49 protein-coding genes, 1 tRNA gene and 3 pseudogenes are annotated in these 40,455 nt (G+C 61.8%); 27 read left to right on the plus strand and 26 right to left on the minus strand.

What is annotated here, in order from left to right; genetic code table 11:
- Positions 1–118 precede the first annotated feature (118 nt).
- Both ftsZ and ABIE33_RS12940 read left to right on the plus strand, forming a co-directional pair.
- Positions 119–1,159: a cell division protein FtsZ gene (gene ftsZ / locus ABIE33_RS12935; protein ID WP_429125447.1), complete on the plus strand. Its 1,041-nt coding sequence runs from the start codon at positions 119–121 to the stop codon at positions 1,157–1,159.
- Positions 1,160–1,279: 120 nt separating this feature from the next.
- On the plus strand, positions 1,280–2,080 hold the full coding sequence (locus ABIE33_RS12940; RefSeq protein WP_429125449.1) for a nucleotidyltransferase domain-containing protein: 801 nt from the start codon (positions 1,280–1,282) through the stop codon (positions 2,078–2,080).
- Between the two features lie 21 nt (positions 2,081–2,101).
- On the opposite strand, the gene ABIE33_RS12945 is transcribed toward ABIE33_RS12940, so the two are convergent.
- Both ABIE33_RS12945 and ABIE33_RS12950 read right to left on the minus strand, forming a co-directional pair.
- On the minus strand, positions 2,102–4,393 hold the full coding sequence (locus tag ABIE33_RS12945; RefSeq protein ID WP_429125451.1) for a mechanosensitive ion channel family protein: 2,292 nt from the start codon (positions 4,391–4,393) through the stop codon (positions 2,102–2,104).
- A gap of 283 nt (positions 4,394–4,676) precedes the next feature.
- On the minus strand, positions 4,677–5,450 hold the full coding sequence (locus ABIE33_RS12950; protein WP_429125453.1) for an SDR family oxidoreductase: 774 nt from the start codon (positions 5,448–5,450) through the stop codon (positions 4,677–4,679).
- Positions 5,451–5,588: 138 nt separating this feature from the next.
- On the opposite strand from ABIE33_RS12950, the gene ABIE33_RS12955 reads away from it, so the two are divergent.
- Complete coding sequence (locus ABIE33_RS12955; protein WP_429125455.1) at positions 5,589–6,491, plus strand: LysR family transcriptional regulator; 903 nt, start codon at positions 5,589–5,591, stop codon at positions 6,489–6,491.
- 103 nt (positions 6,492–6,594) lie between these two features.
- On the opposite strand, the gene ABIE33_RS12960 is transcribed toward ABIE33_RS12955, so the two are convergent.
- The gene (locus ABIE33_RS12960) at positions 6,595–7,284 is read right to left on the minus strand and encodes a helix-turn-helix transcriptional regulator (protein WP_429125457.1); all 690 of its coding nucleotides are present in this window, start codon (positions 7,282–7,284) and stop codon (positions 6,595–6,597) included.
- A gap of 9 nt (positions 7,285–7,293) precedes the next feature.
- Complete coding sequence (locus tag ABIE33_RS12965) at positions 7,294–7,716, minus strand: ester cyclase (RefSeq protein ID WP_429125459.1); 423 nt, start codon at positions 7,714–7,716, stop codon at positions 7,294–7,296.
- Between the two features lie 556 nt (positions 7,717–8,272).
- Here ABIE33_RS12965 and greA point away from each other — a divergent pair.
- Positions 8,273–8,755, plus strand: a complete 483-nt coding sequence (gene greA / locus ABIE33_RS12970; RefSeq protein ID WP_429125461.1) for a transcription elongation factor GreA — start codon at positions 8,273–8,275, stop codon at positions 8,753–8,755.
- Positions 8,756–8,931: 176 nt separating this feature from the next.
- On the opposite strand, the gene ABIE33_RS12975 is transcribed toward greA, so the two are convergent.
- Positions 8,932–9,933 carry a SphA family protein gene (locus ABIE33_RS12975; protein WP_429125463.1) on the minus strand — a complete coding sequence of 334 codons (1,002 nt, stop codon included), beginning with the start codon at positions 9,931–9,933 and terminating at the stop codon, positions 8,932–8,934.
- A 280-nt stretch (positions 9,934–10,213) separates the two neighbouring features.
- On the opposite strand from ABIE33_RS12975, the gene ABIE33_RS12980 reads away from it, so the two are divergent.
- Together ABIE33_RS12980 and ABIE33_RS12985 are read left to right on the plus strand one after the other, a co-directional pair.
- Positions 10,214–11,320 (plus strand): endonuclease/exonuclease/phosphatase family protein, encoded by a 1,107-nt coding sequence (locus ABIE33_RS12980; protein ID WP_429125464.1) that lies wholly within the window; start codon positions 10,214–10,216, stop codon positions 11,318–11,320.
- Between the two features lie 2 nt (positions 11,321–11,322).
- Positions 11,323–12,057 (plus strand): NUDIX hydrolase, encoded by a 735-nt coding sequence (locus ABIE33_RS12985; protein ID WP_429125466.1) that lies wholly within the window; start codon positions 11,323–11,325, stop codon positions 12,055–12,057.
- Between the two features lie 226 nt (positions 12,058–12,283).
- Here ABIE33_RS12985 and ABIE33_RS12990 read toward each other — a convergent pair whose 3' ends face one another.
- The 4 genes and pseudogenes from ABIE33_RS12990 to ABIE33_RS13005 all read right to left on the minus strand — a co-directional run.
- The gene (locus ABIE33_RS12990; RefSeq protein WP_429125468.1) at positions 12,284–12,814 is read right to left on the minus strand and encodes a GNAT family N-acetyltransferase; all 531 of its coding nucleotides are present in this window, start codon (positions 12,812–12,814) and stop codon (positions 12,284–12,286) included.
- Positions 12,815–13,144: 330 nt separating this feature from the next.
- A complete protein-coding gene (locus ABIE33_RS12995; RefSeq protein ID WP_429125470.1) occupies positions 13,145–13,681 on the minus strand; it encodes a GFA family protein in 537 nt (178 codons plus the stop codon).
- Positions 13,682–13,692: 11 nt separating this feature from the next.
- Positions 13,693–14,313, minus strand: a complete 621-nt coding sequence (locus ABIE33_RS13000; RefSeq protein WP_429125472.1) for a TetR/AcrR family transcriptional regulator — start codon at positions 14,311–14,313, stop codon at positions 13,693–13,695.
- Positions 14,314–14,708: 395 nt separating this feature from the next.
- Positions 14,709–15,371 (minus strand): annotated as a pseudogene (locus ABIE33_RS13005) (DUF930 domain-containing protein); the annotation flags it as partial.
- Between the two features lie 372 nt (positions 15,372–15,743).
- On the opposite strand from ABIE33_RS13005, the gene ABIE33_RS13010 reads away from it, so the two are divergent.
- From ABIE33_RS13010 to ABIE33_RS13020, 3 genes are all read left to right on the plus strand, one after another.
- Complete coding sequence (locus tag ABIE33_RS13010) at positions 15,744–16,661, plus strand: PhzF family phenazine biosynthesis protein (RefSeq protein WP_429125474.1); 918 nt, start codon at positions 15,744–15,746, stop codon at positions 16,659–16,661.
- 342 nt (positions 16,662–17,003) lie between these two features.
- A tRNA-Lys gene (locus ABIE33_RS13015) sits at positions 17,004–17,079 on the plus strand.
- 254 nt (positions 17,080–17,333) lie between these two features.
- The gene (locus ABIE33_RS13020; RefSeq protein WP_429125476.1) at positions 17,334–17,654 is read left to right on the plus strand and encodes a hypothetical protein; all 321 of its coding nucleotides are present in this window, start codon (positions 17,334–17,336) and stop codon (positions 17,652–17,654) included.
- Positions 17,655–18,205: 551 nt separating this feature from the next.
- Here ABIE33_RS13020 and ABIE33_RS13025 read toward each other — a convergent pair.
- Complete coding sequence (locus ABIE33_RS13025) at positions 18,206–18,379, minus strand: hypothetical protein (RefSeq protein WP_429125478.1); 174 nt, start codon at positions 18,377–18,379, stop codon at positions 18,206–18,208.
- A gap of 38 nt (positions 18,380–18,417) precedes the next feature.
- Here ABIE33_RS13025 and ABIE33_RS13030 point away from each other — a divergent pair, with 38 nt between their 5' ends.
- Entirely contained in the window at positions 18,418–18,885 is a 468-nt protein-coding gene (locus ABIE33_RS13030; RefSeq protein WP_429125480.1) for a hypothetical protein, read from the plus strand.
- 93 nt (positions 18,886–18,978) lie between these two features.
- Complete coding sequence (locus ABIE33_RS13035) at positions 18,979–19,341, plus strand: SPW repeat protein (protein ID WP_429125482.1); 363 nt, start codon at positions 18,979–18,981, stop codon at positions 19,339–19,341.
- A gap of 340 nt (positions 19,342–19,681) precedes the next feature.
- Here ABIE33_RS13035 and ABIE33_RS13040 read toward each other — a convergent pair whose 3' ends face one another.
- Positions 19,682–20,344 carry a hypothetical protein gene (locus tag ABIE33_RS13040; RefSeq protein WP_429125484.1) on the minus strand — a complete coding sequence of 221 codons (663 nt, stop codon included), beginning with the start codon at positions 20,342–20,344 and terminating at the stop codon, positions 19,682–19,684.
- Between the two features lie 236 nt (positions 20,345–20,580).
- Here ABIE33_RS13040 and ABIE33_RS13045 point away from each other — a divergent pair, with 236 nt between their 5' ends.
- Both ABIE33_RS13045 and ABIE33_RS13050 read left to right on the plus strand, forming a co-directional pair.
- Entirely contained in the window at positions 20,581–20,754 is a 174-nt protein-coding gene (locus ABIE33_RS13045; protein ID WP_112810932.1) for a DUF1328 domain-containing protein, read from the plus strand.
- A gap of 228 nt (positions 20,755–20,982) precedes the next feature.
- On the plus strand, positions 20,983–21,384 hold the full coding sequence (locus tag ABIE33_RS13050; RefSeq protein ID WP_429125485.1) for a YkgJ family cysteine cluster protein: 402 nt from the start codon (positions 20,983–20,985) through the stop codon (positions 21,382–21,384).
- A 454-nt stretch (positions 21,385–21,838) separates the two neighbouring features.
- On the opposite strand, the gene ABIE33_RS13055 is transcribed toward ABIE33_RS13050, so the two are convergent.
- The gene (locus ABIE33_RS13055; protein WP_429125487.1) at positions 21,839–22,327 is read right to left on the minus strand and encodes a hypothetical protein; all 489 of its coding nucleotides are present in this window, start codon (positions 22,325–22,327) and stop codon (positions 21,839–21,841) included.
- A gap of 168 nt (positions 22,328–22,495) precedes the next feature.
- Between ABIE33_RS13055 and ABIE33_RS13060 the strand changes: the two genes are divergently transcribed.
- Positions 22,496–22,648 carry an entericidin gene (locus tag ABIE33_RS13060; RefSeq protein ID WP_429125489.1) on the plus strand — a complete coding sequence of 51 codons (153 nt, stop codon included), beginning with the start codon at positions 22,496–22,498 and terminating at the stop codon, positions 22,646–22,648.
- Positions 22,649–22,777: 129 nt separating this feature from the next.
- On the opposite strand, the gene ABIE33_RS13065 is transcribed toward ABIE33_RS13060, so the two are convergent.
- The 6 genes from ABIE33_RS13065 to ABIE33_RS13090 all read right to left on the minus strand — a co-directional run bounded on the left by ABIE33_RS13065 (position 22,778) and on the right by ABIE33_RS13090 (position 25,864).
- Positions 22,778–23,182, minus strand: coding sequence for a hypothetical protein (locus ABIE33_RS13065; RefSeq protein WP_429125491.1), 405 nt, complete (start codon positions 23,180–23,182; stop codon positions 22,778–22,780).
- Between the two features lie 99 nt (positions 23,183–23,281).
- The gene (locus tag ABIE33_RS13070; protein WP_429125493.1) at positions 23,282–23,902 is read right to left on the minus strand and encodes a C39 family peptidase; all 621 of its coding nucleotides are present in this window, start codon (positions 23,900–23,902) and stop codon (positions 23,282–23,284) included.
- Positions 23,903–23,936: 34 nt separating this feature from the next.
- Positions 23,937–24,470 (minus strand): putative immunity protein, encoded by a 534-nt coding sequence (locus ABIE33_RS13075; RefSeq protein ID WP_429125495.1) that lies wholly within the window; start codon positions 24,468–24,470, stop codon positions 23,937–23,939.
- 69 nt (positions 24,471–24,539) lie between these two features.
- On the minus strand, positions 24,540–24,962 hold the full coding sequence (locus ABIE33_RS13080; RefSeq protein WP_429125496.1) for an N-acetyltransferase family protein: 423 nt from the start codon (positions 24,960–24,962) through the stop codon (positions 24,540–24,542).
- A gap of 258 nt (positions 24,963–25,220) precedes the next feature.
- On the minus strand, positions 25,221–25,430 hold the full coding sequence (locus tag ABIE33_RS13085) for a hypothetical protein (RefSeq protein WP_429125498.1): 210 nt from the start codon (positions 25,428–25,430) through the stop codon (positions 25,221–25,223).
- Positions 25,427–25,864, minus strand: coding sequence for a hypothetical protein (locus ABIE33_RS13090; protein WP_429125500.1), 438 nt, complete (start codon positions 25,862–25,864; stop codon positions 25,427–25,429). The genes ABIE33_RS13085 and ABIE33_RS13090 overlap by 4 nt, the downstream gene beginning before the upstream one ends.
- Positions 25,865–26,111: 247 nt before the next feature.
- Between ABIE33_RS13090 and ABIE33_RS13095 the strand changes: the two genes are divergently transcribed.
- Positions 26,112–26,360 (plus strand): hypothetical protein, encoded by a 249-nt coding sequence (locus ABIE33_RS13095; protein ID WP_429125502.1) that lies wholly within the window; start codon positions 26,112–26,114, stop codon positions 26,358–26,360.
- Positions 26,361–26,780: 420 nt separating this feature from the next.
- Here the strand turns inward: ABIE33_RS13095 and ABIE33_RS13100 are convergent, their stop codons facing one another.
- Positions 26,781–27,470 carry a S24 family peptidase gene (locus ABIE33_RS13100; protein ID WP_429125504.1) on the minus strand — a complete coding sequence of 230 codons (690 nt, stop codon included), beginning with the start codon at positions 27,468–27,470 and terminating at the stop codon, positions 26,781–26,783.
- Between the two features lie 189 nt (positions 27,471–27,659).
- Here ABIE33_RS13100 and ABIE33_RS13105 point away from each other — a divergent pair, with 189 nt between their 5' ends.
- Together ABIE33_RS13105 and ABIE33_RS13110 are read left to right on the plus strand one after the other, a co-directional pair.
- Positions 27,660–27,938, plus strand: coding sequence for a LexA family protein (locus tag ABIE33_RS13105; protein WP_429125506.1), 279 nt, complete (start codon positions 27,660–27,662; stop codon positions 27,936–27,938).
- Positions 27,931–28,314 carry a hypothetical protein gene (locus tag ABIE33_RS13110; RefSeq protein ID WP_429125508.1) on the plus strand — a complete coding sequence of 128 codons (384 nt, stop codon included), beginning with the start codon at positions 27,931–27,933 and terminating at the stop codon, positions 28,312–28,314. Before ABIE33_RS13105 ends, ABIE33_RS13110 begins: the two co-directional genes overlap by 8 nt.
- 426 nt (positions 28,315–28,740) lie before the next feature.
- Here the strand turns inward: ABIE33_RS13110 and ABIE33_RS13115 are convergent, their stop codons facing one another.
- Positions 28,741–29,154 (minus strand): sulfatase-like hydrolase/transferase, encoded by a 414-nt coding sequence (locus tag ABIE33_RS13115; protein WP_429125510.1) that lies wholly within the window; start codon positions 29,152–29,154, stop codon positions 28,741–28,743.
- 537 nt (positions 29,155–29,691) lie between these two features.
- Here ABIE33_RS13115 and ABIE33_RS13120 point away from each other — a divergent pair.
- Positions 29,692–31,023 (plus strand): amidohydrolase family protein, encoded by a 1,332-nt coding sequence (locus ABIE33_RS13120; protein WP_429125565.1) that lies wholly within the window; start codon positions 29,692–29,694, stop codon positions 31,021–31,023.
- 218 nt (positions 31,024–31,241) lie between these two features.
- Here ABIE33_RS13120 and ABIE33_RS13125 read toward each other — a convergent pair whose 3' ends face one another.
- Positions 31,242–31,664 (minus strand): YciI family protein, encoded by a 423-nt coding sequence (locus ABIE33_RS13125; protein WP_429125512.1) that lies wholly within the window; start codon positions 31,662–31,664, stop codon positions 31,242–31,244.
- A gap of 410 nt (positions 31,665–32,074) precedes the next feature.
- Here ABIE33_RS13125 and ABIE33_RS13130 point away from each other — a divergent pair, with 410 nt between their 5' ends.
- Positions 32,075–32,626 (plus strand): BA14K family protein, encoded by a 552-nt coding sequence (locus tag ABIE33_RS13130; RefSeq protein WP_429125514.1) that lies wholly within the window; start codon positions 32,075–32,077, stop codon positions 32,624–32,626.
- Positions 32,627–32,774: 148 nt separating this feature from the next.
- Here the strand turns inward: ABIE33_RS13130 and ABIE33_RS13135 are convergent, their stop codons facing one another.
- Complete coding sequence (locus ABIE33_RS13135) at positions 32,775–32,990, minus strand: hypothetical protein (protein WP_429125515.1); 216 nt, start codon at positions 32,988–32,990, stop codon at positions 32,775–32,777.
- 426 nt (positions 32,991–33,416) lie between these two features.
- Here ABIE33_RS13135 and ABIE33_RS13140 point away from each other — a divergent pair, with 426 nt between their 5' ends.
- Positions 33,417–33,821: a DUF4440 domain-containing protein gene (locus ABIE33_RS13140; protein WP_429125517.1), complete on the plus strand. Its 405-nt coding sequence runs from the start codon at positions 33,417–33,419 to the stop codon at positions 33,819–33,821.
- A gap of 296 nt (positions 33,822–34,117) precedes the next feature.
- Here ABIE33_RS13140 and ABIE33_RS13145 read toward each other — a convergent pair whose 3' ends face one another.
- From ABIE33_RS13145 to ABIE33_RS13155, 3 genes are all read right to left on the minus strand, one after another.
- The gene (locus ABIE33_RS13145; protein WP_255569852.1) at positions 34,118–34,252 is read right to left on the minus strand and encodes a hypothetical protein; all 135 of its coding nucleotides are present in this window, start codon (positions 34,250–34,252) and stop codon (positions 34,118–34,120) included.
- Between the two features lie 520 nt (positions 34,253–34,772).
- Positions 34,773–35,060, minus strand: a complete 288-nt coding sequence (locus ABIE33_RS13150) for a hypothetical protein (protein WP_429125519.1) — start codon at positions 35,058–35,060, stop codon at positions 34,773–34,775.
- A gap of 59 nt (positions 35,061–35,119) precedes the next feature.
- Positions 35,120–35,545: a tetratricopeptide repeat protein gene (locus ABIE33_RS13155; protein ID WP_429125521.1), complete on the minus strand. Its 426-nt coding sequence runs from the start codon at positions 35,543–35,545 to the stop codon at positions 35,120–35,122.
- 316 nt (positions 35,546–35,861) lie between these two features.
- On the opposite strand from ABIE33_RS13155, the gene ABIE33_RS13160 reads away from it, so the two are divergent.
- The 3 genes and pseudogenes from ABIE33_RS13160 to ABIE33_RS13170 all read left to right on the plus strand — a co-directional run bounded on the left by ABIE33_RS13160 (position 35,862) and on the right by ABIE33_RS13170 (position 38,625).
- Entirely contained in the window at positions 35,862–36,254 is a 393-nt protein-coding gene (locus ABIE33_RS13160; protein ID WP_429125523.1) for a hypothetical protein, read from the plus strand.
- Positions 36,139–36,942: pseudogene (locus ABIE33_RS13165) on the plus strand (terminase large subunit domain-containing protein); the annotation flags it as partial. The gene ABIE33_RS13160 and the pseudogene ABIE33_RS13165, both read left to right, overlap by 116 nt.
- A gap of 1,179 nt (positions 36,943–38,121) precedes the next feature.
- Positions 38,122–38,625: a hypothetical protein gene (locus tag ABIE33_RS13170; protein WP_429125525.1), complete on the plus strand. Its 504-nt coding sequence runs from the start codon at positions 38,122–38,124 to the stop codon at positions 38,623–38,625.
- Positions 38,626–38,631: 6 nt separating this feature from the next.
- Here the strand turns inward: ABIE33_RS13170 and ABIE33_RS13175 are convergent, their stop codons facing one another.
- On the minus strand, positions 38,632–39,276 hold the full coding sequence (locus ABIE33_RS13175) for a class I SAM-dependent methyltransferase (RefSeq protein ID WP_429125527.1): 645 nt from the start codon (positions 39,274–39,276) through the stop codon (positions 38,632–38,634).
- A 172-nt stretch (positions 39,277–39,448) separates the two neighbouring features.
- On the opposite strand from ABIE33_RS13175, the pseudogene ABIE33_RS13180 reads away from it, so the two are divergent.
- The 4 genes and pseudogenes from ABIE33_RS13180 to tnpB form a co-directional block, all read left to right on the plus strand.
- A pseudogene (locus tag ABIE33_RS13180) lies at positions 39,449–39,579 on the plus strand (glycoside hydrolase family protein); the annotation flags it as partial.
- Between the two features lie 196 nt (positions 39,580–39,775).
- Entirely contained in the window at positions 39,776–39,907 is a 132-nt protein-coding gene (locus ABIE33_RS13185) for a hypothetical protein (protein WP_429125567.1), read from the plus strand.
- A gap of 46 nt (positions 39,908–39,953) precedes the next feature.
- Positions 39,954–40,160 (plus strand): hypothetical protein, encoded by a 207-nt coding sequence (locus tag ABIE33_RS13190; protein WP_429125529.1) that lies wholly within the window; start codon positions 39,954–39,956, stop codon positions 40,158–40,160.
- The coding region (gene tnpB / locus ABIE33_RS13195) for an IS66 family insertion sequence element accessory protein TnpB (RefSeq protein ID WP_429125531.1) at positions 40,157–40,455 on the plus strand (299 nt) is incomplete at its 3' end. The genes ABIE33_RS13190 and tnpB, both read left to right, overlap by 4 nt.

Consider the following 40,455-nt stretch of genomic DNA (forward strand, 5'->3'; position numbering starts at 1 on the left):
AAGTGGCTTTAGCCTTTTCGCTTGCCTTCTCCGTGGCTTTTTTCAATTCCTAAAATAACAGCTGCCCGATTCGCCCCGATCCGTTGTTTTGGCGGCGTTCGCCCTAGGAGACAAAGCCATGAACGATTTCAAGAAGCCCACGATCACCGAAATGCGCCCCAAGATCACCGTCATCGGTGTCGGCGGCGGTGGCGGCAACGCCATCAATAACATGATCGCCGAAGGGCTTCAGGGCGTCGATTTCATCGTGGCCAACACGGACGCGCAGGCGCTGGCGATGTCGAAGGCATCGCGTCTGATCCAGCTGGGCGCGCAGGTGACCGAGGGACTGGGCGCCGGCTCGCTGCCGGAAGTCGGGCGCGCGGCGGCAGAAGAATCGATCGACGAGATCATGGATCACCTCGGCGGCACGCATATGTGTTTCGTCACCGCCGGCATGGGCGGCGGCACCGGCACGGGTGCTGCACCGGTGATCGCGGCAGCTGCCCGCAAGGCCGGCATCCTGACGGTCGGCGTCGTTACCAAGCCATTCAGCTTCGAAGGCAAGCGCCGCATGCAGATGGCAGAAGAGGGTGTCGAGCGTCTGCGTGAAGCGGCCGACACGGTCATCGTCATCCCCAACCAGAACCTCTTCCGCATCGCTGACGCCAAGACCACCTTTGCCGATGCCTTCGTGATCGCCGACCGCGTGCTCTATTCGGGCGTCGGCTGCATCACCGACCTGATCGTCAAGGAAGGCCTGATCAACCTCGACTTCGCCGACGTGAAGTCGGTGATGAAGGGCATGGGCCGGGCGATGATGGGCACCGGCGAAGCGACCGGCGAGGGCCGCGCACTGATGGCTGCGGAAGCGGCGATCGCCAACCCGCTGCTCGACGAAGTGTCGATGCGCGGCGCCAAGGGCGTGCTGATCTCGATCTCCGGCGGCATGGATATGACGCTGTTTGAAGTCGACGAGGCGGCAACCCGCATTCGCGAAGAAGTTTACGACGAGGCCGACATCGTAGTCGGCTCGATCTTCGACCGCACGCTCGACGGCACCTTCCGTGTGTCGGTGGTGGCAACCGGCCTCGACGGCCAGCGCAACGCGGCAGACCCGGCAGGGGCGGCTGCAACCGCCGGCCAGCCCGGCCAGGCGCCGACGCGCACACTGCAGTAACGGCTCGACATCGCGCTCTGCCAGGTCAAGGCCGCGCCGGCGCGTTCTGCCTTTCGTTCAAAATCCTCCCGTGCGATGACAGCCGCCGGGGGGATTTTTTGTTTGGTGGATGAGATGGGCATGACGAAAGCGGAACGAGATGGGCAGGCGGGTTTTGCCGGAGACGACGCGAAGGTCCAGCAGCGGGTGCGGGCGGTTCGTGCGGCCGAAACGATCCTCCGCGAGCGCTACGTTGATGCGCTCTTTGCCATCGCCGCCGGCTCGATCCTGCGCGGCGAGGGCACGCCATCCTCCGATATCGATCTGGTGGTGCTGCACGAGAGTCTCCCTGGCGCCTGGCGCGAAAGCTTCATGGGCGGCGGCTTTCCGCTGGAGGTATTCGTCCACGATTTCGAGACACTGAACTGGTTTGTCGATCAGGACATCGCTGGCGGCTATCCCGTGCTTCTCGACATGGTGGCAGGTGGGATTGTTGTCGGCCGGGATATCGATCGTGGCGTGGCGCTGCAGGTCGAGGCAAAAGCGATGCTTTCGCGCGGGCCGGGTGCATTGGCCGCCGAGCGGCGCGACATGTTGCGTTACCAGATCACCGATCTGCTTGATGACCTCAAGGACGAGCGGCCGAAGACGGAGATGCGGGCGATCGCTGCGGCACTTCACCAGCCGCTGTGCGACCTGGCGCTTCTCGGGCGCGGCCACTGGTCCGGCAAGGGCAAATGGCTGCCCCGGCTTCTGCAGAGCCTTGACCCCGCACTGGCGCAGCGTTTCGACGACGTCTTCCGGCTGGCCGGCGAAGGGCAGCCAGATGCGCTGGTGACGCTCGCCCAGGATGAGCTCGGGCGACAGGGCGGGCCGCTGTTTGCCGGCGATCGTCGCGATGCGCCGCAGACGGCGCGGCGGCAGGGCGGACTTTCTGGCTGACGTTCTTTTGCGCGACCTGCCTTATGTCTCGGCTGCAGCTGCCTCGGGATCGACCGGCTTCTTGGCGAGCCTCGCATTGGCTGCTGCCACATCGGCGTCACTCAATCCACCGGGACCGGAGCGCACGGTGACGGCGTTGGAGGCGAGGCTGAGGCCGGCCTCGCGCAGCGCCGGCAGCAGCCGTTTCATCGCCTCGCGCTGCAGGATGCTCGGATTGCCCGGGCGGGCGGTGAATTTCAGCCGCACCACCAGCGAGTTTTCGGTGACGTCCTGGATGCCCTGCATCTTCAATGGCACCAGGAACTCCTGCCCGAATTCCTCGTCTTCCAGCATGGCAAGGCCGACTTTCTTGATGGTCTTGCGGATTTTTTCGGGATCGTCGTCGCGCTCGAATTTCAGCTCGAACTTCACCGTGCTCCAGTCGCGGCTGTAGTTGGTGACGGCCTGCAGCTGGCCATAGGGGATGGTGTGGATCTGGCCGTTCTGGTGGCGCAGGCGCAGCGAGCGCAAGGAGATGCGCTCCACGGTGCCCTTGAGCTTGCCGGTGTCGACATACTCGCCGACGCGAAATGCGTCATCGGCGATGAAGAAGATGCCGGATACCACGTCCTTCACCAGCGTCTGCGAGCCGAAGGAGAGCGCAAGGCCAAGCACGCCGAAGCCGGCGATGAGCGGCGCGATATTGATGCCGAGCGCCGAAAGCACGACGAGGCTGGTGACGGCGAAAATGCCGCCGAAGACGAGATTGCGTATGAGCGGCAGAATGGTCGAGAGCCGGCTTGCCTGATGGATCTGCGCCTCTTCCTCCGTCTCTCCGGGCAAGGAGACGCGGGCGGTGGGTGCGAAGGCCTCAAAACTGCGCCAGAGGAAGCTGCAGATCACCCAACTGGCGACGACCGCGAGGCTGATGCGCTCGAGGATGACGATCCAGCCGACGGCAGCCGTGGTGTCGCCCTGGGTCATGATCGGCCGCCAGAGCACGACAATGATGTGCAGTCCGATCAACCACACGGCGCCGGCAAGGGCGGTCTGTAGGCTGCCGGTGATGGCCAGGTGCAGCGGCGAGGAGGCGGGCGTGCGCCGGCGATCGGCGGCTGCACCCGCCAGCGAGTGGATGCCGAAGGCGAGGATCGGCAGAGCGAGCAGGATAATCTGCGTCGTGCCGCCGGCAAAGCTCCAGGCGGCACTGTTGGGGCTGCCGGCGACGATGGCGCTCATGAGCCAGAGAACGATGGCGCTGAGCGCGTAGAACTCCGGTACGCCGAAGGCGATGGCGCGGCGCACGGGCCCGGGGTTTTCGCCGGCAAAGAGCGCGCGGATATCGCCCTGACCGCCAATGAACCAATAGAGCTTGACGAGCGTCAGCGCCGTGACACCGATCAGGAACCAGCCTTCGGTGGCGCCGGCCTCCAGCCCGCGCTGGTGGGCAAAGCGGACGCTGGTGCCGACGGAGGCGGCCATTGCGCCATAGGCGGTGAGCATGGTCGCATGGAAGCGCGGATGCGCGATATCGAGCAGTCGGATCTCGGGGCGCGTGGGGGCGAAGAGAAAGCGGGCGCCGACGGCGTAGACCGCGGAAACGATGACGATGGTCACGAGCGCGTGGGCAAGCTCTGCCGACGCCGTGCCGCGTGTCAGGAACAGATGGGTAGCCATGTGGGCGACGGCGGCGAAGATGATGAGATAGGCGATGTCGAAACCGAGCCGGACCAGCGAGACGCGCATGCGGTGAAGGAGATCTACGACTTCGAAGGAGGCGCCGAACAGCCGGTGGATGAGGAAACGGCTGGCGTAGGTGGCGGCAAGTCCTGCGGTTATGGCCAGCAGCGCTATGCTTGCAACGGAGACGACCGACCAACCCTCCGCGCGGACGCTTGCCGCAACGTCATCCATCACGCCGGCGATCCCGGATATCCCGGCAAGACCCATCTGCAAGCCATTGAGAAACTGGGACGAAAGGCTTTCGAAGGCATCCTCCGGGTCTGCAGCCGGCGCGGCTGGTGACCTCATGGTCGCCGCCGTGTTCTCCTCAGTGGCCGCCGCTGTCGCGTTGGTTCCGTTGCGAGGTGTTGCCGCTCCGCCGGATGCCGCGCCCTGATTTGCCGCGTCGCGCCATTCGACGGTGACCGGCCCGCCGGCCTTTGCGGCGGCGCGCAGCGTTTCCTCGATCTCGGCGGCGCTTTGGCCAGGCGTGAGAATGACGGTGATCGGTGGTGGCGGTGTCTGCGCCGGCGCGGGCAAGGCGGAGCCAAGGGCGAAGAGAAGCGCGAGGCTCGCCAGCAGGCGACGGCGGAAAAACGGAACATGCGCCATGAAAATCTACCCCTGGGAATGCAAACGGACATGACGACAATTCCGGACGCGAGGGCCGCTGCGTGCTTCCCCGGAATTGCCTCAAGGCGTGCGGCGCCTGTTTCTCGTAACCTTACACGATGCGCTAAAATTCCAATTGTATTTTGGTATTGGGGGGCGAACCGGTTGCAGCAGTTCCGCCCCTTCATGCGTTGGAGACGCGACGCAGAGCAGGACACCTCTTCCCACGAGCGGAGAGAAGGCGCCGGCAGGCGGATGAGGGGGAAACACGCCCGAAGGGCGCTTATTTCGTGGTGTAGCCGCCGTTGACGAGGATGGTCTGGCCGGTCATCCACCAGCCGTCGGACACGAGGAAGCGGATGAAGGGCACGATGTCCTCGATATCGGTAAGGCCGGTGGTGGAGAATTTCGACAGTGCCGAGGCGGTCTTGTGATAGGCGACCGCATCGGCGCCTTCGGCGGGATAGAAGAAGGGCGTGTCCATCGGTCCCGGGCCGATCGCCGTCACCGAGATGCCGCGCTCGCCGAATTCCTTGGCGGCGGCGCGGGTGAAGTGCTCGACCGGCGCCTTGGTGCCGGCATAGGCGGCGTAAAACGGCGTGAAGGCGCCGAGCAGCGAGGTGACCAGCGTGCAGACCTTGCCGTTGTCGCTGACATTTTTGCCGGCTTCCTTCAGGAAGAAGAAGGCGGACTTGGAATTGACCGCGGTCATCTCGTCATATTCCGCCTCGGTGATGTCGACGAGCGGCTTCTTCAGCACCTTGCCGACGGTGTTGACGGCGATATCGATGCCGCCGAGCGCGGCCTTGGCATCGGCAAAAAGCTTCTCCATCGCGCCGGCGCCGGTCAGGTCGGCCTGGAAGGCGAAGGCGCTGGCGCCGGCCGTCTTGATGGCGGCCGCGGTCTCTTCGGCGGATGCCCTGGTTGCGGCGCTGTTGTAATGGATCGCGACGGCGCGCGCGCCCTGTTGGGCGAAATCGCGCGCGAGCAATCCGCCGAGATTTTTCCCGCCGCCGGCGATGAGAACGGATTTACCCCTGATGCTGTGATCGGTCATGGCCAGAACCCTTTCGGTTATTGAAGGGCCGCCCGCTGCGGCCGTCTTTCGACACGAAGCATATCGTCGGCATCCCTGTTATAAAGCCGCCGTCCGTGACATAACCTGTCAGGAATTTCGAACAATGAGCGGCTGTTCATGGACCGGATCGAGCTTTTTCGCATTTTCACCCGCGTCGTCGATTGCGCCAGCTTCACCCGCGCCGCCGACACGCTGGATATGCCGCGCTCGTCGGTCTCGGCGGCGGTGCAGGCGTTGGAGGCCCGCGTCGGCACGCGGCTTTTGCACCGAACCACCCGCAAGGTCGCGCCGACCCAGGATGGTGCGGCCTTCTATGAGCGCTGCATGCGGCTGATCGCCGATGTCGACGAGACGGAAAACCTGTTTCGCCAGGGAGACGACGGGCCGACCGGCCGGCTGCGCGTCGACCTGCCGAGCCGGATCGGACGGCTGACCGTCGCCCCGGCGCTCAGCACCTTCCTTGAGCGATATCCCGGCATCGACGTCGATCTGGGCATGACCGACCGGGCGGTGGATCTGATCGAGGAGAGCGTCGATTGTGCGCTGCGGGTCGGGCCGCGCAGCGATTCCGCCCTGATCGCGCGGCCGCTCGGCAACCTCAAGCTCGTCAATGTCGCAAGCCCCGGCTATCTTGCCCGATACGGCGCGCCGCAAGGCCCCGAGGATCTCACCCGGCATCTCGCCGTCAACTACGCGTCGCCCTCAACCGGCCGGGTGGAGGAGTGGGAGTGGATCGAGGGCGGCGGGACGCGGACGCTGGCAATGGCAGGGCGCGTCACCGTCAACAGCGCCGAGGGCAGCATCGCCTGCTGCCTGGCGGGGCTCGGCCTCATCCAGATCCCTGCCTATGACGTGAAGGCGCATCTGGAGGCCGGAGACCTCGTCGAGGTCATGCCCTCCCACCGCGCAGCGCCGATGCCCATGGCGCTGCTTTACCCGCACCGCCAGCACCTCTCCCGCCGCTTCCAGGTCTTCGCCGACTGGATGGAGGGGCTGATGCGGCCGTTGCTTGCCGCCTGATTGGCTGCAGGGCGGCGGAACCTGAGGCTGTTTCAGGAGGAGGCCGCGAGGTCGACCAGCGGCAGTCTCGTCGGGCGCGGCTGATACCCCGAAGAGGCGCGCATCATCTGCGACTTGGCTTACCATCCTGCTTCAAGAAATCTTCGGCGGTTCGCCCCGGCTCTGCGGTGAAGGGCTCTTCCAGTGCGCGGAAGTCCGACATCCGGTCGATACGGAAGACGCGGAAGCCGTCGCGCGTCTCGCACCATGCCGCCAGCAGCCACACCTGGCCGTAAAAGGCCATGATCAGCGGGCGAACCCACCGTTCGCTCATCCTGCCTTCGAGATCGTGATAGGTGAAATGCGCTTTCCGTTTTTCCCGGATGGCTCGTCGCAGCGCAGCCTGGTCGATGCTGATCGGTTGGCGTGCAGGCTCTACAGGCGTCCAGAGATTGACCAGGTCGAGTTGCCGACCCAAGGCGTCGGGCATCACCTCGCCGATCTTGTGCAGGGCGCTGGCGGCTGCCTCTGCCAGTTCCGGATCCGCCCAGGACTGAACGATGCGTGTTCCGAGAAGCAGCGCCTCGATCTCGTTCTCATTGAACATGAGCGGCGGCAGATCGAAGCCGGGGCGCAGGATGTACCCGACGCCGGCTTCTCCCTCGATCGGGACGCCACGCGAAACCATGTCGGCGATATCGCGGTAGACCGTCCGTTCGGACACCTCCAGAAGGGCAGCAAGGTCGGCCGCTCTCGTCGCCTTCTTTCGGCGTAATATCTGGATGATCTCGAAAAGACGGTCAGCGCGGCGCATGCAGGCGGTTTACGCGACCGGCACGCGGCTCGTCCAGCGCTCCTGCGCGACCGCATCGGGCCATGTCGAGCCGATCGGCTGCATCGAAAGCCACGTCTCGGCGAGTTTGCCGCCTTCGACCCGATAGGATTGAATGCCTGCGCGACTGCGGGGCTCGCCCGTTGCGACATCGGTCCACTTGAAGGCGAAGCGAAACCAGGCGCTGTTGCCCTGAAATGCGTGATCATAGACCGCGACGTGGATATCGGGTCTCTCAAGCTTTATCCCGGCGATCTCGGTCGCATAGGCATCGCGGCCCACGGTGCGGGAGCGTCCTTCGTCGTGGCGGATATAGTGTTCGCACACGCAGTCCGGCACCAGATCGAATTGTCCCTCGTGCCACACTTTTTCCCAACAATCGAACAGGGCGGTTAGCTCGGCATTATCTGTCATCTCTACTCTTTCCGGATTGATTGCTCTTGCGACGCTCGGGGCGCAGTCCCCTCACGTCGGCGATGACACTACAACGCGGCTCCTGACAGCGTTCTGTCAGGAGAATGTCAGAGGCTCGAACGATCCACGGAAGACCATGCGGGAGCTTTTGGGTACCGCGTGGAGCCACGCTCGCGGCGCTGCTCTATCTGCGCCGGCAGCATCTCTCGTGTGCTGCCGGGTTGTCGCGAATTGGCTGGCGTCGCTGATGTCGCCGCCGGGTGCGGGGTGCGGCGCGGATTTCCTCGGACACCAGCAGAGTTCAGCGGAGCTGGACCGCCATGGTCCAGGCAGAGACCGGGATGAGATCAAGCGCCGGCACGCGACGATTCGGACGCCGGTCTGTTCCATTTGCCCCCGGCTGCCGCATGACATCGGATAAAGTGGGGTGACCGTCGCCCAGGGATGGGGCAATATTGGGGTTTGCTCAGTGGCATCCCCAGCATAGGCCTGAGTGACGGTGGGCTTTCGCCGGGATGCATTGTAAGAGCCGACCGCGTCCAAACGGAGTTCGATCGTGAGCGTTGCCTTCACCAAGGAAGAAAGTGCCGAAACCGCTGCGGAAACCCTGCTGCCCGACCGCCCGGTTTCGCCGCATCCCAACCTTGTCACCGAAGCGGGCCTGAAGGCGCTGGAGCTTCAATTGCGCGAGGCGCGCGAGGCCTATGATGCGACCAGCACGATCGAGGACGTGAACGAACGCAGGCGGCAGGCGGCAGGCCCCTTGCGCGACTTGCGATACTTTGCCGAACGCCTGAGTACCGCCCAGCTCATCGCTGCCCCAACCTCGACCGACATCGTCGCCTTCGGCAGCACCGTTACCTTCAGCCGTGACGACGGGCGGGTGCAGACCTACCGCATCGTGGGAGAGGATGAAGCCGATCCGAAGGCCGGGTCGATCTCCTACGTTTCGCCGGTGGCCCGGATTCTGATGGGCAAGGGCGTCGGGGACGTGGCCGAAGTGGGTGGGCAGGAGCTGGAGATTACGGCAATTTCGTAGGCCGGCCGGCGCGTCGGCCTGTCTGCACGACAGCCTTGCACATCGTCAGAGGTGGCATGGCATCGCCCGTTCGAAAGACCCGATAGGCAGGCGGAATTTCCAGCGCCATCGGGCCATTCTTCATCAAGAACGGCATGAGGTAGACGGTGTCGGGATTCTGCAAGAGCGTCTGATCGTTACTCCGGGCGTTTGGCCGCAGGCGAGAACGCTAGCGTCAACCACAGGTTCCAGCCTTCGGCGCGGTTCTTGGCGCCGAACTCGTAATAACCTTTGAGATTGACGTATCCGTCGGCGGTGTCGCTGGCCTGGAACTTGTAGCCGACCTGCGGGCCGATGCCAAAGACGCGGGACTTGAAGTCTCCCAGCGTCGCGCCTGCGCCACTGTCTCCCGTGAGCTGCTGGAATGCATAGCCAACGACACCAACATGAACATGTTCGTTGAGAAACTGCGAGGCGGCCCAATCGACGTGTCCGTCGATGCCGTTCTTGTAGTTGGTATCCGGATTCTCGAAATTGTAGGTCAGGCCGCCGACGATCGAAAACTCGCGGCCGGTGCCGGGATCGAGATAGGTGTAGCCGACGCCGCCATCGACGGCCGCATGGCCGAGACCCAGGTTCGCAATCCGGTCGGGGTCGTAGGACCCGATCGGGATGTTGCCGGTGACATAGGTCATGTAGTTGTTGACGCCGTCGTTCCACTTGAGGGAGAACTGCGGGAAAAGATCGCCAAATCCGGTGATGGCCTCGCTACGGTTTCCTGAAATCGTCCCTCCGCCGGGACCGGTCAGCGTCGCGTCGACCGAGGCGGAGTTGCGGCCTGCGATCGCGAGCAGGCTGAAGGCGGCCTGTCCACCCAACAGCGGCTCTTCGAAGGTATATGTCGGGCCGAACGCGAAGAGGTTGCCGCGGCCATCGACACCCACATCAACCTGGCCACCGCGCGGAAACCTTGCGTCTGCACCGGCATCTGCCGAGAGATGAAGATAAAGGGAGGCAAACGACCAACCCGGTTGCGTCGGCACCGCCGCGAAGCTGCCTTGCAGGCCGGGAAGCCAGAAACTCAGCCCTCCTTCGTCGGCGCGCACCGGCAACGCAGCGACCGCAGCCAGAAGGACCGCAGCGCACCCCAAACGAGCAGTGTATCCGCAACCCGATTTCGTCCCTCGCCAGTATTGCATTCAGACGTTCCCCCGAGCGATTCTTATCGCGACAAGCATACATGAGGGGATGGAAGAGGAGAACCGATGTTGTGTGAGCGATATCGAGGCTTTGGCTGACGAAGAGCAAGTATTTCTCTTGCCGGCCCGGCAGCCAGCACTTGCTCTGGAACCGGCAGATGCAAACCAAGGCATGGACGCAGGCTCTGGCAAGAGCCCGCTCGCGCCTCTCCGGAAATCACCCTCGACATTTGCGCTTCAATGCCTAATCTCCGCGGCAATTCAGTCATGGAATTGCTTGATGTCCCTTCGACTTGCCACCTTCAATATTGAAAATCTGATGAGCCGCTTCGATTTTTCCGGCTTTCGCAATCAGCTCAAGCAGGATCGGGTGCTGAGGCTCTTCGATGTCAAGACGGAAGCGGAGTATCAGCGCCTGGAGGAGGCGCGCACGATCGCGCATACGGACGATACGCGGCAGATGTCGGCCTTGGCGATTGCCGATTGCGATGCGGATATCCTGTGTCTGCAGGAGGCCGACAACATGGCGTCGCTGCAGGCCTTCGAATACAACTACCTCTTCCGCATGGTCGGCAACGGCTATCGCCAGAAATACCTGATCGAGGGCAATGATTCGCGCGGCATCGACGTGGCGGTGCTGATGCGCGAGGAAACGCGCGACGGCCAGCCGATCGAGTGCCTCGAGGTGAAAAGCCACGCGGGGCTGACCTATGCGGATCTCGACATCTTCAACGATGCGCTCGCTTCCTCCAACCGGCCGAACGACCGGATCTTCAAGCGCGATTGCCTGGAGCTGGACTTGCGCATCGGCGGACGGCCGCTGACGCTCTACGTCGTGCACTTCAAATCCATGGGGCCGGCGCGCGACGGGCTCGACGGGCGCCAGGCGACGATGCCGGTGCGCGTGGCGGAGGCCAAGGCGGTGCGTCACATCATCGAAAGCCGCTTTGGCCGCGGGCACACGGCCGACAAGATGTTCGCGATCTGCGGCGACATGAACGATTATCAGGAGAAGGTCGACATTCTCGGCGACCGGCGCAACGGCTACGAGTTCGTGCCGCGCGAAGAGAAGGAAAGCGCGCTCGATGCGCTGACGTCAGACGGTTTTGTCGAAAACCCGATGCTGCGCCGGCCGGTGCTCGACCGCTGGACGCTGTTTCACAGCCGCGGGCCGCAGGAGCGGCACCTCTGCCAGCTCGACTATATCTGGCTGTCGCCCGCACTTGCCCGGCGCAATGCAGCCCAAGTGCCGGAAATCATCCGCGGCGGCCAGCCCTTCCGCACGATCTTTCCGCCGGGGCAGGAGGTGGAGCGCTATCCGCGCACCGGCTGGGACCGGCCGAAGGCATCGGACCATTGCCCCGTGGCGATGACGCTGGACGTGTGACGATGGACGCGCTCGAAAGCAACCTTGTCCACTGGCCCGAGGAAGGCGCGATCCTGCCGATCTCGGGCGTCGATATCCGGGTGAAGGCGGGGCCGCACCCCTTTCATCTGGATCAGGTGGATGCCGCGCAGGAAAACTGGCGGGCGGAGATCGCCGCCAACCCGCATCTCTTCGACGGGCAGATGGTCTTGCTGCGGGCGCTCCGGATCGAAGACGGCCGCGTGGTCGGCGAGGGGCATGTGGTGCCCTATTCGACCTTTTTGTGGTGGCGAAAGACCCGCACGGATGCGGCCTTTCACCTGTTCGCCATGCCGGTGATCGTCTCTTCCGACGGCGCCTTGATCCTGGTGCGCATGGGGGCGCACACGGCCAATCCGGCCCGCGTCTACAGCCCCTCGGGCTCGCTGGAGCCGGATGACGTGATCGACGGGCGCTGCGACATTCCAGGCAATATCCGCCGCGAGGCGCTGGAGGAAACCGGCATCGACCTCGATGCCGCGACCGCAGAGCCCGGCTACCACGTGTTGCACATGGGGCGGGCGGTGACGGTGTTCCGGCTCTACCGGGTGGCGGAAACGGCCGAAGCGCTGATTGCAAGTGTGGCGGCGCATATCGCCGGCGATCCCGAGCCCGAGATCGACGAGGCGATCGCCATCTGGGGGCCGGACCCGGGGGCGCACAACTATCCGCCGTTCATTCCGCCGATCCTCACCTGGCTGTTTGACGGAAAACGGTGACTGGCCGGGAATGAGTGGTGGGCGTGGCCGCCGCGCATTGCAGCGACCGAATGCAGCGTTCTTGAGCGTTTCGTGCGCATATCTGACGCGCGAGCGCGGCAGGGGCAACCGTCCATACGCGCATTGGTTCCAGGCAACAGCAAACGCCCCAAGTCGCCCCAGTCAGCTGTCGACTATCCTTCGACGGGCGATAAGCTAGAGGTGGCACATCACAGGATTGGTCTGCTCACAATGAGCGGCCTAAAACCTGCATCATATGCTGTTTCGTGCCGATGCTGACCGGCCCTGATGTCCGGATGAGCTCGAAGCCTTGCCCTTTCCAGAAACGAAGAGCCTGCTCATTGCCTGCGAAGACGGCGAGTTGTATGCGCTCGGCCTGTTGCGTCTTCAGCCACTTGAAGAAATCGTCGCAAAGCGATCGTGCCATTCCGCTTCTGCGGAGGGCTGGGGCGATCATGAGCAACGCGATCCACCAGATGCCCTCTTGGGGGTAATGGCGATCGCAGGCGAGCAGGCCGGCAAATTCATCGGTGGCGGATTTCAATCCGAATATGAACTTGTCTGCCTCGGTTCGGCCCGGCGGAAAGCTCTCGAATTCCTCAAGCGCAATGGCGATGTCCGGCGGGTGACCGCGTTCCAGCACGATATAGTCCGCGCAGCTTTGATACAGCGGGACCAGCCGTGGAGCGTCGTTTGCGGTCAGTGCTTCAATTTCGTAGCCGGGGAGCGAAGTTGGGAATGTGGTGGCTTTGTCCATGACCGGCACCATACAGGCGAACGCAATGGGCACAATCACGGGTGATGGCTTCTGCCGTTGGACGCCGGGGATATCCGCTGCGGAATTCCGCAAAGGAATACAGGCCGCTAGCCGCGTTACTGCGCCCCACGGGTCGTGACGATCGCGAAATGCGTCAATGGACCAATCTCGATCGAGGGCGCCACGAAGAGCGCCTTGGCACTGACGCATGCGCCGCACATCGCGTGTGGCTCACCCGGCATGAGCGGGGCATCAGGGGATGAGCGGATATGTTGGCGGCGACGGGATGGATGGCCGGCAGCAATGTGCCGGCGCACCCACGATCGGCCGTCAGGCCTCGATTTTTCGCGCGATTGCGATCTTCGGATTGCGGAAGCCCATGGCGATCCATGCCCAGAGAAGCTTGGCGTAGAAGGCCACGGTGTGGCTTTTCAGGTTCGGGATGTCCTTTGGCAGTTTTGAAGCATCGCGCAGGTCGCCGACCATGGTGCGCAATTCTGCCTTCGGCCGCGTCTCGGCGGGCCAGAGATGCAGGTAGAGGCTGAGCCAGTGCGCGCCCTTCATTTCCAGGAACACCGGCGTGTTGCAGCAAGTGGCGACGACGCGGCGCGAGCCGGCACCCTCCGACAGCCGGAATTCGCTCAGGTTCTCTTCGCCGGAGACGATCGTGATCCGGTCCTTGCGGTATTCTGCGGTAGGGGTGGCTTCATAGGATGTCAGGATGTTGCGGGCGCCGGGCAGGGCGGCGAGGCGGGCGGCCGCCGCCCGGCAGCTGTCGCACAGGCATTCGGACACGAGGATCGGTGCTCCCTGCACCTTCAGCCGTGTCTGTCCGCAGGCGCATCCGATATGGGTGGTATCGCTCATTTCGCATCCTCCTAAGTGACGTGAAACAGGTGCCGGATATACCGGCCGAGATGGTCCAGGCTTTCGCGTGCAAGCTCGGGGTCGTTACCGGCCTTGGCGAGCACGAATCCGCCCTGGATGACGGCCTGCGTGTGCCGCGCCAGGCTTTCGGCCGTCCAGTCACCGGTGATGCCGCGGTCGCGGCGCGCGGCCTCGATATCGGCCTCGAGCGTGGTCGTGTGGCCGAAGATGCTTCGGGCGCAGGCATCGCGAATGTCAGGCGCGCTGGCATAGACCTCCTGCGCCAGCGTGCCGACCAGACAGGTGAACTCGGCAATCTCGCCCAGGATGATCGCCTTGCGGAAGGCGACATAGGCAAGAACACGGGCCAGCGGGTCGGGCGGCGCGTGATAGGGCGCCGCCGCGAAAAATTCTGTCGTCGTTTCCGCCCAGTAATCGGCCGCCGCTACGCCAAGCGCGTCCTTGCTGGCGAAATGGTGGAAGAACGCGCCCTTGGTGACGTCGGCCGCACGGCAGAGGTCGTCGACGCTGGTGGCCGCAAAGCCTTTTGCGCGGATGATGTCGCGCGCCGCATCGAGAAGCCGGATCCGTGCGTTGCCGCGTTCGGGTGATTGTTTAGTCGGTCTGGACATTTAGTCAACATACCATACGGTCGGTATGTGTCAATGGAGCGGTTTTTGAGGGTGCTCAACTGGCTATAGGAGCGATCTCGACGGCTGTGAGCTTTCGTATCATTGAATTGGCGACGGCCGGAATCGGACGTGACGCGCGGCTCGCCTCTCGAGGCGAGGATCCTGTTGGGTAAATGGCTGAATCGATTCAAGGAATTACGCACTATATTTAACGCAACGCAGTATCCCCGCGCGCCCCAGTTTGGCGTATCGCGCCATGACGGTTTGGCGCGCGGCGCCATAACGGTTTGGCGCAGGGCCGGAGTGGCTGGCGAAGGGCCGATGATACGCCGGGACGTTGCACGTTCGCGACCGTCAGTCCGCGGCAGTGTCGGCGATGGGAAGCCCGGGTCCTGCCACTGGTCGCGCGGGATCGCGTCACCAACCCTAAAATCGAAGCCGACAACCGTCTGTCGATCCGGCGAGAGCGAGCAGGAATAGGTGATGCGCCACCATTGCTGCTTGCTACGGAACGCGCCGCCATTGGCCCTCAGCGTCTCGCCGGAGAGTTTTATGCCCGAAAGGGCACAGGCGACGAGGAAATCCGGATCGAAATCGGCCTTCCAGCGGTGGACCTGCTCCATTGCTTCCAGATTGCAGAGCTGCACCATGCGCTCTTCGGGTGCCAGCTGCGCCAGACCTTTTCGCGCCTGTCGGCTGCGCGGCGAGGCGAGGATGCTGGCGGAATAGAGTTTTTCGGCGTGCACCATGCGCGGTGCCTGCGGCGTGGGCCTAGTTACAGCGGGTTGCTCCTTCGTCGTCTCGGCCGGGACCGTTAAATCCTCGCGCTGCTGAGCGCGCGCAGGCTGGCTCGCTTCCGCGACGGGCAACGCCTGTTGCGGCTTTTCCGGCGCGTCTGGCAGGATTTCGACCTCGATGCTGTCTACGGCGTCCGGCGGAGGCATCTGTTTCGGCGGCAGGCGCGAAAGTGCAGTGAAGGCGAAGGCATGCAGCACCAGCGCGAGCGCGAGCGCCCACCAGATCGTTCTGTCATCGGCCCGTCGCACCGCTTGCCGCATGCGCTAGATCACGTCGTTCAAGATCGGTTTCCTGCGTTGTGCCTGGCTTCTCACTTGTGCATGTCGTGACCGCAAACCGCAGCACACGTTCGGGCGCCATGCATTAGATCAACACCAAATCCGCCGCGCGGTCGAGCCTTGGCGACAGCGGCGATCACTTTCCCGGCACCGGCAAGGAACGTGACCGCACACTTATGCCGCTGACGCGTGACTTGAAGCCCATGGCGGCACCGTCTTCGGCTGGTCTTCGGCCCGGTGCCGAGGGGGTGTCGCGATAACGGCGGGCGCGGTGCGTGTTGGCGTTTTTACGCTTGCCGCCCGGGCGATGACATTGCAAGTTCGTGGCGGGACTATATTCGCAAGGGGGAATAAATGCCGCTCAGCTACGCGATCTACGATGTCTTCACGCAGAACCGGCTGGAGGGCAATCCGCTAGCCGTCGTCTTCGGGGCGGATGCACTCGACGATCAGGCGATGCAGACGATCGCGCAGGAGTTCAACCTTTCGGAGACGGTGTTCATCCGTCGGCCGGGCGGGGCGGCGCATACGGCGCGGCTGCGCATCTTCACGCCGGGGCGCGAGCTTCCCTTTGCCGGGCATCCGACAGTCGGCGCTGCGGTGGCGATCGCCGAAGCAGCCCACGGCATGGCTAGGGAGGGCGCCGATCTCGTCCAGGTGCTGGAGGAGAAGGTGGGGCCGGTGCGCTGCGCCGTGCGCATCAAGCCGGGCGAGGCGAGCTTTGCCGAATTCGACCTGCCGCGCAAATCCACCCGGCTCGACGCCCGCTTCGACAGACAAGCGCTTGCCGACGCACTGAGCCTGAAGACCTCGCAGATCGGCTTCGAGAACCATGCGCCGTCCTTCTGGAGTGCGGGCGTTCCCTTCGTCATGGTGCCGCTGCACGATGTGTCTGCGGCCGCTACCGTCGAGTTTGACCCGCAGCGCTGGGAGCAGCTGGCGCCGCTTGCCGAAGGACGCCTGGCATCTGCCTATCTCTATTGTCGCGGCGGCATCAACCACACGGCGCGGTTCCACACCCGCATGTTCGCGCCCGAGATGGGCCTTCATGAGGACCCGGCGACGGGTTCGGCGGCGGCCGCACTTTCCGGCGCCATCCACCACTTCGACCAGCTGGTCGACGGCCATCACCCCTTTCTGATCGAGCAGGGGGTCGAGATGGGCCGGCCGTCCTTCATCCACCTGCATCTCGACGTATCGGGCGGCCAGATCAACACGGCGCGCATCGGAGGCCATGCGATGAAGATCGCCACCGGCGAGCTGCTGCTTTAAGGCACGCCGCATCGAAGCAGATTCATACGGCGTGCCTTGGGTGTTGGCTCTAGCTCAGGCCGTTATTCCCAGGCCGCGGCACGCCTTCGAGCGGCATGCATTCGCCGCAGGTGCAGAATCCGAGGCCGCGCATCGGAAGCGACGACGTGTTGTTTCAGGGACTTAAGATGCGCGCCGCGAACGCATCTGGTGAGAGGGGCGACGGATCCCTGTGGAAAAAGCCTGTTTTCGGCGCCTCTGAAATTTTTTCCGAAGAATTTTACAAAGGGCGCTAGACAAGCCGAAAGAACGCCTTTATACGCCCCTCCAGACCGCAGCGACAAACACCGAAGCGGTCCGGATGGGTGATTAGCTCAGTTGGTAGAGCAGCTGACTCTTAATCAGCGGGTCCACGGTTCGAGCCCGTGATCACCCACCAAATCAACTACTTAGCGAGAATTCTACCAACCTCGCATCAAGATTGAAGTCGTTTTCTACAGTTATTTCTTTTCTCTCCGCACACCATGGCTTCGACGACGTCGTGGTCCGCAGGATCATGCTCGCCAATGATTGATTCGGCGTCTGCATGATTGTTGATGCTTTTTCAAAGCGCTGGGATATCCGCCGCTCGGGAGGTAAATCCGTGCGCCACCCATCTTGAAAATTCGCGATTGTCGGATTACCGGATATTTCATGAAGATCTTCGCCGGAACTGCCCTTGCTGTTGCTGCCCTCTTGCTTGTTTCGTCCTGCAGCGAAACCGGCCCGTCCGGGGATTCCCGCGCTGGCGTGGAAAAGGCCCAACTGACCGAAAAGGCCAAGGCGAAGCCTGCGACCGGCAGGAAGGGCAAGGCCGCGGCTGCGGCCGAGGCGAAGGCACTGGCTGATGCGCGCAGCCCGAGACAGTGCAAGACCCCGAAGCAGCAGTGCGGCTATGGCGCAGGTCCGGCCGGAGAGCCCTGTTCGTGCTGGTCGAACGAGGGCTCACCCGCAATGGGCGTGACCGTCAAGTAGCCGAGGGGCTGTCTCTACCGGCTGCCGCAAATCTCTGCGCCAGGAACCAAGCGGTCTGTCTGGCCCCATCAGCCGTTTCCGGCTGGCGGGGCTTTTTTGTTGGAGCGCGGCCGATTGCCAAGGCCAAGCAATCGTGACCGAGTTGACGCATCTGAGTTTGACGCTTGCGCAGGCTACGGCTGCCGACGCTCGCCTATTTCGCATGATGCTTCGCCAGATGCGGTCTGCTGCAGGCCGTAGGCCTTGCTGGCGCGGCAGGCGGATCCGCGTCGATGCATCTGTCGATGCGTCCGTAGAATCTGCTTAAGAGTTTGATTGTAGAAGTATTTTTTCTTCTGAATCGACACTGCTCCAAGGTATTTTCAACCAAACCATTTGTCGGTGCGCTTCCCGTTCGACAGAAGCAATCCAGTGCATCTTCACTTCCAGGACGTGCCAGCATGCAGCAGCAAGCGACCGGTCGACAGGGGTGCGCTTGGCAGTTGCGTCAGAGCCTTTCCTGTCAGTCCTCCAAAAATATTTCGGCGGCTCAACGAACGGATGAAGGCAGATCAGGTGCTGGTCTCTGGCGAGGGCCCGCAGGGCGTCGAAACAGCAACGTCGGTGCGCACGCGCGGCGGCAAGGTGGAGACGATGGACGGCCCCTTTGCCGAGACGCGGGAAACCGGCTTCGCCCTGGAGATCCCGAGATCGAGGGCTGTCTGGCGCTTGTGCTGATCATCCATGCGCGCTGCCTCGCGCGCATCGATGGCATGGCGTCACCGTGCCGCTCGCCGAGCAGGACCGGACGAAATGGAACCGGGGGCAGATCGACGAAGGTCTCGAGCTGATCGATACCGCCATGCGGCGGCGCGCGCCGGGGCCGTATCAGATCAAGGCGGCCATTGCCGCCTGCCACGTTCAGGGCGAAACGTCCGACTGGGCGCAGATCGTACTGCTCTATGACAGCCTTCTGCGACTCGAGCCAACGCCAGTCGTCCGGCTCAACCGCGCGGTGGCGCTGTGCGAGGTCGGGTGGCTGGAACCGGCAATGCGCTCGCTCGACGCGCTCGCGGCCGAGCTTCGGGACTACCAGCCCTATCACGCGGCGCGGGCGGAGTTCTTGTCGCGGTTGGGGCAAGCCGACGAAGCGGCCAAGGCCTATGCGACAGCCATCGCTCTGGCCGGATCACCCGCCGATGCCGCGTTCCTGCGGCAGCGCGCAGAACGTCCTTTGCGAACAGCCACTTGAAGTTTCTGCTTGCAACAACCATCTCGAATCCAGGGCGTGCAACTGCGCGCTGGCAGTGACGCCTTGTGAAACTTCATTCGTGGAGGTTGTCAAATGGCGTACAATTTCATGGAAGGCAAAAGAGGGCAGGACTGGTGCAATCTTGCGCTGGCAGTGTGCCTTTTCCTTTCTCCCTGGGTGATCGGGTATAGCATGGAAACCGTTCCGGCTTGGAATGCCTGGATGGTCGGGCTTGCGCTTGCTGTGCTGGCCTACGCTACTCTCTCGGTCTTCGCAGAGTGGGAGGAGTGGGCCAATCTGGCACTTGGCGCATGGCTGGTCGTGTCGCCCTGGGTGCTCGGCTATGCGGCCAATATGAGCGTGACGTGGACGCATGCCGTCCTCGGGCTGCTCGTGGCCGCCGTGTCGGCCTGGGCGGTCTGGGCGCATCGCCACGATCCGCATGCGCATGCGTAAGAGCATCGTCTGGTAATCCATGATGGCCCCAGGGGCGCAAGCCGAAGGGTCCATCATGGACGAATGACGGGTTTGATGGAAGGCTCAAGAGACTGATGGCACTTGCTTTCAGTGAAACTGTTCGTTGTGTTCTCATGGCTCGGTATTTGGTCGGCGCTACAGCGCCGTGCGGCAGACGCGCCAAGGACGCTGTAGCGGGCAGGAGGGACTTTGGCTGGCGTGGCGCGTTTGCGCTCGCAACCGTGCTTGATGAACCACAACCCTTGCGGGCCACGATGGCGGGGCGGCGGTTTTGCGGACCGAGATGCGCCGTTGCGCCCAGGGCGGCGCCGTTCCCGGTTTACGGGCAGCAGCCGAGGCGGTCGCAGGCGAAACTGTAGATCCTGTCAGGCAGCTGGAAGACCTGCTGCGCGGTCTGCAATGCGGACCAGACGACACCCCTGAAGTTTTCTGCGAACAAGGCGAGGAATGTTCCGATCGGTTCTTCCGCGAGCGGGCCGTGGATGCCGGCATGGCCGAGCCCCTCGTCGAGTTCGTACACCTGCTCTGCGGTCATCTGCAGCACCTCACCCCGCGCCAGGTCTTCCGGATTGGGGATGCCGACATAGGCGAGCACAGTGGATATCAGGAGCTTGCAGACCTGCTTGCAGGCGCGGCAGGTCAATGCGTTGGCGGCACGCACGAAGGCGCTGCCTATGCGGGCGATGATGGCGCGAAACCGGCTGCCGGTTCGGGCGCGGATCTCCAGAAAGGCATCGTAGGCCCGGCGCGCCGGGGGCATGATATAGAGCCGCACGCGATCGCCTAAGCCCTTGGCCAGGTTTTTGACATCTGGCCCCCTGAGCGTGAAGGTGACGTCACCGGCCAGGATCTCCAGAAGCAGAACGATATGGGAATCCTCGTCGTCGAACAGGATGCGCTCGTCGATTTCGACACTGCCTTCGCCAACGAACTCCCGCACCTCTATCGTGTGCTCGCGGATTTCGGTTCGTTGCAGAAACATTGCCGCCCCCAGGGTCGCAACCGTGGGCGTATCCTACAATGGGGGGCGGAACCGGGACATTAGCCTTATCTGAGTATCGGCCCCGTTTGCTGACTAAGCCGGCGGAGTAACGCAAGGGCGAGGGCCTTCTCTCCGACGCTTTGCGAGGTAAAATGCATCACCGGGAATGCCACGCGGACGGGAACTTTTTGCCGGGATTCGACTTTCCGTAGCGACAACCAAACAGGAGTATTGCGATGCTCAAGTGGGCGCTCATCTTCTTCGTGGTTTCATTGATCGCCGGCTTTCTCGGCTTCTCCGGCGTTTCGGCTGCGACGGCGGGCATCGCCAAGATCCTGTTCTACATCGCTTTGATCATCTTCCTGATCTTCCTGGTGCTGGCGTTCATGGCCGGTAGCGCTGTCGTCTGAGGTGACGAGGGATACGGACTTGCGCACTTCGGCGCAGCCCGCATCCCACTGCATGTTCCTTAAATCGTATCCGATTTAAGGATAAAAACATGCAGCAATTCAAAGTGCTACGGCGACTTTGCGCGTCTAATACGACGCGCGTCGCTGTAGGGGCGTCGTGAGCGGCGATACTGGCGGGCATATCGAATTTTCTGTCGCCTGCGTCGGCGAGATGATACGGACCCGCCCATGAACCCGACCTTATCTCCCCATCGCGCCTGCGGCACCTGCACGCTCTGTTGCCGGCTGCCGGATATCGATGCGCTGGCAAAGCCGGCCAACGAATGGTGTGAGAACTGCGTCGAGGGGCAGGGCTGCCGGATCTATGAGCGGCGGCCGCAGCTTTGCCGGGATTTTCTCTGTCTCTGGATGACGGACGAGCGGCTGGGCGCCGAATGGAATCCTGCGAATTCGCACATGATGATCTATCGGCAGGGGCCGCAGATCACCGTGCTGGTCGATCCGGACTTCCCCGATATCTGGAAGCGCGAACCCTATGGCCAGCAGCTTTCAAGCTGGGCGCGCCAGCCGAAGACGGAGGGGCAATATGTCATCGTCTTCGTCGGCGATGCGGTCTTCAAGGTCGATTAGAGCGTTTCCGTCGTAGAGAGTCATGGAAACGCTCTGTCTCCTTGTTTTCGCATTTCCGAACGGAAAACCGCTTCGCATTTTTCCCGGAAAGGTTCTGGGCCTACTGCATGTTTCTTTAAATCCTATTCGATTTAAGGATAAAAACATGCAGCAATTCAAAGTGCTACAGCGACCTTTGCGGGTCCAATAAGGCGCGCGGCGGTGCAGGAAGAAAAAGCCCCGCGCGATGGCGGGGCAAGCAAGCACCCAAAATGGCTCAGGTGCGGGGAAGCGCAGGCCATAAAGGAACGTACTGCGCGGTACGGTAGATACTATGCGGCCCTTGGGCTGGGGAAGGTCCGATTCGGCGATTCCGGTACGCCTGATGAAATAAATACGATGGACGGGTTGCGGCGGTGCGATTACGGGCGCCGGCGCTGCGGCTCCGGGCCACCGGGGCGAGACAGGTGGCGGCCTATTCCAGTGTCGATAGTTCCTCGTCCCAGGCCTCGAGTTTGCCCAGGATTTCCCTCAGCGTCTCTCTTCCCTGCACCCAGAGGCCTTCATCCGGGATCGGCTGGACGTCACCGCCGGCGGCCGCGATCGTGCTTTTGACTTCTTCCGGGCTTTCGCGGACATATTGGCGCTTGCCGCCGATATCGAGCGCTGAACCCAGGCCAGGCACGCGATGGTTGGGCGCAAGCGGCATCGGCCCCTTGGCCGCATGCGCATTGACCCAGACCGGCGCGCCGATACGATGGGTGAAACGACAGAGGGATGGCAATTCGGCCTTGACGGCCGCGGCGACCGCCGCTGACTCCTCCTGGACGAAGAAGGTCTGGTCGGTATTGATCAGCGTGTTGCCGAGATCGTCATCGAGGCGCGGATCCGTCTTGCGGATGCGCAGCACCTGGCTTGCCTCCAGCTCCAGCGGGGGTCCACTCCTTCGCGTAAACCTGATCATGCGTTCCTCTCGAACAGTCTCTTTCAGACTGCGCCAAGTTTCGGGAGGTGTCGAGTGGGCGGTGGCGGCACGAAAGGCCTCTAGTCCTTGTTTTTATTGCCAGACACGTTGATTTTACTGACGGTCGCGTCATCTCATCAAGCCAGGCAAGCAAAGATGGAGATGAGGATGTCGAAGGCCACCATAGCGCTCATGTGCCTGGCACTGTTTTCGCTGTCGGCCTGCGGGAACACGGTGCGCGGTTTCCAGAAGGACGGCACCGAGGCCGGTCTTGCGCTCGACAATGCGACGCATCGGGTGCTGAAGGCGGGCGCCCAGTAACAAACGCCCTGGGATACGGCTGCGCGTCCTTGTTGCCAGCGCGTTTCCGGTTTGGGCGGAAACGCGCTGTCTCTTTGTTTTTTAAGAATTTACTAGCGGAAGACCGCTTTGTACATTTCCTGGAATGCGCTAACGCGACGGCACGGCCGTTGGGCGCGAGACGGTTTCGCTGCTGCCAAAGATGATGACGGCAAACAGAAGCACGCCGATGAAGGTGATGACCGACGCGATGGCGACCACCGGCTCCAGCTGCGGGCTGCCGGTAAGCATCAGATACAACGACGGCACCATGAGGGCGACGCCGGCGGTGTAGACGCAGTACTGGATCATTGCCAGACGCTTCTGCGCCTTGGCCGGGTTCAGCGCGTGGTAGCCACCGAAGATCGCCATCGTCACCCATCCCAGAAGATTGGCATGGGCGTGGGCGCCGATCGCGCTGTGATCCTGGCCGATGGCCATGTGCAGGCCCATCGATATCCCGATGATGAGAAAGACGATCGCGGTCTTGAAATACAATTGTGCTAGGCGTGGCATGGAATAACTCCCCCTCTGTTCCTGCCCCGCTTGATTATTAGCATTTTTGCAGATGATTGCTGCCTGCCTTTATTGGGTATTTTGGGGCGGTTTGGGAGCTCAGAAGCTGACGGCGATGCCGCGATTGGCGAAGAAGCGGTCGAAGGTGGCAAGCGGCATGACGACATCGGCCTGATTTTCCCGGTCATGGCCGGAAGGATTGTGAAAACGGACGCTCTCCCGCGAGGCGGCAGTCACCAGCACGAGGTGTCCGCCTTTCGAAGGCGGCTCGCGATCGGGCCAGCGTATGGCGCTGCTGACCGAAGCGATGAAGAAGCGGCCTTCGGAAAGCACCTCGGGAATACCCGCCGCAGGAATGTTCGTCAGCGTTTCAGCGGCAAGGCCGAAGCGATCACGGACGAAGGTCACGAAGGGAGCGTAGATCAGTCCCTTGATCGAGGCGTCGGCCTCGTTGATTACATAGCCGCCATAGCCGGTGCAGCTGCGCGCAAGCGAAAGGATCGGATGCAATTCGCCACGTGCGGCCAGGATCATCTTCAGGCAGGCCATGCCGCAGACATTCACCGCCCAGCGCGCATATTCCTCAATCGTTTCAGCGCCCGAATCGCGCCAGAGCGGATCACGGTGAAGGGCCGACGCGCCTTCCGACAGAACCGCCAATGTCATCTCCGGGCTTTCCCATTGGCTGAAATAGGGGACCTTGCAATCTACAATTTCCATGCTGCCTTCTCCGTCTGGGGTCACGCAACTATTGTCAATGGCGCAGGCCGGCATCAAGCCGGTAGAGCAGTGCGTGGAACTGGCCTTTGCTTGGCGCGCGCGCCGGCATGCGCTGCACGATGTGCCGCACTTCGGGCGATGCCTGCGAGATAGCCCAGCGGACTTCCGCCTCAAGGGTGCCGGCCGGGTCGAGGGCGGCGAGCGCTGCCGCCTGTGCGGAGTAAGCGGCCGGGCCAAGGATATGATTGACCTGATGAGGGGTTGCGATCGGATGGGTGTAGGCAGATCCGGCGGCAGCCATTGCCGCGCGAGCGGCGGCGGAGGCTGCGGGATCGCCGACCTCGCGTGCCGCGGCATTGGCGCCCCAGGCAAGTCTGCGCAAGGTTGCGGTCCGCGCACCGCCTTGCGCAAAGGCACGGATCGCCGAAAGTGCCGCGCGCGGGCGGGTATCGCCCTGGGCCTTCGCCTCGAAAAGGGGGAGAGCGCGTTCGGCGCAAACGGCAGCCCAGAGCGCGACGTGGCGCAGGTCTTCTTCGTTCAGCAGCGGCGGGTTGGTCTCTGTGGGCATCGTCTGCGGTCCTGGCGCGATGGTGGCGCGTCGAAGTCTACCTGGATGAGGCATGGGACTTCGGCAATTTCAGGGTGTGGCGCGAACAAAGAACACGATTTCGGGGTCGTTTTCATCAAGGTTGTCGATGTACCCGCTCGTGTGGAAGCCTGCGGCGCTCAAGAGCTGCTGCATCTTTTGGTTGGACAGGTTCGTCGATGCGAAGAGTTTCGGCGTTACGCATATGGCCTTGAAATGTTCAACGAGCGCCATTCCGAGGCCCTGGCGACGAAAATGCTCGCCGACCATGACCATTTCGACAAAGCCGTTTCCGAAGAAGTGATAGGCCAGGACACCATAGGCGCCGACGGATTTGTTCGTCTCGGCGACGTAACAGCACCCGGCCTCAATCCAGGATCGGATATGATCCCGGCGCTCGGGATCACCAGCCGCAACCGTATCGAGGGCGACAAGGCTGTCGCAGTCGGCGATGGTGGCGCTTCTGATTTTCATCAACGAATCCGGATGTGGTCGGGCAGGGGCATAAAGAACCCGTCCCGGGGAAATGCGGGCAGGGATGCCTAGCTTTAGGCGGTGGGCGCATCTTTTTCCATGGCGGATTTTCTGCAACGTGCAGCCGAACCAATGTCTGCGCCGAGAAGGAAAGGTCGATTGTGGGGGCGAAGGTCGGTGCCCTGCGCTGCGGTTCCTGGCGAGAAGGGCTGAGCCGTTGCCCGACCCTCGGATGATGCAATGGGCGCGAGAGATTGATCAGCGCCGCGCCGCATCAGGCTGGCGGGCGGTGGCGGCGGCAAGGGCTACGCGCTTGCGGGCCGCCATCTCGTTGAAAGGGGCAAGACCCATGCGCTCGATATAGGCGGTTATGGCTGCCTCCACGCCCTTGTCGTTGCCGGCTTCCGTTTGCCAGAAGGCTTCCATGGCGGCGAACAGGGCCGATTTGTCGAGCGAGATGTCGATCACGGCTGAGCTCCGAACTGCTGGCGGTGATTGAGGGTGCCGTGGCCCGGCTGGCGGAAGGGAGCGGCCTGGCGGAGGAGGCCATCCGGCGCCTCGAAATCCGCGCACCAGCGTTCCCAGGCCTCAGATGTGCGCACGAAGGCGGGCAGGAGGTGCTCATCGTCAGGTGTGCGATCGAAATCGTCGAGCCAGGCGTCGGCGACGGTCTCGGAGATGTCTTCGCCGTGCAGCGCGTCGAGATCGAAGCGGATGAGTTTGGTGGCGTGCTCGCCGTCATGAGCCCTCAGCCAATCGGCAGCAGTCGGGAAGATCGTGCCGATGCAATCGCTTTCCTCGATGAAATGGCCGCACCCGAGCGTGGTGACCGCGAGGATGATCTCGCGGCTCTGGGTGAAGGGGGCCGCAAGCTTGCCTTCTCGCGCTGATGTCATTGTCATGCCTTCTCCCTGGCCAAACAGGTGGAAGGGCCGGCACGGCCCTTAAGGCGCGCTGCCGGATCCGGCTTCCGCAACTTCAACTGATGGTCATACAATAGGGAAAATCCTATTTATCCGTCAATAGGAAAAATATTCTCAGCAGGATTTTTCTGACTAACCTGTCGATATCCCTCTGTTTGTTCTTGTTTTGTTCGGATGATTGAGTCAGTTTAGGGCCGCCATTGCAGGTGGCAGAGAGGAGCATGACATGGTCACATACTTCGTCGTTCAGAGCTTTACGCGGGGGAATCGGGGCGCCTTGCTCGCCGACACTCCGGTGCAGGCGACAGGGGCCGATCACGCGCTCAGGCTGGCCGAAAGGCTGGCATCGACCAAGGTGGGTGTTGTCGCATTCAGCCGGGCAGGGGATCTGTCGACCGGCGAATTCGAGGATGCGACCATCCTTTTCATCGGCGGCGATCTGCCGTCCGAGATGCAGGAGATCATGGCCGCATAGACGGAACGGCGATTATGTGAGGCGGGCCTGTCCGCCGGTCTCGTGTTCTCATGTCCGGTGTCCCGGGCGGCGGGGTGGTGGGGCGCGTTGTGCGGGTGGGCGCTTGGCGTAGGTGGCCCGCTCAGGCTTCCCAGCCATGCGAGCCGTTGCCGGTTTGCCGGCAACCACATTGCAGCCAGGTTCAAGCGATAGCCCGAGAGCCGCGCCGGTTCCCGGGCTTTTGGTTGCGTGCCGGCTTCCTCCGGGTGGCGTGATAAATTTGGCAGCGTGCTCTGCCACTTGCCGGAACGCGCACAGGTCGCCGGCTGGTCTCGCGCATGACGTAGCGTCAGGTGAGTGTAACTTTCGAAAAGTTATTATTTTTGAAGCGGTTGCGGAATATTGTTCCGGGCGCGGCTGACCGGCGATGTCTGTGGGGCGTCAGCGGGCGCTGTATTTGCCCACGACCCGGTGGCAGAAGGACCATTCCACGCGGCTCTCGGTGAACTCCAGATAGGGATTGTACTGCTTCAGCGTCCATTCCCGGTCGTTGAACGACACCAAGCGCTTGATAATCGCCTCGGCATCGTTGGCGGGCGGCACATGGTAGAGCACCACATCCTTGTCGCGCGCCGGCGGCAGGTGCGGATGCACCAGGGCCATGTCGCCGGGCTCATAGGCCGGGATCATCGAGGTACCGGTGAGGTAGATGCCATAGGCGCCCTTGACCCCTTCGAGCACCGAGGGGCGCTTGACGTATTCGACCGCATCGAACGTGACGATCACATGGCCGTCACCGCCCTGGGCGGCGACGAAAATCGGCAGATCGCGATGGCCGACGAGCTGCTCGCCGGGCACGATCTGCGGAGTGAAGCCGGTGGCGCTGCGGGGTTGGTTGACCTCGCCCGCATCCGGCGTCGCGCTGATCAGGTTGGTGATGGTGCGCACATCGCGCTCGCGCAGTTCACGCGGGCTCTCGCGCTCGACGAATTGCTGGATATAGGCGTGGTTCTTCCCGATCGCGATGGACAGATCCTTATAGGTCGTCCTCTTCGCGTCGACTGCTTCCCGGATAAGGCGCCGCAATTGATCCATGGCAATGGCATCCCAGATTCCGCTTCCTACGTCCAATAGGATTTTTCCTCTTGATAAAGAGACGAGATCCTATTATTGATAGGATATGAACGGAAACAAACAGTCAATCGCACTTTACGAGACGGGTTTTCGGTTGCCGCTCTGACCTGGAGCGGCACGATAGCGACCGACGGGCGGCCCGGTGGGCCGCATGGGCGATGACTGCATGCTTGCTGGAGTGAGCCGATGACTGCCGCCAGAACCGCATCAAGGACAACCAGGCGTGCCACGCGCCAACCGCTCGGCCTCACGCTGAGGCAGAACGAGTTGCTCGGATTCATTCGCAGCTACAGCGCCGACAAGGGCGGGGTCTCGCCCACATTCGACGAGATGAAGGACCATCTGAGGCTGTCATCGAAATCCGGGATCTCGCGAATGGTGGCGGCGATGGAGGAGCGCGGCGCGATCCGCCGGCTGAAAAACCGGGCAAGGGCAATCGTTGTGGTGGAGGTGGCCCATGGTTGAGCATGTGACGGACACGCTTCTCGGCAATCCGGTCTTCGCCGGGCTTGCAGCCTTTTCCGCCACCTCGGTGACGCTCGCCGCCGTCAGCTGGGTTGCCAGCCCGGCGTTCGACTGCGGCAGGCAGCGCGCCAGCAGACGGCATGTCTCAGGCGCGGTCGGGCTGGCCGGCCGGCTTAGCCGGTGGGACAAGGCGCTTCTACCAGGCCGGATGACGCTGGCGGCAAAGCGCGAGCAGCCAGGCAAGGGAAACCTGCCGGGCAAGGGGGACCTGCCGGGCAAGGAGAACGAGGACCTGCCGGGTCTCGACTTCCAGGCATTGCAACGCGAGCTCGACGAGGCGTTCGCGCCTGTCAGGCGAGACAGGAGGAAATCGTGATGTCCGGCCCGACAGTCGTCATCGCCCCTGCCGGTGGCTTGCCGCCGCCGGCCGAAGGCGAGGTGGGGGATGGCTCGCACCTTCAGGTGGAGGGGAAGAGGCCAGGGAATTGCAGGCCGCTGGTTCGTCGGCAACGACGGGCGCGGCCATAGAAGAGACTGATCGTCGTCCTGCTGCATGGTCCCCGATCTCTTCGGTGCGGATGGCATGCGGCGCGGCTGCAACGTCCCTTGCGCGCCGATCCGGCACGCGGGCGCAGTCGCGGCGGCGATCATAGCGAGGGGCTGCTGCCCACCTCCTCCCCGGTGGCCCCTCGCTTCCATTTCGGCGCCGGCAAGCCGTTTCTGTCGCATGCCCCCGACGATCGGATGCGATCTCGGTGCGCGATCATGCGTGGGTTCGAAAGGCTGGAGCGGTTTTTGCGCGTCACGGCGGATGCCCAGGGCATCTGTGATGCCCAAGCGCGACGGTATGGTTGCCTGACCGGATGGCATAGCGCCCGGTCATGAGGGCAGCGCGTGATGGCGTGCACTGGGCCTCCGGTGCGAAGTTCGAAAGTTTCATGCCTTCGTTCGCGAAGCCGTCGATGCGGCGCGTATCCGCACCGCGCAGTATCCCTCCGCCGTAGCAGCCGAGCTCGCCGTAGCCGAGATTGTCGACGAGGAAATAGACGATGTTCGGCGCTTGGCCGTTCGGTGGTCGAGATTTGGCTGTTGTCGACTCTGCAGCCTGGGCCATCTGGGGTGTGGAAACGGCAGCCAGGCCGGATGCGGCCGCCAGTGTCGTGCCTCCCAGAAGAACGGTGCGGCGGCTGACACCTTCAGACGATGTGTCGTTCATTTCTTCCTCCCGCTTGCAACTCGGCATGATGGGACGGAAAAGCGTCAAACTGGAAGTACGTAACAGTAACACTGGGGCCGAAATGGTCGCTTGAGCCAACAAGCTGATGTTGTCGGGAGCGCTGTCTTTGCGGGAAGGCTGTCATCCCAGTTGCAGCCGATGCGTTCGCGCAGGCAGTCGTCGCTGACCGTGCCGTCATGGCTCTGTGCAACCATGATTAAACGCGAGCGCTGGTTTGCGTTATCAACGTCTGCTTGTTCCCAAAAGCAGACGTTGGTATTGTTTCGTGCCGTATTGCGATCGGTCTGACTGTGAACATGGCCTTGCAATTGCATGGACGAGCGGTGGCTCGCGCCTCGGCCCTATCGCAATGGACGCTGCAGCTTTCTCTCATGCCACGCCCCATCCCTTCCTCAAGGTCGGAGAATCGCCGTGTGTATCAAATCTCTCGCATCGCAGGCGTTAATGAAAGCCACGTTTGTGGCGCGTGCCTTGTCCCAAGCCGTGACCGTATCCGCTTATGTCCGCAAAGCTTTGATGATGCCGCTGTCAAGCCGACGGTGGCTTGCGGCAGTTCTGGCGCTTGGGGCTTGCCCGGCCGCATGGGCAGATGACGTGCTCTTCGAAAACGTCCGCATCTTCGATGGGAAAGGAGCGACCGCACTTTCCGCACCGTCGAATGTGCTGGTCAAAGGCAATGTGATCGCTCGCATCTCGACAAGCCCTGTCGAGGCGGAGGGTGCCGAGCGTATTGCCGGAAACGGTCGAACGCTGATGCCGGGCCTTATCGATGCGCACTGGCACGCAATGCTGGTTCGGCCCACTCCGGCAGAGTCGTTCGGCGACGTCGGTTACAACAATCTTGTGGCTGGCGACGAGGCGACGGACACGCTGATGCGCGGCTTCACCACCGTGCGCGATGTGGGAGGACCGGTGTTCGGTCTCAAGCGTGCGATAGACGCCGGTGTCACCGAGGGACCGCGCATCTACCCCTCCGGTGCGGTGATCACCGTGACCAGCGGACATGGCGATTTCCGCCAGTTCACCGACCTGCCGCGGGTGATCGGCGGCCCGCTCACCCGCATGGAGCAGATCGGCGGGAGTATGGTGGTCGACAGCCCCGACGAGGTGCGTGTGCGGGTTCGCGAGCAACTCATGCAGGGGGCGGCCCTGGTCAAGATTACGGCGGGCGGCGGGGTGTCGTCACCCCACAGCCCGCTCGATGTCACCACCTTTACCGAGCCTGAGCTGCGGGCCGCGGTTGAAATAGCCGACAATTGGGGCACCTATGTCGCCGCGCACGCCTTTACATCGCATGCGGTCAGAATAGCGATTGCAGCCGGCGTGAAGTGCATCGAACACGGCTTCCTCATCGATGAGGAAACCGCCAAGCTGATTGCCGAGAAGGACATTTGGCTAAGCCTGCAGCCGCTTCCCGAGTTGCTGAGGCAAGGCTTTCGGGAGGGCTCGGTCGAGCGGGCCAAGGCGGATGAGGTGTGGCCCGGCATCGCCAGAACCTACGAGCTGGCGAAGAAGTATAAGATCAAGACGGCGTGGGGCACCGATGTCCTGTTCTCCCGCGCGTTGGCGCAACAGCAGGGCGCAATTTTGGCTTCGCTCACTCGTTGGTACACGCCTGCCGAAGCGCTCTCCATGGCGACCGGAACCAATGCGGAGTTGCTGGCGCTGTCCGGTCCGCGCAATCCCTATCCGGGAAAGCTTGGTGTAGTCGAGGAGGGCGCGCTTGCGGATCTCTTGCTTGTCGAAGGCAATCCGTTGGAGAACATCGACCTGGTGGCCGACCCCGCCGATAACTTCAAGATCATCATGAAGGACGGCGTCATCTACAAGAACACGTTGGTAAAGTGAGGAACGGCTGACCCGACTGTTGTCCGGCACGTGATTGTGAGATCGGTGCGTCAGGCTGACTGCAGCTGGCGAGGAGCGGCGAGCCTGCAGGCGCATGATCGCGAGATAGAGGCGGCAAGGACGCAGCCGAAACGGTGGCGTGGCCGCCGCCGGTGTCGACAGCCGGGATCTGTTCGAACCCCGGCTGTCTGTATGGCATTGTGGGCTGAAAGGCGGCCTCAGTTGCCGCCGATGCGTTCGCGCAGGCGGTCGTCACGCTCAGCGATTTCCGGGGTGATCAGGTCGCCGAAATCGGCAGCCTCGAAAATCGGGCGGATTTCGATCTCGCTCGGGCCGGGCATCGGGTTGGGGCAGCGCTTCACCCAGGCGATGGCCTCGTCCATGTCCTTGACCTGCCAGATCCAGAAGCCGGCGACCAGTTCCTTGGTCTCGGTGAAGGGGCCGTCGATGACGAGGCGGCTTGCGCCGTCGAAAGCGACGCGCTTGCCCCTGGACGAAGGATGCAGGCCTTCGCCCGCCAGCATGATGCCGGCATTGACCAGCTCTTCGTTGAACTTGCCCATGGCTTCCAGCAGCTCGGTCGAGGGCATGTTGCCCGCTTCGCTACCCTCGGTCGCCTTCACCATCACTATCACGCGCATGGTCTTTTCTCCTTTGATCGACGAAGCCACAGCGGCCTCTGTGCCTAAATGACGAACGGGTCAGGATGGGTCCGACATGTCGCCGAAACTTTTTTCCGCAAACTGTCGCGGCGTCAACGTGAACCCCACGCAAAGAGGGAGCGCAGAGTTTCTGCAGCGCCTGGTCGTGTGCTCAGGTGGTGTCGCCGACGAGCTCAGGGAAGGTCTCATCGCAAAGATATGTCGACTGCCACGGGTGGCAAGATGCGCCGATAGCGAGACAGCTGCCGTGGAGAACTGGTTGCTGGACAATGCGCAGTGGCGGCGATATCCATATGTTTTTATATGCTAATATGACGAAGGACGCATTCACCATGGGTTCACGTCAAGGGGGCATAGCTTGCACCTATTCGAAACGGATAGGTATCGAGATGAAGAAGATAGGCATTGTGATCCTTGCGGCGGTGACGGCTCTGACGAGCTACGCGCCTGCCAATGCCATGCCGGTTGCAGCCGTTCAGCTGACGCAGCAGAGCGACGTTGATCTGGTGCAATACCGCGAATGGGGTGGCGACAGACGTCGTCCGCGCCCGGACTGGAACCACGGCGGCTACCGCCCGCGTCCGGGTTGGCACGGTGGCTACCGCCCGCGTCCACACTGGGATGGCGGCTATCGCCCACGGCCGGGCTGGCATGGTGGCGGCGGATACCGCTATGGCTGGTACAATGGCCACCGCGGCTATCGCGGCCATCGGGATGGATATCGTCGCCACAATGACGGCTGGTGGTATCCGCTGGCAGCCTTCGGTGCCGGCGCCATCATCGGCGGCGCGATCGCCGCTCCACCGCGCCGGGTCGAGTCCGGGGTGAACCCGCGGCATGCCAGCTGGTGCTATGACCGCTACCGCTCCTACCGCGCCTGGGACAACTCGTTCCAGCCCTACGGGGGACCGCGGCAGCAGTGCTACTCGCCGTATTACTGACGTGAATCAGAACCCGCCGATCGGTTGCGATCGGCGGGGTTTCCTTGATCGATCCGGCGATGATCCCGTTTGCATGACTGTAACGGCGAACAAGACCGCCGGCCCGCCGACCCCCACAACGCGTGTCGCGGGGATCGACAGCTGTCCATCAACTGTGGTCGTAACTGGACTTCTTGTTGGCTGGGCGCGAGGGCTTGCTGCTGGGGCCGGGTTTCTTTTCTTTGGCCGCGACTTCTATCGACTGTGTCTGGTCTGACTTTGCGGTCGAAGCCTTTGCCATGCCGAGGGTTTCTATCCGATATGCAGCCGCCATGGCCGTGGTCGTCAATGCCAGCGATGCCGCGGCGGCAATGAGAAACTTCATTGTTTGTCTCCTTGGTTGTTCCAATGGGCTGACCCTGTGGTGCCCACCGCGCTTACGGTTGTAAGGCGGCGCCAAGGATAGTTTTCGGGTGTCAGCGGAGACATACGACAGGTGCCGTATTTCGGTGGCGGTGCAGTCGGAAACATGCGGCAATGGTTACCTGCAGGTTATCGGCAAGGTGGTGGCTTGCCGGGAGCACCTCTGCAGGCAAGCGCATCTGTCACAGTCGCTGGGGAAGGGGCCGGATTTGCCAGCCTTCATCCCCGTGGCGGTGTGCCCGGCTTTCGATGTCAGTGTGCATTATCAGACGCGTTGGCTTCAGCTATAGGTCGATGGATTGCTCCTTCGACGCTCTGTCGAGATATCCGATGATGTCTTGAACGTCCCATGAAATTGAACGATTTCCGAAACGAAAACGCGTGAGACATGGCCAATTCTACCGTCCTTATTGACGAAATCCGGGCGCTTGAGGAGGCGCTGCATCGTCCGGAGGTGCGCCGTTCAAGAACGGCTGTCGAGGCGCTGCTTGCCGAAGGCTTTGTCGAGTTCGGCGCATCGGGCACAAGGTATCACCGTGCGGAGATGATCGAGCTTCTCTGTGACGAAGATGACGAACCGGCCGATGGTGAACTCGAGGCGACTGACTTCTCGCTGATGCCGATATCTTCCGATGCAGTGCTGCTGACCTATCGAACCGTTCGAAGGGGTAGTGACGGGCCGGAAAGGCAGGCACTACGTTCCTCGATCTGGAAGCGGACGGGAGAGCGGTGGCAGATGCTATTTCACCAGGGGACGTTGACGCGGCCGGCTGCCTCGCCAGCGGATGGCTGAATAGCGCCTGACAGTAGGGGGCGGCCCGATTACAGCGCCGCGCGTCTTATAGACGCGCAAAGGTCGCTGTAGCACTTTGAATTTCTGCATGTTTTTATCCTTAAATCGGCTAGGATTTAAGGAAACATGCAGTAGTTCCGTATTTTTCCCCCGACGAAAGGTCGGTGTTATCCGAAGGCGATGCGGTCGACCGCGGCTTTTGGTGGCGGGCTGAAGAGTGCAGTGATGGCGAAGCCATGCCTTCGCATTTTGCGGAGCAGGGCGCGCAACGTGGGGGACAGACGTTGCTCGATCGCCTAGAATTTCAGAGTGGCGTCGTCGTGTTTGGGTGGCGGGTGGCTGTCTCTCTGGCGGCGCATGCCGTAGGCGAGGGCAAGCCCCAGCACGGCGGAACCGATAACGACGGCGAGTAGTGCGAAGAAATTCTCCATGACATTCTCCTCCCAACGGGGATGATAACACAATCGGACGCGCACAACCAAATTCCTGCGCGTTATCCATAACCAGCACGCACGGTCGATCAGGCAAGGACTGAAAGGGCAACGAAGGCGGCGCTTGGGTTGTTCCGAGCAGGTTGAAAATATCCGGTTCGATCGGAGGGCGGCTGGCACCGAGTGCACCGGCTCGCAATGCCCATAAGACGGGATCAATACCGTTTTCGCACGTTGACGGGAGGTCGTTGCGCCGGTCTAAGGCGCGTCGCGGACTTGCTGGATTCGCTTGATGCGACCGCTTTTCAGCTTGATGCGGTGCGCTATGGATACGCGCGTCCTCCTTCAGGCGCCCGTGATGATCCGACGGCTGACGGGGTTGGGCGGCGGTCGGAGAAAAAGAACGAAACTAGAACAAATTTTGTCCGAAGGGGTTGTCATCCGTCCGGAAGCGGGCTAAGAATATTTCAGGATGGTCGTTTCGTAATCGAAGCGGCCTTTTTTGTTTCCGGAGGGCGTGTCACGAGTCGCGCTTCTGCCGGCCGTGTTTCAAATGACCGCGCCCCGGTGCGTGTCCGTGCTTGACCGAAAGCGCGTCAAAAGCGTCCATCATCTTGATCGTTTCTGTTTGCGAGCGCGCCTCACGCAAACCATCGCCCGATGGCGGAGTAAGCTTCCCGGATACCAGCGCTGCATAAAGGTCAGATGCCTTGAATGCCTCAATGGATGAGGTGGCCTCCTGAAGCTCGTTGAGCTTGGCAAGCCATTTCTTCTTTTCAGCGTCACTGTTGTTGACGAGTTCTTTCATTTCTTCTGCGCCAGCGCCGGCGTTAACAGGTTTTCTGCCGGCTTTCCTTTAGCCTACCGTTAGCGCCTTCCGCGAGGATCGAGTGCTGCGCAGGGGCCGGCCGATGCCGTGTTCAGTTCGACGCTACCGTCGTTCTGATTGCGCCTGTCGATCACCTGGCGGGCGCCGTGATGACCCTTGCGGGCGGCGCTTCGCAACCAGCGAACCGCCTCCTGCTGGTCGGGCTCGATGCCGAGGCCCTTGTGGTAGATCGCTGCCAGGCGGGCCTGCGATGCGGCGTGGCCCTGTCGGGCGGCCTGGCCGTTCCAGTGGTAGGATGCGGCGTAATTTTCCTCGCGGCTATCGTTGAAATAGATTTCCCCGAGCGCTGCCTGGGCGTCGAGATTTCCTGACGTGGCGAGTTCGAGCAACCTTGGCGAGACATTTGCGGCGGAGAGCCGCGGCATGAAAATGGTCTTCAACCTTCTGACTGCGTTTTGGATCATCAGACACCCGTCTTATTCATCGCATAATTCCTTAAAATCGGGATCGATCGAACGGATAAATTATGCTGCAATTTGAAATTGTTATGTCCTCAACCTGCCTGTCATATCCGGTGTGAGGCGCCTTTGGCCGCACAGGGTGCCGCGAATGCGCGGCGTGTAAATTAGTATTGGTGACAGAATACAACCTAAGGTCAAGTGGGTGAATGCGATTCCCCGTGGATATCGGATGGCTGTTGCCTGTTTTCCGGTTGCTGCCCGCGCGGGCGCCGAACGACTTTAGCGAGCTTTGCGGCGCTACTGCATGGGAGCCATCATCATGAGCATCGGCAAACCAGCCAAGGACCCGAAGACCGGGCGCTTCCTGCCGCGCGTGCCGGGGGCGGGGACACCAGCCCGGACGCGCGCCCGCAAGGCGGTGCGCACCAAGCTCGGCGAACTGTTTCTCGAAGACATGCTTTCGGCCTGGCAGAGCCGCGGGGCAGCCGCGATCCACGCGCTGATCGAAAAGAGCCCGCACGATTTCCTCAAGGCCGTGGCCTCGCTGATGCCGAAGGACGTGAATGTCAATGTCAACCAGATCGGCGAGATGACGGATGAGCAACTCCTCGAGCGGATCCGCAAGCTCGACCAAACCATCAAGCCTTTCCTCGCTGCTCAGGGAGCGGATGGAGCTGGCGATGGAGATCGGGCGGCGGCAGAGCAGCAATAGGCTGCGCTTCTACCGGCCCTATGCCAGGCAAACTGCCTTTCACGCGGCGGGCGCCAGCTTTCGCGAGCGGCTGTTCATGGCCGGAAACCAGCTCGGCAAGACCTTGGCCGGTGCTGCCGAAGCGGCGATGCACCTGACCGGCGACTACCCCGAATGGTGGGCGGGCCGACGCTTCGACCGTCCGATCGTGATGATCGGCGGCTCGGAATCGCACGAGCTGACGCGCGATGGCGTGCAGCGGCTGCTCGTCGGCCCGCCGATGAGCGAAGAGGATTGGGGCACCGGCTATATCCCGAAATCGGCAATCTCGGGCTGTACGCGCAGATCGAGCGCGTCCGGCGCGCTCGACAGCGTGACGGTGCGCCATGCGACGGGTGGCACCTCGACGTTACTTCTGAAAGCCTACGAGCAGGGCCGGGCGAAATGGCAGGCAAACACGGTGGACTATGTCTGGTTCGACGAGGAGCCGCCGGAGGACGTCTACTTCGAAGGCATCACCCGCACCAATGCGACGGGCGGCTCCGTTGCCGTGACGTTTACGCCGCTCAAGGGCATGAGCTCGGTCGTTAGCCGCTACCTGCTGGAGCCTTCCGACGACAGGACGGTGGTGACGATGACGATCGACGATGCTGAGCATTATGCCACAACGGCTCTGACGCCTTTCGCTCGAACGTTGATCGATGACGCGGACGCGGCAACGGCGCTAAGCACCCTCGGCGTTTCTGATTTCATGAAAACTGTGCTGGACGACGCGGACGCAGCAACAGCACGCGTGACGCTTGGAACCAACAATGCGTCGAACCTGACGACCGGTACCGTGAGTGATGCGCGGCTGCCGTCGACGATGGGCGGTAAGACGTTTACAGGTGCCTCTACGTTTCAAACTACCCTTTCGGTTACCGGGGCCAATAACGGCATCGAGCTTGGACCGCCGGGAACCTCGAACACCCCGTTCATCGATTTCCATTCATCAGCGAACAGCAATGATTATGACGTTCGCCTGATGGCATCCGGCGGTGCGGCGGGTGTTGGTCAGGGGACGTTGACGGTCAGCGCCGCGACTACGACCTTCGCGGGCAGCGCCACAATCGCCGGGATGAAGAGCACCAGCTTTGTGCAGGCTGTTGGCGACATGCTCATCGACAACAATAGCGACCGTCGTTTGTATTTCCGCACGGTCACAGGGGTAGTTCGCGGCATGGTCAGACATGATCAGGCCAACGACTCCATGATCATTAGCATGTTCAACTCCGCAGGGACTTGGTATCGAGACCTCGTCATCGGAGGTGCTACGGGTCTGATGACCTATAACGGGCATCTCCAGCTTGGCGGCTCGACATACCAGACCGATGGCAACATCTACATGTCTTGGGCCGGGGACACCCTTTACAACGTCCTCTCAACCAAGATCACCAAGGACGGCCGTGCTTATCCTCGCCGGGTTGGCGGCGGGGACCTGAATTTCAATTGGTCTGGTCAGGCGGGTCAACCGACGTGGCTCTGGGGCGGCACCGATGGCGTCAACATGTACGTCTACAACCCATCAAACTTCAGTGTTAACTACGCTAACTCAGCTGGATACGCTGGAAGTTCGGGCACAGCTGACACGGTTGATGGTTATCACGCAATCGACCTGTCTCAAATCTACAAAGGCGACAACGCCAATGAGACAAACTATCCCATTGGGACATACATTTTCGCCCAAGGCGCAGCAAACCGCAATGCATCTACCGCTGTCTATTACGACGCAGGAAACTCCATTCGATTTAATACTTCTGCTGGCGGTGCGCTTTCCGGAACTTGGAGAGGTCGTGGGCATGAAGATCAATCAGGCAATCGTGCCACTCTTCTTCAAAGGATTGCTTAAATGGCATACACGATAAACACAGTGCAAAAGATCACCGAAGGTGATGCCCAAAGGTCTTATCTTGTTATCGAGTGTAATATTACTGCACCAGATCCGATCACAGGTCTCGATGAATCATTTGACGCTACCCATATCCAAAGGGATAGCGATGCCCATGGCTTGTCCCCATTATTCAAACAATGGATTGAAGATAACCCGGATTTTCCGATTAACGCATACGTTCAGCCCCCGCCGCCGACCTTAAAGGAGCTTCGGGCGCAAATGCCGCCCCTGACGGCCCGCCAACTTCGGCTTGGCCTCGTCGGCAACGACATATCCCTTTCGTCTGTGACAGCGACCATCGAGGCCATGCCTGCCGGTCCCGACAAGGACAAGGCTCAGATCGAGTGGGAGTATGCGACCTCGTTCAACCGCATGCACCCGCTCGTCGCATCGATTGGTGCGGTTTTGGGCCTGTCGAATGAGCGGATCGATGACATGTGGACGTCTGCCCTCAATCTATGAAGGGTCTCACTTCTCCAAACTGCAGATGAACCCAGTACACAGATAAGGAGTATTGGTCCTGCCGAGAATGGGCCCCAGGAGAAGGAAAAGCGGCAGGTTCCATAGGATCATCATATGCACGGCCACATCGATCCGTTTGTTCCTGAACCAGAGGCTGCGAAGGATCAGAAGCAAAATTGCGGTGCCCCAGGTGCCGCGAGGCTTGACCTCAGCTGATTTGAAGTTCTTGAAGAGGTTAGCCAGACCGAATTCCGTAAAACGGAAATAGTCGTGCGGGGCGTCGTGGAGCGGATACTGGAAGGGAGCAGATATGAAGGCTTTACCGTCTGCCTTCAGCACTTTGTGGATGTTTTCTGAAGCCTTGAACGGCTCCGTAACGTGTTCCATCACCTCGGCGCAGATCACATAGTCGAAAGACCCGGCCTCCAGCTTCGTGTCGGTGATGTCATCGACGAAATCCGGCTTGCGCAGCGGATCAATGTCGGTGCTGAAAACGGTAGCTTGCGGATGCAGATGCGTGCGGATTAAGTCCATCACTTCACCGCCAGAGCCTATGTTTAGAACGCGGCTTCCTTCCGGAATTGCACGTGTGAAATCAGCGAGGGCAACGTTTAGCGGGCGTCGAGAAATTTTCTTCGCCAGCTTCTTCATTCGAGATTTAAACATACCAAGCAGCCCCAGGATTGAGCCACAAGCCATAGTAGTGCGCCGGCTCCAATGTCAATCACCGTGCGCCATCCCAGTCATAACCCATCGGCACATTTCAACGGTTTCACTCTGTTGCGGACGATCGGCCACGCCTTTTAACAAAGAGGAAAAATATATGGACTTGAACCGACGCATCAGCGCGGCGGGCCTTGCGCTCGTCAAGCGGTGGGAGGCTTGGAGACGAAAGCCTATCGGGATGCCGCCGGCACGTGGACCATCGGTTATGGCCACACTAGCGCGGCCGGTGCACGAAAATGGGCGTCCGTGAATTCAAAAGGCGTCTCCGGTTCTTGGCGAGGGGCGAAGACTCGCTGCATGGTTACAAAGCCGACGGACGTGCCGGAAACATATGGCCCCGCAAAGACTATCTACAACCGCTATCACCGCTGGACCGCCTTGATCTGTGATCGGCTTTCCGTGGACGAACAAAGGGAGTTTCTCCATGGAGACTACATTGGAGCTTCTCACGACCAGGAAGTCTGGACGTGAGGTTCACCGGCACTTGCCCGATGACGTCAAGGCGCAGATCGTTTCGGAGAGCTTGCGGCCCGGCGTGATGGTGAGTGAGGTCTGAGCGGCACGGATTGAAGCCGAACCATTTGTCGACCTGGCGAACAATGGTGCGACAAGGCAAGTTGGTTCTGCCCGCACCCGAGGACGCGATAGAGTTTGCAGCGGTGATCATCGATCCGCCCGTCTCGGAGCAGCCGATCAAAGAAGTCAGTCGCCCGGAGATTGTCGTCGGTCCTGTTACGATCCGCCTTGAGGAGGGCGCGTCTGTCGCTCGGATCGCCGCTATCGCGCGTGCCCTGGCGGCCTCGGCATGATCTTCCCATCGAACCGCGTGCGGATCATGGTGGCGACCAAGCCGGTCGATTTCCGCAAAGGCCATGATGGATTGGCGGCACTGATCAAGAACGAGCCGCACAAGGACCCGTTCACCGGAACCGTCTTCGTATTCCGGTCGCGCAAAGCAGACCGATTAAAGCTGATCTACTGGGACGGCAGTGGCTTGGTGATGGCCTACAACGATCTGCATTCATACTGCATCTCTCTTTCGGATTCAGTTGAAGGTTTTGGCTTGGCTGGCATTTTACTGACGCGCGGCGGCGCGATCGACGA

Source organism: Ensifer sp. 4252 (genome assembly GCF_050434565.1).
Taxonomy (GTDB): Bacteria; Pseudomonadota; Alphaproteobacteria; order Rhizobiales; family Rhizobiaceae; genus Ensifer.

What these genes read in the sequence shown, in the direction of transcription:
- ABIE33_RS12985 (WP_429125466.1), top strand. Translation starts at nt 11,323, where the DNA reads ATGGACGCGCTCGAAAGCAACCTTGTCCACTGGCCCGAGGAAGGCGCG.
- ABIE33_RS13170 (WP_429125525.1), top strand. Translation starts at nt 38,122, where the DNA reads ATGGCATACACGATAAACACAGTGCAAAAGATCACCGAAGGTGATGCC.
- ABIE33_RS13070 (WP_429125493.1), bottom strand. Translation starts at nt 23,902, where the DNA reads ATGGAAATTGTAGATTGCAAGGTCCCCTATTTCAGCCAATGGGAAAGC.
- ABIE33_RS13060 (WP_429125489.1), top strand. Translation starts at nt 22,496, where the DNA reads ATGTCGAAGGCCACCATAGCGCTCATGTGCCTGGCACTGTTTTCGCTG.
- ABIE33_RS13130 (WP_429125514.1), top strand. Translation starts at nt 32,075, where the DNA reads ATGAAGAAGATAGGCATTGTGATCCTTGCGGCGGTGACGGCTCTGACG.
- ABIE33_RS12975 (WP_429125463.1), bottom strand. Translation starts at nt 9,933, where the DNA reads ATGCAATACTGGCGAGGGACGAAATCGGGTTGCGGATACACTGCTCGT.
- ABIE33_RS12960 (WP_429125457.1), bottom strand. Translation starts at nt 7,284, where the DNA reads ATGCGCCGCGCTGACCGTCTTTTCGAGATCATCCAGATATTACGCCGA.
- ABIE33_RS13160 (WP_429125523.1), top strand. Translation starts at nt 35,862, where the DNA reads ATGAGCATCGGCAAACCAGCCAAGGACCCGAAGACCGGGCGCTTCCTG.
- ABIE33_RS13120 (WP_429125565.1), top strand. Translation starts at nt 29,692, where the DNA reads ATGATGCCGCTGTCAAGCCGACGGTGGCTTGCGGCAGTTCTGGCGCTT.
- ABIE33_RS13095 (WP_429125502.1), top strand. Translation starts at nt 26,112, where the DNA reads ATGGTCACATACTTCGTCGTTCAGAGCTTTACGCGGGGGAATCGGGGC.
- ABIE33_RS13010 (WP_429125474.1), top strand. Translation starts at nt 15,744, where the DNA reads ATGCCGCTCAGCTACGCGATCTACGATGTCTTCACGCAGAACCGGCTG.
- ABIE33_RS13035 (WP_429125482.1), top strand. Translation starts at nt 18,979, where the DNA reads ATGGCGTACAATTTCATGGAAGGCAAAAGAGGGCAGGACTGGTGCAAT.
- ABIE33_RS13050 (WP_429125485.1), top strand. Translation starts at nt 20,983, where the DNA reads ATGAACCCGACCTTATCTCCCCATCGCGCCTGCGGCACCTGCACGCTC.
- ABIE33_RS12995 (WP_429125470.1), bottom strand. Translation starts at nt 13,681, where the DNA reads ATGAGCGATACCACCCATATCGGATGCGCCTGCGGACAGACACGGCTG.
- ABIE33_RS13110 (WP_429125508.1), top strand. Translation starts at nt 27,931, where the DNA reads ATGGTTGAGCATGTGACGGACACGCTTCTCGGCAATCCGGTCTTCGCC.
- ABIE33_RS13135 (WP_429125515.1), bottom strand. Translation starts at nt 32,990, where the DNA reads ATGAAGTTTCTCATTGCCGCCGCGGCATCGCTGGCATTGACGACCACG.
- ABIE33_RS13065 (WP_429125491.1), bottom strand. Translation starts at nt 23,182, where the DNA reads ATGCCACGCCTAGCACAATTGTATTTCAAGACCGCGATCGTCTTTCTC.
- ABIE33_RS13000 (WP_429125472.1), bottom strand. Translation starts at nt 14,313, where the DNA reads ATGTCCAGACCGACTAAACAATCACCCGAACGCGGCAACGCACGGATC.
- ABIE33_RS13055 (WP_429125487.1), bottom strand. Translation starts at nt 22,327, where the DNA reads ATGATCAGGTTTACGCGAAGGAGTGGACCCCCGCTGGAGCTGGAGGCA.
- ABIE33_RS12940 (WP_429125449.1), top strand. Translation starts at nt 1,280, where the DNA reads ATGACGAAAGCGGAACGAGATGGGCAGGCGGGTTTTGCCGGAGACGAC.
- ABIE33_RS12945 (WP_429125451.1), bottom strand. Translation starts at nt 4,393, where the DNA reads ATGGCGCATGTTCCGTTTTTCCGCCGTCGCCTGCTGGCGAGCCTCGCG.
- ABIE33_RS13175 (WP_429125527.1), bottom strand. Translation starts at nt 39,276, where the DNA reads ATGAAGAAGCTGGCGAAGAAAATTTCTCGACGCCCGCTAAACGTTGCC.
- ABIE33_RS12990 (WP_429125468.1), bottom strand. Translation starts at nt 12,814, where the DNA reads ATGGACAAAGCCACCACATTCCCAACTTCGCTCCCCGGCTACGAAATT.
- ABIE33_RS13090 (WP_429125500.1), bottom strand. Translation starts at nt 25,864, where the DNA reads ATGACAATGACATCAGCGCGAGAAGGCAAGCTTGCGGCCCCCTTCACC.
- ABIE33_RS13075 (WP_429125495.1), bottom strand. Translation starts at nt 24,470, where the DNA reads ATGCCCACAGAGACCAACCCGCCGCTGCTGAACGAAGAAGACCTGCGC.
- ABIE33_RS13040 (WP_429125484.1), bottom strand. Translation starts at nt 20,344, where the DNA reads ATGTTTCTGCAACGAACCGAAATCCGCGAGCACACGATAGAGGTGCGG.
- ABIE33_RS13140 (WP_429125517.1), top strand. Translation starts at nt 33,417, where the DNA reads ATGGCCAATTCTACCGTCCTTATTGACGAAATCCGGGCGCTTGAGGAG.
- ABIE33_RS13155 (WP_429125521.1), bottom strand. Translation starts at nt 35,545, where the DNA reads ATGATCCAAAACGCAGTCAGAAGGTTGAAGACCATTTTCATGCCGCGG.
- ABIE33_RS12965 (WP_429125459.1), bottom strand. Translation starts at nt 7,716, where the DNA reads ATGACAGATAATGCCGAGCTAACCGCCCTGTTCGATTGTTGGGAAAAA.
- ABIE33_RS13115 (WP_429125510.1), bottom strand. Translation starts at nt 29,154, where the DNA reads ATGAACGACACATCGTCTGAAGGTGTCAGCCGCCGCACCGTTCTTCTG.
- ABIE33_RS13125 (WP_429125512.1), bottom strand. Translation starts at nt 31,664, where the DNA reads ATGCGCGTGATAGTGATGGTGAAGGCGACCGAGGGTAGCGAAGCGGGC.
- ABIE33_RS12980 (WP_429125464.1), top strand. Translation starts at nt 10,214, where the DNA reads ATGTCCCTTCGACTTGCCACCTTCAATATTGAAAATCTGATGAGCCGC.
- ABIE33_RS13145 (WP_255569852.1), bottom strand. Translation starts at nt 34,252, where the DNA reads ATGGAGAATTTCTTCGCACTACTCGCCGTCGTTATCGGTTCCGCCGTG.
- ABIE33_RS12955 (WP_429125455.1), top strand. Translation starts at nt 5,589, where the DNA reads ATGGACCGGATCGAGCTTTTTCGCATTTTCACCCGCGTCGTCGATTGC.
- ABIE33_RS13150 (WP_429125519.1), bottom strand. Translation starts at nt 35,060, where the DNA reads ATGAAAGAACTCGTCAACAACAGTGACGCTGAAAAGAAGAAATGGCTT.
- ABIE33_RS13185 (WP_429125567.1), top strand. Translation starts at nt 39,776, where the DNA reads ATGGAGACTACATTGGAGCTTCTCACGACCAGGAAGTCTGGACGTGAG.
- ABIE33_RS12950 (WP_429125453.1), bottom strand. Translation starts at nt 5,450, where the DNA reads ATGACCGATCACAGCATCAGGGGTAAATCCGTTCTCATCGCCGGCGGC.
- ABIE33_RS13045 (WP_112810932.1), top strand. Translation starts at nt 20,581, where the DNA reads ATGCTCAAGTGGGCGCTCATCTTCTTCGTGGTTTCATTGATCGCCGGC.
- ABIE33_RS13080 (WP_429125496.1), bottom strand. Translation starts at nt 24,962, where the DNA reads ATGAAAATCAGAAGCGCCACCATCGCCGACTGCGACAGCCTTGTCGCC.
- ABIE33_RS13105 (WP_429125506.1), top strand. Translation starts at nt 27,660, where the DNA reads ATGACTGCCGCCAGAACCGCATCAAGGACAACCAGGCGTGCCACGCGC.
- ABIE33_RS13020 (WP_429125476.1), top strand. Translation starts at nt 17,334, where the DNA reads ATGAAGATCTTCGCCGGAACTGCCCTTGCTGTTGCTGCCCTCTTGCTT.
- ftsZ (WP_429125447.1), top strand. Translation starts at nt 119, where the DNA reads ATGAACGATTTCAAGAAGCCCACGATCACCGAAATGCGCCCCAAGATC.
- ABIE33_RS13025 (WP_429125478.1), bottom strand. Translation starts at nt 18,379, where the DNA reads ATGGATGATCAGCACAAGCGCCAGACAGCCCTCGATCTCGGGATCTCC.